Raw genomic sequence first — 57671 nt, 5'->3', positions numbered from 1 at the left:
CAACATAGATCGGATCAAGCTGCTGGACGGTGGCCAGGGCAGAAGCCTGCCCGTTCGTGACTAACGCGCCTTCGGTGACGCTGGATTTGCCAATACGTCCATTAATAGGCGATGACACTTTGGTGTAGGCGAGATTAATACGTGCGGTTTCGACACTCGCTTGCGCCGCAATAACGCTGGCGTCAGCTTGTCTGGCATTGGCTACAGCCTGATCGTACTCTTGCCGACTAATGTATTGCGTCCCCACCAGAGGCACATAACGTTTCACCGTCAAGTGCGCAATGTTAGCTGCCGCCTCGGCTTTTGCCATCTCGCCTTTAGCGCTGTCATAGGCAGCCTTATACGTTGCGGGATCGATTTGATAAAGAGAATCGCCAGCGGTGACATCGCTGCCTTCAGTGAAATTTCGACGTAAAATAATGCCGCTCACCTGCGGGCGAACCTCAGCAACGCGAAATGCATCTGTGCGCCCCGGCAATTCAGTTGTCACTGCCAGTGGAGCACTTTTCACGACATAAACCGTTACCTGCGGAGCCTGTGCACTTTGCTTTGGGTTGTCAGCACCATCACAGCCCGTAAGCAGTGTGGCGCAGACAATAAAACCGGATAGAGGTAAAAGCCTGAAGTGTGTCGTCATTACTGTTCCTTTAAAAACAATAAACTGATATTTGCCGTGGAGATCTGAAAAAAACAGAAAGGCAAAGAGTCAGAAAGCCAGTGCACATCATAATGAGGTGTGTTGGTTTTTTTTAATTTATAAGTGCGGCATGCGGTCTATTAATACATAAGTCAGATTAAAACGTGGTAAATGAAGGGTATAGTGACCGATGAACAAATATAGAGTTTGTTTTTATCCATGGTTATTTATATGTTTAATGAATTTAATTATCACGATTCATTTGTGGTGGTTATTAATTCCTAGAATTGACTTTTTTTGTTCAAAGTAAAAGGGGCATTTGGTGAATACTAGCTGGGCAATGAGCGCCACAGATTTAACAGTGAGTGCAAATATTTATGTGACGGATGAGAGTCTATGGCCCGCAAAACAAAAGAAGATGCACAAAAAACGCGACAACAGTTGATTGAAGCGGCCATCACACAATTCTCTACGCGTGGCGTTGCCAGTACCACACTGACGGATGTCGCAGATGCGGCAGGTGTGACGCGCGGTGCCGTATACTGGCATTTCACCAGTAAATCTGAATTGTTTCAGGCGATATGGGAGCAGCAGTTACCGCTATGTGATCTGATTGATGAACGTCTTACTCTCGATGTTAAAGATGACCCTTTATTCACTCTTCGGGAGCGTTTTATTATTGCCTTGCAATATATTGCTCATGATCCTCGCCAAAAATCTCTGCTGCAAATTCTGTATCATAAATGTGAATTTAATAAAGAATTCACATCAGAATGTGATATTAGAAAAAGAATTGGTTTCAATTATGACAATGTACGGGCGTTACTGGAGAGATGTCTGGCCCAGGGCGTTATTGATCCGCAGATTAATATTGATATGACGCTGATTGTTTTCCATGGTTTTTTTAGCGGCTTAATTAAAAATTGGTTAATGAATAGCGACAGCATCAACCTTTACCAACATGCACCCGCGTTAGTCGATAATATTCTGGCGACGTTAAACATTACGCGTAAGCCGCCAGTAAAATATTATGTTGCCTCTTAAAGGGCTACGTCATGTTAAAGGCTATTTTTCATCATCTCCGGATTGTGAAAAAGTTCTTCGACGGCTTGTGCGGACACGGGTTTGCCGAGCAAATATCCCTGAAGCATATTGCAGCCAAGTTCTGTCAGGAATGCCTGCTGCGCCTCGGTTTCTACCCCTTCGGCAACCACTTTGAGATTTAACGTTTTTGCGAGCGCAACAATGGCAGAGACGATAGTGGCATCGTCGCTTTCACCGCTCAGATCTTTCACAAACGCGCGATCAATTTTCAATTCGCAGGCGGGCAGCCGCTTGAGATACAGCAGGCTGGAATACCCTGTTCCAAAATCATCAATTGACGCTTTGACTCCCGCATTCGTTAGCTCGGTGAGAACCCTTACGCTTTCATCCGGGTTATTCATCGCGGTCGTTTCTGTCACTTCCAGGATCAACGATTCTGGCGGAAGCTGATGCAGTGCCAGGCAAGCGAGCACGGTGTTGACCAGCGACGGCTGCTCAAACTGCAGGGTAGACAAATTAACGGCCATCGACCAATTCGTATGGCCCTGAATATGCCACGCGCGCAGTTGTCGACACGCTTCATTGATCACCCAATTGCCTATCGGAATAATTAAACCGGTTTTTTCTGCCACCTTAAGAAACACATCAGGAGTCAACACCCCTTGTTTTGGATGTTCCCAGCGCAGCAGAGCTTCAAAGCCCAAAATAGGGCCAGCGGGTGCATGAAACTTCGGCTGATAGTGCAGGCGCAATTCATCGCGCTCAACGGCCATCCACAGATCGTTCATCAACTGTAAATGCGTTTGCGCCAGTGTGTTCATCGACGGCTGGAAAAAGTGGTACCCATTCCGTCCAACATGTTTGGTGTGATACATCGCGGCATCGGCGTTGAACATCATTTCGCGATCGGTTTTCCCATCATGCGGATACAACGCAATGCCAATACTGATAGTGACGACCAGCTCATAGGGATCAACGCTGAAAGGGCTGTCGATAGCGCGTACCAGCGCGTTGGCCAGCGAAGCGGCATCATCCGGTCCACTGACCTCGACCAGCAGAACAAACTCGTCACCGCCGATGCGGGCAAGCGTGTATTGCCCTTTCAGCGGTGACAGCAGTCGTTTAGTCACTGCGACCAACAGCTTGTCGCCAGTGACATGACCGTAAGCGTCATTTACTGCTTTAAAGCCATCAAGGTCCATAAACATCAGCGCGAAGTGAGTTCCTTCACGGTCTGCTTTGCTGATCGCCTGGCTGAGTCGATCTTCCAGCAGAATACGATTAGGCAACCGCGTCAGCGTATCGTGAAGGGCCAGTTGCGCCAATTCTCGGTTAGCTTCAGCAAGGGATGAGGCTAACAGCGTAGTCCGTGCCTGAAGGCGGGCATCAAGCATTGAGACCAGCAATGTGATCGCCAAAATCGAGAGTGCGACCACGCTGACCAAAACAGCTAACCAGCTGCCATTAATTCCGTGATGATGCATGTGTGTTGTTACTGGAAACTGCGCCGCTTTCATACCCGCGTAATGCATGCCGGCAATCGCAATTCCCATTGTTAACGCTGCGCCCAGGCGCATCAGCGCAACTTGTGCGGCTTCATAACGTAATCGAAAGGTCAGCCACAGGGCGACCAGCGATGCCGCTAGCGCGATGACCACGGAAAGGGCGACCCAGGTTTTATCCCATACAATTCCCGGCGACACCTCAAGTGCCGCCATACCGGTGTAATGCATTGCGACGATGCCTGTCCCCATCACGAAAGCGCCCGGTAAAAGGCGTCGTAAGCGAAGCTGTTCACCGCTCACCAACCAAAGGGCAAACATGGAGGAGCCAATCGCAATAGCCATTGAAAGCGCAGTGATTGCCACGTCGTAGCTCATGCTCATGGCAAGATCCATCGCCAGCATACCGATGAAGTGCATGGCCCAGATGCCGATGCCCATCGCCACGCCACCACCTGCGAGCCAAATGCGTGCCGCAATGCCCTGGTTCCCGGCGACTCGCCCGGCCATATTGAGTGCGGTATATGCAGCAAGGATGGCGACGACAAAAGAAATGACGACGAGGATATGGTTGTATTGGCTAACCAGCATGGTCTGTATAACTCATTCGTAGTGAGACGTTATGGAATAGTATCTGGAAAGGGCAGGGACATTATCACCCTACGGGAATGACGAAAAGGGATTTAAATCCCTGTTTTTAATAGGTGAAAAGTGTGTTTTTGCCGACGTTTGGGCTTAATCGAGAGCCGAGCAGTTGACTAATTTTAAGGGATTCACGGAATTCATGTTACGACACTTATCGGTTTCGGTGCTCAGCAGCTCAATCCACTGCATGAGAAGAGCATCAAAGAGGAAAACCGAGATGGCAAAGATAACCAGCCACCAGTATTTACGAATCATTGTGTCGTTCCGGAGTCGTCGAGCGATAGAAGTGGTGGAAATATACACGAAATGCGGGCGTTTAAAAGGAGGATAACTGAAGGTTTACAAATGGTTGACGGTACGGAGCGCAGGCAATAAAAAAGGCGCGTCCCCATGCCAGGTAGCGCCTTTTTAAACAAGCAGTTAGCTAATCGAAATTAGTTCATGCCGTATTTTTTGAGTTTCTTACGCAGGGTACCACGGTTGATACCCATCATCAGGGCAGCGCGGGTTTGGTTACCGCGGGTGTATTGCATCACCATGTCCAACAGTGGCTGTTCAACTTCAGCCAGTACCAACTCATACAGGTCACTCACATCCTGACCATTCAGTTGAGCAAAATAGTTCTTCAGTGCTTGTTTAACCGAGTCACGGAGAGGTTTTTGAGTCACCTGATCCTGAGAGTTAACGGTAGAAACGGTCAGTACGTCAGAATTTACGCGTTGTTCGAACATAGTTCTGTCAGCTCTTTATTTCTGTTTACGCAAAATTTTCGAAGTATGCCTCCAACGCCTCCAGCTGTACGCTGGCATCCTCTATGGCGTTGAATGTGCGCCGAAACTGGTCATTTGGAGCGTGTTCCTGGAGATACCAGGATACGTGTTTCCGCGCAATTCGGTACCCTTTTGCCTGACCGTAAAAGTCATGCAGTTCCCGAATATGCGCACAAAGCAAGTGCTTAACTTCTGCCAGAGGCAGTGGATCAAGCAACTCCCCAGTGTCCAGATAATGCTGGATTTCCCGAAAGATCCAGGGTCTTCCCTGAGCGGCACGTCCTATCATCAGAGCATCTGCCCCTGTATAGTCGAGCACAGCCCTGGCTTTTAGCGGGTCAGTTATGTCGCCATTCGCGATAATCGGAATGGAAACTTTCTGCTTAACTGCCCGAATGCTGTCGTATTCCGCATTGCCGTTGAACAAACAGGCGCGAGTGCGTCCATGAATGGTCAGGGCCTGGATACCACAATCTTCGGCCAGTTGGGCAATTTCTACACAGTTACGGTGTTCCGGCGCCCAACCAGTGCGAATTTTCAACGTAACGGGAACATCCACTGCGTTAACCACCCCCAACAAGATAGACTTCACCTGGTCGGGGTATTGCAGAAGGGCTGAACCTGCAAGCTTACGATTCACCTTTTTTGCCGGGCAACCCATATTGATATCAATAATTTGGGCGCCACTTTCAACGTTAATACGCGCGGCTTGCGCCATTTCTTCAGGATCGCTTCCAGCAATTTGCACGGTGCGAATACCTGGCTCATCAACGTGCACCATCCGTAGACGGGATTTATCGCTTTCCCAAACCTGCGGGTTAGACGACATCATCTCGGAAACGGTTAAACCGGCTCCCATCTCGTAGCACAGCGTCCTAAAAGGCCGGTCAGTAATACCTGCCATTGGCGCTGCGATCAGGCGATTTCTGAGCTGATAGTGTCCGATGCGCATGAGTTAAGAAATGACCATACTGTGACTGCAAGGCGGCGTATATTACGCATTTTTTACATGAGATGAAAGGCCAAACTTTGAACAATCTGCTGCTGCAGATCAAGGAATTGCTACTCAACGTTAAGTTAGTGAATAATTCCTTAATTAAATCATTGTGTTATGTTGATTTGTTTATTTTATAGACGCTTACAAATTCCCGTAACTTCTCATCATTTCTCGATGAATGAATCATTTAATCGGGATAATCTGCTGTTTTTAGCAGCAGATTATCCCGCTTCTGTGCGATCTGCGTCGCATTTTAGAACATGGTTTCAGAGCAAAAAACAGGCGTTATTCAACAACGACACGGCCATGAAGTGACTGTACCGGGCGGTTATTATTGTGATGCATTGTATGCGTGAATTTTTCTAACTGCTCTGCAGAGAGGGTCTGTGGATGTTTAAGGACAATCCAGGTGACCCCTTCAGAGCATGGTGGGGTGGTCAGTGAGCCGCTAAAGCGCCAGTAGGTTTTATCTTGAGGTAACAGCTGGTTCATATCGAGATTTGGCTTGATGCTAATGTTCTGATCAACCTGACCAGGCATTACGCCCCACAGTTTTTCCAGCTCAGCGTTAGCGACGCCTTTATCAAACATCACGGCAACCACGACCAGTTCACCCTTGTCATTTTTATGCACCAGGTGCATTTCCATTGGGAAACTTTTACCGTGCACCGTGTTTTCGCTCGGAGCATGGAAGTGGAACTGCTGTAAGGTCCAGGTTTGGTTATCAAGAGTAATGCTATCGCGCGTATCGGCCTTTTCTCCTGCCTGGATGGTATGTCCGTTGTTCGTCAGCGTAATGGGGCCTTCGCTATAGTGCGTTTGCAGCGGCGAGAGATGGGCTTTGGTAGTGGAATCAATGTTAATGGGAGATTGGTTCATCCCGCTTTTGCACGTTTTGTAGGCTTCATCCAGTTCACCCCAGTGTTCAGGAGCGCCCTCGCCTTCATAGCTCCAGTGTGAGGCGAAAGCAGAAGCGGAAATCATGCCCAGCGCCAGCCACGCTGCCTTGCTCGTTAAATGTTTCATAATATTCTTCCTGTGAATTTTATTATTCAAATCAATAATTACCATTATGATTTGTGGGGTTATATTAACGGAGAAAGGCAGAGGGCGGGAGGAATATCAGAAGGGGAGAGGCGTGGTCAGATGACCACGCCAAATGCTTAGTTTTTACGTCCGGTAATCCGGCACCACTCTTCTTTCTCAACAACCGGGTCGAGCGTGAAGAGATCGGCATAGGCTTCGCAAACGCTATCCGCCTGGCTTGCCAGAATACCCGAAAGACCCAGCAGACCGCCTTCAACGGGCAGGACGCTGATTAACGGTGCCAGCTCACGTAATGGGCCTGCCAGTATGTTTGCAACCACCACGTCGGCTTTCATGGTCGCTGGTTGGGCCTCCGGCAGGTAAAGCTCCAGACGGTCGGATACACCATTACGTTCAGCGTTATCACGGCTGGCCTGAATCGCCTGCGGATCGATGTCGATCCCGATCGCTTTCGCCGCGCCGAGTTTCAGTGCGGCAATGGCGAGGATCCCGGATCCACAGCCAAAATCGATCACCGTTTTCCCTTCCAGATCCAGACCATCAAGCCATTGCAGACAAAGAGAGGTCGTTGGATGGGTACCCGTACCAAACGCCAGGCCCGGATCGAGCATCACGTTTACGGCATTGGGATCAGGCACATCGCGCCAGCTTGGACAGATCCACAGACGTTTGCCGAACTGCATGGGATGGAAATTATCCATCCACTCGCGTTCCCAGTCTTTGTCTTCCAGTTGTTCGATTTTATGCACAAATCCTGCGCCCAGAAGCGGGTGATTTTCCAGAATCGCCACGACGTCTTTCATGTCCGTTTCTGCGTCGAACAGGCCAATAACATCGGTATCACCCCACAGGCGCGTTTCGCCGGGCAAGGGTTCAAACACCGGTGTGTCATGCGTGTCCTGGAAAGTAATGGAAACCGATCCGACTTCCATTAACGCATCACTCAGTTCTTCGGCGTTCGCGCCGGTTGTATTCAGTTTTAGTTGGATCCACGGCATGGCAAAACTCTTTATTTATGAGTAGAAATGACGGCCGCCTGTGGGACGGGTTGACCGAAACGGTTCCCCACCACAAACGCCAGCAAACTTAACAGTAACGAAGGCACAATCGGATGGAAGCCCAGATACTGGATTTTAAATGTGGCGAGCACCGCGTACAGTACGCCACCGACAATCATGGCGCTTAACGCGCCCGCGGCATTGGCTCGCTCCCAGTAGAGGCCCAATACTAATGGCCACAGGAAAACGGCTTCAAGGCCACCAAAGGCAAGCAGGTTCAGCCAGATGATCATCTCCGGCGGACGCCATGCAGCTAACAGCAGCAATGCCCCGAGCAACAGTGTGATTACGGCCGACATACGCTTCAGTCGTCGCTCATTCTCAACCTGCTCAGGACGCAGGTTCAAATAGAGATCTTTAATGATCGTAGCGGAACTTTGCAGCAATTGGGCATTGATTGTCGACATGATGGCCGCCATCGGCGCGGCCAGGAATATCCCAGCGACAAAAGGTGGAAGCACTTTGACCATCAGGGTCGGGATTACCAGATCCGGTACAGTGAGGTCTGGGATCACGGCGCGGCCTAATGCACCCGCCAGATGCATACCAAACATCAGGATGGCGACCACAATGGTGCCTATGATGATGCCTTTATGCACCGCTTTGCTGTCTTTATAGGAGATACAGCGCACGGCGGTATGCGGCAGGCCAATCACGCCAAAGCACACCAGGACCCAGAACGAGGTCATGAATGACGGCGAAAGGATATCGTCTGCGCCCTGCGGGGAGACCAGTTTCGGATCGATCGCTTCCAGAGTTTCAACGGCATGGCTCAGGCCACCTGCGGCATGCACGATGCCCACCAGCAGGACAATCGTCCCGATGAGCATCACCATACCCTGCATCGTATCGTTCAGCACGCTGGCGCGGAATCCGCCAAATGCGGTATAGAGCGCGATACTCACCCCGAAGATCAGCAAGCCGGTTTCGTAAGGAATACCTGCGGCAGTCTCCAGCAGACGCGCGCCGCCGATAAATTGCACCGTCATCGCGCCAATAAAGGCTACCAGTAGGCTTAAGCTGGCCAACCACACCAGTAAGCGGCTCTGATAACGTGCAAACAACATGTCGTTGAGCGTCACGGCATTATAACGGCGCGCCAGAATGGCAAATTTTTTGCCAAGGATGCCCAGAGAAAGCCAGACGGCAGGAAGCTGGATCATCGCTAACAGCACCCAGCCTAACCCGTATTTATAGGCCGCACCGGGACCGCCGATAAACGAGCTGGCGCTGATGTAGGTGGCGGTTAGCGTCATGGCTAACACCACGCCGCCCATCGAGCGGCTGCCGAGGAAATACTCATTCAGGAAGGTGCCGGTCGTTCTTTTACGCATGGCGTAAACCGAGAGGCCAAACACGACGAGCAGATAAGCAATCAGTGGCAGAATGACTTCAAGCTGCATCATCGTCCTCCAGCGGGATATCGCGATAAATGAACTTCACCATCGCCCAGCACAGCACAATAAACACCAGCGGCACGAGCAGACACGCCATTTCGAACCAGTGCGGCAGGCCGGTGATGCCAATAGCGGAGTCAGGTAAGTAAGCAGTTACTAACCAAACGGCAAGGTAGAGAAGGGTCAGCCACAGCGCCCAGCGCGCTTCTTTATGGGCTTGAACAAAACGCTTGTCCATTTTATATCCCTTGTGGATGAAGAAAGCGGGGATTGTACATGATGGGTCCTGGCGATCCCCACAAATAAAAAAGGCCGGAATCTCCGGCCTTTTAATGAGAATGCAGTCTTATTTTTCGTGAAGACCGAGTTTTTTCTCCAGATAGTGGATGTTCGTTCCACCGTTCTGGAAATGCTCGTCATTCATGATACGAACCTGCAGATCAATGTTGGTTTTGATACCGTCGATGATCAGTTCCTGCAAGGCGTTCTTCATGCGGGCAATGGCCACATCACGATTTTCGCCATAACAGATAAGCTTGCCAATCATTGAGTCATAGTACGGCGGCACAGTATAGCCAGCGTAGATATGAGATTCCCAACGCACGCCAAAACCGCCCGGCGCGTGGAAACGCGTGATTTTACCCGGGCTTGGCAGGAAGGTGTTCGGGTCTTCGGCGTTGATACGGCACTCTACCGCATGGCCTTTGACGATCACTTCTTCCTGCTTGATGGACAGCGGCTGACCCGCAGCGATACGCAGCTGTTCTTTGATCAGGTCAACGCCGGTAATCATTTCGGTGACAGGGTGTTCAACCTGAATACGGGTGTTCATTTCGATGAAATAGAACTCGCCGTTTTCGAACAGGAATTCGAACGTACCTGCACCGCGATAACCGATATCCACGCACGCTTTAGAGCAACGCTCGCCGATGTAGCGACGCAGTTCCGGCGTGATGCCTGGTGCTGGTGCTTCTTCAACGACTTTCTGGTGACGACGCTGCATAGAGCAGTCACGTTCAGCCAGATAGATAGCGTTACCCTGACCGTCAGCCAACACCTGAATTTCGATGTGACGTGGGTTTTCCAGGTATTTTTCCATGTAAACCATGTCATTGCTGAAAGCTGCTTTCGCTTCAGCTTTGGTCATGGCAATGGACTGCGCCAGGTCGGTATCGCTACGTACAACGCGCATACCACGACCGCCGCCGCCGCCGGACGCTTTGATGATAACCGGATAGCCAATGCGTTTAGCATGGGCACGGTTAGCATCCATATCGTCGGTCAGAGGGCCGTCGGAACCAGGAACCGTTGGCACGCCAGCTTTCTTCATCGCGGTGATAGCAGAGACTTTGTCACCCATCAGGCGAATCGTGTCTGCTTTCGGGCCGATAAAGATAAAGCCAGAACGTTCAACCTGCTCGGCAAAGTTGGCATTCTCAGAGAGGAAGCCATAACCCGGATGGATTGCCACCGCGCCGGTGATTTCAGCGGCGCTGATGATTGCCGGGATATTCAGATAACTTTTTACGGACGGAGCCGGACCAATACAGACCGTCTCATCCGCCAGTAATACGTGTTTTAAATCGCGATCCGCGCTTGAATGCACAGCAACAGTCTTGATGCCCAATTCTTTACAGGCACGAAGGATTCGCAGTGCGATCTCGCCGCGGTTGGCGATAACAATTTTATCCAGCATGTTCGCCTCGTTACTCGATGACGACCAGCGGCTCGTCAAATTCTACCGGCTGACCACTTTCGACCAGAATCGCTTTCACAGTACCAGACTTGTCTGCTTCGATTTGGTTCATCATTTTCATGGCTTCAACGATGCACAGGGTATCGCCTACATTGACTTTCTGACCCACTTCGATGAACGCCTTCGCGTCCGGGCTCGGGGTGCGGTAGAAAGTACCAACCATTGGGGAACGTACGATGTGACCACTGATTTCGGCTGCTGCAGCAACCGGCGCTTCTGCTGCCGGAGCGACTGCGTTAGACAGAGCAGGTTGTTGCATCACAGGTGCAGCATATGCTTGCTGCATGACTGGATAGCCAACATTTGGCGCAGCACGACTGATGCGTACAGACTCTTCGCCTTCAGAAATTTCCAGTTCGGAGATGCCTGATTCTTCAACCAGCTCGATCAGCTTTTTAATCTTACGAATATCCATGAGTGGGTTCCGTACTCTTGTTTAGTGTGATTGTGACAAGCGTTTTACCGCTGTCTGTAAAGCGTATGAATAACCGTCAGCACCAAGTCCGCAGATAACGCCAGCGGCGATATCAGACAGATATGAATGGTGGCGGAACGGTTCACGGGCATGCACATTGCTCAGGTGGATCTCGATAAACGGGATACTCACCGCAAGCAGTGCATCGCGGATAGCAACACTGGTGTGCGTAAACGCGGCCGGATTAATCAGGATATAGTCCACAGTGTCTTTAGCCTGATGAATTCGGTCGATGATTGCGTACTCCGCATTTGACTGAAAATGATCCAGTTCCACATTAAGTGATGCCGCTTCCGTACTCAGACGGTTAACAATTTCACTCAATGTCAAAGAGCCATACTTCTCCGGCTCACGGGTTCCGAGCATATTCAGGTTCGGTCCGTTCAGAACTAAGATGTGGAATTTATCAGCCATTGTGCCGCTATCTCCTGCGAATCTCGGGTAAAAAACAAAATATACCTTCAACGCGCAATTGTCACCTTTTCAGAGGCTAAAAACCCCTGTCAGGAAAACCAAAGTCGCACATTATAACGATTTCGTAGCATTTGGCAGCTAAATACTGGTCTTATCAGGGAAGATTATCAACCGCAAAGCCAAAAAGATTCGCGGTTGATAGGGTTTCTGCGGGAAAACGCACAGTTTAGCGGACTATTGCCACCACTGGCGGAACTTCTTGTAACGCCATGCCAGAAGCCCGAGTGCGAGCAAAGCATAGATGACAGGTTGGGGTGATAAAATCTTCACTGACCACAGGTAATGTATCGGCGTCAGGATCGCAACGAGATAGACGAAGTTATGCAAAAATTGCCAGCGTCTGCCTAATTTTCGCTGCGCATACTGCGTTGAGGTTAACGTCAGCGCGAACAATATGACCCAGCTTACAATACCGAGCGTTAAATAAGGACGCGATATCAGCTCGCTTCCGAGCAATGCCAGATTATTAATCCCCAGTTCCAGCAGCGCGTAACTGGTCAGATGGAGCGTTGCCCAGGCAAAACACCACAAGCCTAAAAGGCGGCGAGTTCGGATCAATAACGGCTGTTTAGCGTAGCGCGCCAGGGGTGAAATCAGCAAGCTGGCCAACAAAAATTTCAGAGCCATCCTGCCGGTAAAATGTTGGATATCTTTGGCCGGATCGGCACTGAAATAGCCCTGACTGGCCGCCCAGAATAGCCATATAAAAGGAAGCAAACCGGCAAGGTGTAAAATCACCTTTAGCCAGGTAATCTGCTTTGCGGTTAAACGCACTTAGAAATTCTCCCGCAAGTTGATGCCCCGATAGAGAGACGCGACCTGATCCGCGTAGCCGTTAAACAGCAATGTCGGCTGGCGTTTCACATCCAGCGCACCGCCGGATCCGATAAAACGCTCCGTAGCCTGCGACCAGCGAGGGTGATCGACGTGAGGATTCACATTCGCAAGAAATCCATATTCGTCAGGGGCGGCCAAATTCCACGTCGTAGGCGGGCGCTCGCGCGTCAGTTTGATGCTGACAATCGATTTGATGCCCTTAAAGCCGTATTTCCACGGCACGGTTAAGCGGATAGGCGCGCCGTTTTGCGGGGGCAGCGCCTTGCCATACACGCCTACGGTTAGCAACGTCAGCGGGTGCATGGCTTCATCCAGACGAAGCCCTTCCACGTAGGGATACTCCAGACCACCGCCGATAAACCGGTCCTTTTGTCCCGGCATCTGCTCCGGCGAGTAGAGCGTCTGGAAAGAGACATATTTTGCATTGCTGGTGGGCTCAACCAGCGCCAGCAATTTATGCAGCGGGAAGCCAACCCATGGCACCACCATCGACCAGGCTTCGACGCAGCGCATGCGGTAGATGCGCTCTTCCAGCGGGAATCGGGTGGTTAAATCGTGATGATCCAGTGTCAGTGGTTTTGCCACTTCACCGTCGATTTTAAGCGTCCAGGGATCGGTTTTCATACTGCCTGCGTTGGCGGCAGGGTCCGCTTTATCCAGGCCAAATTCATAAAAATTGTTGTAACCGGTGACTTTATCTTCCGGCGTCAGCGCCAGTTTGTTCTGCCATTGCGCGGGCTGGGTAAAATCCAGCGGCTGCCCGGAGGGGGCTTTGGGGCGGTCATTGCCTTTAAACCAATCAAGCAAGTCGGCATGAGCGGTGGGGGAAAGGGAAAGCGCGGTGGCGCTGATACCGAGCATCTTGAGGATCTGGCGGCGCTGTAACATAAAGACAGATTCGGACGTTACGTCGGCTTCCGTCAGTTTTCTGGTTTTCATGGCACTCTCCGTCATGCGTTTTTATAAGCATGACGGAGGAGTGAGGTTATCGCGAATATGTCACGAAAAATTGAAGATTAGGCAATCTTGACCAGCGCACGGCCATGGAACTGGTTGTTCATGATTTTTTCGGCAAATTCAGGTGCCTGTTCGAGACGGATTTCAGTCGCGCTCTGGGTGTAGAACGATTCAGGTAAGTCACGGACCAGTCTTTCCCAGGCCTGTGTGCGGCGTGCTGCTGGTGTCATCACGGAATCCACACCTTGCAGACGCACATTACGCAGAATAAATGGCATGACGGTAGTTGGCAGTGCAAAACCACCCGCCAGACCGCAAGCGGCGACACATCCGCCGTAGTTCATCTGCGCAAGTAATTTTGCCAGCACTTTGTCGCCCACGGTATCCACCGCGCCTGCCCAGATTTGTTTTTCCAGCGGGCGGGTTTCAGCGAACTCTTCGCGGCCCAGAATGCGGTTTGCACCGAGTGAACGCAGGTAGTCATGCGTGCTTTCGCGACCGGAAACCGCAGCAACCTGATAGCCTAATTTGTGCAGCAGAGTAACGGCGGTACTGCCTACACCGCCACTTGCACCGGTTACCACGATTTCACCTGATTCGGGGCGAATTCCCGCGTCTTCCAGCGCCATCACGCACAGCATCGCGGTAAAGCCAGCCGTACCGATGATCATCGCTTTGCGACCATCCATGCCTTTTGGCATTGGCACCAGCCAGTCGCCTTTGACGCGGGCTTGTGCAGCCAGTCCACCCCAATGGTTTTCACCCACGCCCCAGCCCGTTAACAGCACCTGCTGCCCAACGTGGAAACGCGGATCTTCACTCGCGTGAACATGACCCGAAAAGTCGATTCCAGGAACCATCGGAAAGTTTCGGATGATTTTACCTTTGCCAGTAATGGCGAGCGCGTCCTTGTAATTCAGGCTGGACCAGTCAATGTCAACGGTGACGTCGCCTTCGGGCAGGCGGGTAGCCTCGATGGATTGAACCGAAGCCAGGGTTTTGCCGTCTTGTTGTTCTAAGATCAATGCCTGCATACAGGTATCCTCGCTAAGCATGGTGATTGGAAAATAATTTCTGAAGACTATACTCGCTCATTGAAACGCTATGCCGATTTAACGCAATAAATTGCCAGATATATCAGGTTTGCTAGTATGCCGCACTAGACATGCAAGTTAGTGCTCACTCGCCCCCCATCAACCAGCGGAGTAATCTCAAGGATGCGATTAACGACGAAATTTTCGGCTTTTATTACGTTGCTGACGGGGTTAACCATATTTGTCACCCTGATAGGCTGTTCGCTCAGTTTTTATAACGCCATTCAGGACAAGCTAACGAATCGCGTGCAGTCAGTGGCGTCCGTCATCGACACGCGGCTCGTGACATCAACCCTTCCCGCGCTTTCGCAGCAGCTTGATGAACTGATGGTGCCGGTCGATATCGTCCACATCGACATCCTGCAGGGGAGCAAAGTTGTCCTCAGCCATGCACGGCAAAGTAGCTATCGCCCGGCGGGCACGCTCCGGCAGTACCGCGAACTCACGGTGCAATCATTAAAAAGCCCAGGCACGTCTATCCGATTGGTCTATCAGGACCCGATGGCCAATTATTTCCGTTCGCTGATGACTACCGCGCCGCTGACCTTCGCGGTGGGCTTTATGGTGATCCTGATTTTTCTGGCGGTGCGCTGGCTGCGACGCCAGCTTTCGGGGCAGGAGCTACTGGAATCGCGATCCCTGCGCATTTTAAACGGTGAGCGAGGCGCGAAAGTGCGCGGCTCTGTCTATGAATGGCCGTCGCGTACCAGCAGTGCGCTTGATGTGTTGCTCTCTGAAATTCAGTTTGCCAGCGAACAGCGCAGCCGGATGGATACGCTGATTCGATCCTATGCCGCTCAGGATAATAAAACCGGTCTAAACAACCGGCTTTTCTTTGATAATCAACTGGGAACGCTTCTGGAAGATCCCGAAAAGGTCGGCGCGCACGGGGTGGTGATGATCATTCGCCTGCCCGATTTCGATTTGCTGCGCGATACCTGGGGCCGCTCGGTGGCAGAAGATCACCTCTTCACGCTCATTAATCTGTTATCGACATTTATTATGCGCTACCCCGGCGCGTTACTGGCGCGCTATCACCGCAGCGATTTCGCCGTACTGTTACCGCATCGCACGCTGAAAGAGTCAGAAAGTATCGCCAGCCAGCTACTGAAGGCGGTTGATGCACTGCCGCAGACCAAAATGCTCGATCGCGATGATATGGTCCATATCGGGATTTGCGCATGGCGTGGCGGGCAGCAGACTCAACAGGTAATGGAGCATGCCGAAGCGGCAACGCGCAACGCTGTGCTGCAGGGGGCAAATAGCTGGGCGATTTATGATGATTCTCTGCCAGAAAAAGGGCGCGGAAACGTTCGTTGGCGTACACTTATTGAGCAAATGCTGAGCCGAGGCGGACCCCGAATTTATCAGAAGCCAGCGGTTCTGCGAAACGGGCAGGTTCATCACCGCGAATTAATGTGTCGCATCTTCGACGGCACCGAAGAGGTCATTTCGGCCGAATATCTGCCGATGGTGTTACAGTTTGGTCTCTCTGAAGAATACGACCGTCAACAAATCACGCGCCTTATCCCATTTTTATCTTTCTGGCCTGAAGAAAATCTGGCATTACAGGTTACGGTTGAGTCGCTGATTCGCCCGCGTTTTCAGCGCTGGCTGCGTGATGTTTTAATGCAATGCGAAAAATCGCAACGTAAACGTATTATTTTTGAACTTGCAGAGGCAGATGTCTGTCAACATATCAGCCGCTTACAGCCTGTGGTCCGTTTGATGAATGCGCTTGGTGTACGCATCGCGGTGACACAAGCGGGTTTAACCCTAGTCAGTACCAGCTGGATCAAAGAATTGGATGTCGAACTTTTGAAGCTGCACCCGGGGCTGGTCAGGAATATTGAAAAGCGAGCAGAAAACCAGCTTTTGGTTCAGAGTCTGGTCGAAGCCTGCAAGGGTACGCAGACGCAAGTCTTCGCCACGGGCATACGTTCACGGAGTGAATGGCAGATGTTGACGGAGCGCGGTGTGGCGGGTGGTCAAGGAGATTTTATTGCGTCCTCTCAGCCGCTTGACAGCAATGTGAAAAAATATTTGCAAAGATACTCTGTTTGACCTGCCGTTTAATTTGTTTTCACGTAGAATATCGCGCCTGTGGCTTTGAGTATGACGAGCAAAACGCCAGTGAACGACCTTGAGTGTTGCAAATGGAAGTGAGGGACGCAGCTGTTGACTCAGCCCTGATGGAATCAGGTGATACATTTGTAACATTAGGAAACGTGCTGCACTAATTTTCACCGTAGCAGATGATTTTTGCGCCTTGTCGCTGCTGCGTGTGGTTGGTAAAGTAAGCGGATTTTATTTTTCCGCCCCAGCTTTCAGGATTATCCCTTAGTATGTTGAAAAAATTTCGTGGCATGTTTTCCAATGACCTGTCCATTGACCTGGGTACTGCGAATACCCTGATTTATGTTAAAGGACAAGGCATCGTATTGAATGAGCCTTCCGTTGTGGCCATTCGTCAGGATCGTGCCGGCTCCCCTAAAAGTGTGGCAGCCGTAGGACATGATGCGAAGCAGATGCTGGGTCGTACCCCAGGCAACATCGCCGCGATCCGCCCAATGAAAGATGGCGTTATCGCTGACTTCTTCGTCACCGAAAAAATGCTTCAGCACTTCATCAAACAGGTTCACAGCAATAGCTTCATGCGCCCAAGTCCGCGCGTGCTTGTTTGTGTGCCGGTGGGTGCGACTCAGGTTGAACGTCGTGCGATCCGTGAGTCTGCTCAGGGTGCCGGTGCGCGTGAAGTCTTCCTGATTGAAGAGCCAATGGCTGCCGCAATCGGTGCCGGTCTTCCGGTTTCTGAAGCGACAGGTTCCATGGTCGTGGATATCGGTGGCGGTACAACGGAAGTGGCGGTTATCTCCCTGAACGGCGTGGTGTATTCCTCCTCTGTTCGTATCGGTGGTGACCGTTTTGATGAAGCCATTATTAATTATGTGCGCCGTAATTACGGCTCTCTGATTGGTGAAGCCACCGCAGAGCGAATTAAGCACGAAATCGGTTCCGCTTATCCTGGCGACGAAGTCCGCGAAATTGAAGTTCGTGGTCGTAACCTGGCTGAAGGTGTTCCGCGTGGCTTTACCCTGAATTCCAACGAAATCCTGGAAGCGCTGCAAGAGCCGCTGACCGGTATCGTGAGCGCGGTGATGGTTGCGCTGGAGCAGTGCCCGCCAGAACTGGCTTCCGACATCTCCGAGCGCGGTATGGTTCTGACCGGTGGTGGTGCGCTGCTGCGTAACCTCGACCGCCTGTTAATGGAAGAGACAGGAATTCCTGTCGTAGTTGCAGAAGATCCACTGACTTGCGTAGCCCGTGGTGGTGGCAAGGCGCTGGAAATGATCGACATGCACGGCGGCGACTTGTTCAGCGAAGAGTAGTCGGGTGTGAAAGGGTAGCGGTCGCTACCCTTTCTCTCTGACGCGAGAATACGCATAGCCTATGAAGCCAATTTTTAGCCGTGGCCCGTCGCTGCAGTTTCGCCTGATCCTGGGGGTTCTGGTAGCGCTTGGAGTCATCATCGCCGACAGTCGCCTTGGTATGTTCAGCCAAATCAGAACATACATGGATACCGCCGTCAGCCCTTTCTATTTTGTATCTAATGGTCCCCGTGAATTACTCGATAGCGTTTCTCAAACGTTGTCTTCGCGCGATCAACTCGAACTCGAAAACCGGGCCTTACGCCAGGAACTGCTGCTGAAAAACAGCGAACTGCTGATGCTGGGTCAGTATCGTCAGGAAAACGCCCGTCTGCGTGAACTGCTGGGTTCGCCGCTGCGTCAGGATGAGCAGAAAATGGTGACGCAGGTGATCTCCACCGTTAACGATCCGTACAGCGATCAGGTGGTGATCGACAAAGGCAGCGTGAATGGTGTTTACGAAGGCCAGCCCGTTATCAGTGATAAAGGCGTTGTGGGTCAGGTCGTGGCGGTGGCGAAGTTAACCAGCCGCGTTCTGTTGATCTGCGATGCGACGCATGCGTTGCCGATTCAGGTGCTGCGTAACGATATTCGTATTATCGCGGCCGGTAACGGTTGCACGGACGACTTACAGCTCGAACATCTGCCTGCCAACACCGACATTCGCGTGGGTGACGTACTCGTGACGTCCGGTCTGGGTGGCCGCTTCCCTGAAGGCTATCCGGTAGCCGTGGTTTCTTCAGTTAAACTGGATACACAACGCGCTTATACTGTCATTCAGGCTCGCCCGACGGCAGGTTTACAGCGCTTGCGTTATCTTCTGCTGTTGTGGGGTGCCGATCGTAATGGCACCAACCCGATGACGCCGGAAGATGTCCACCGCGTGGCCAATGAGCGTCTGATGCAAATGATGCCACAGGTACTGCCCGCGCCTGATTCGATGGGGCCGCCTGCGCCCGTACCAGCGCCTGCGACCGGATTAACGCAGCCAACGTCTGATGCGCCACCGCCGCCGCAACTCTCCTCAGGAGGGCAGTAGTGGCAAGCTATCGTAGTCAGGGTCGTTGGGTTATTTGGCTCTCGTTCTTCATCGCACTGTTGCTGCAAGTCATGCCCTGGCCGGACGACCTTCTCGTTTTCCGGCCAAACTGGGTGCTGCTCATTTTACTGTATTGGTCCCTTGCACTGCCGCACCGCGTAAATGTGGGCACAGGATTTGTGATGGGTGCCATACTGGATCTCATTAGTGGCTCAACGCTTGGCGTGCGCGCCTTGTCCATGAGTATTATTGCGTACCTCGTCGCACTGAAATTCCAGCTTTTCCGAAACCTCGCGCTCTGGCAACAGGCGCTGGTAGTGATGTTGTTGTCGCTTGCCGCGGATATCATTGTTTTCTGGGCTGAGTTTTTAGTGATCAACGTCTCTTTCCGACCGGAAGTGTTCTGGAGTAGTGTAGTTAACGGTGTGCTCTGGCCGTGGTTGTTCCTGCTGATGCGCAAAATTCGCCAGCAGTTTGCCGTGCAATAAAAGGTTTCTATGACGTCTTTATATCTTGCCTCTGGTTCCCCGCGCCGTCAGGAGCTCCTCACTCAGTTGGGTGTCTCTTTTGAACGTATCGTCACCGGTATTGAAGAAAAACGGGCCGAAGGCGAAAGCGCGCAGCAGTATGTGTCCCGTCTGGCGCGAGAAAAAGCACAGGCTGGTGTGGCGCAAACGCCGCGAGACTTACCGGTGCTGGGGGCAGATACCATCGTGATTTTTAACGGTGAAGTGCTCGAGAAACCGCGTGACGCTGAACATGCGGCACATATGCTGCGTAAACTATCCGGGCAAACACATCAGGTGATGACAGCCGTTGCGCTGGCGGACAGCCAGAACGTGCTGGATTGCCTGGTGGTAACGGACGTCACATTCAGAGTGCTTACCGATGAGGAAATCGCCGGGTATATCGCCAGCGGTGAACCTATGGATAAAGCAGGTGCATACGGTATTCAAGGGCTGGGTGGCTGTTTTGTCAGGAAGATCAATGGCAGCTATCACGCCGTAGTCGGCTTACCGCTGGTGGAAACGTATGAGTTGCTAAGCAATTTTAACTCACTGCGTGAGGGAAGGGATAATTATGACGGCTGAACTGTTGGTGAACGTAACGCCATCGGAAACTCGAGTGGCCTATATAGATGGCGGCATTCTTCAGGAAATTCATATTGAGCGCGAAGCGCGACGCGGAATAGTAGGCAATATCTACAAAGGTCGTGTCAGTCGTGTACTACCGGGTATGCAGGCGGCATTTGTAGATATTGGTCTTGATAAAGCGGCGTTTCTGCATGCCTCAGACATCATGCCCCATACCGAATGCGTGGCGGGCGAAGAGCAAAAACAGTTTACCGTTCGTGATATCTCCGAACTGGTCCGTCAGGGTCAGGATTTAATGGTGCAAGTGGTGAAAGACCCGCTCGGCACCAAAGGCGCACGCCTCACGACAGACATCACTTTACCTTCTCGCTATCTGGTCTTTATGCCGGGCGCATCGCACGTAGGTGTCTCTCAGCGCATTGAGAGTGAGGACGAGCGCGAACGCCTGAAAAAGGTGGTTGGCGCGTATTGTGATGAGCAGGGCGGTTTCATTATTCGTACGGCGGCAGAGGGGATCAGCGAAGAGGATCTCGCCTCAGATGCGGCCTATCTGAAACGCGTCTGGACCAAAGTGATGGAGCGTAAAAAGCGCAACCAGACCCGTTATCAGTTGTATGGCGAGTTGGCGCTGGCCCAACGCGTGTTGCGTGATTTTGCCGATGCGCAGCTCGACAGAATTCGCGTCGACTCTCGTCTGACGTATGATGCGTTGCTGGAATTTACTGCCGAATACATCCCTGAGATGCCGGGCCTGCTGGAACACTATTCTGGACGTCAGCCGATTTTCGATCTCTTTGATGTCGAAAACGAAATCCAGCGCGCCCTGGAGCGCAAAGTCGAGCTGAAATCGGGTGGCTATCTGATCATCGATCAGACCGAAGCGATGACCACCGTGGATATCAACACCGGCGCGTTTGTCGGTCACCGCAATCTTGACGACACGATTTTCAACACCAATATTGAAGCGACCCAGGCGATCGCACGCCAGCTGCGCCTGCGCAATCTCGGCGGCATTATCATCATCGATTTTATCGATATGAGTAATGAAGATCACCGTCGTCGCGTCCTGCATTCCCTGGAGCAGGCGCTGAGTAAAGATCGTGTCAAAACCAGTATTAATGGTTTCTCGCAGCTTGGCCTGGTGGAGATGACCCGCAAGCGCACGCGCGAAAGCGTTGAGCATGTGTTATGCAACGTATGCCCAACCTGTAACGGGCGCGGCACGGTTAAATCCGTCGAAACCGTCTGTTATGAAATCATGCGTGAAATCGTTCGCGTTCATCACGCCTACGACTCCGATCGTTTTCTGGTCTATGCTTCCCCTGCGGTGGCAGAAGCACTGAAAGGCGAAGAGTCGCACGCATTGGCGGAAGTGGAAATCTTTGTCGGCAAACAGGTCAAAGTGCAAATTGAGCCGCTCTATAATCAGCAGCAGTTTGATGTGGTCATGATGTAAACGCAGCGACGCTGCAAGAGAACGGCTGACAAGGAGAGATGCGTGAGGCGATTGCCAGGAATTTTACTGCTTACAGGGGCAACGCTTGTCGTCATTGTGGCGTTGCTCGTGAGCGGGCTGCGCCTCGTTCTGCCCCATCTGGATAGCTGGCGCCCGCAGGTGCTGGCAAAAATCGAACGTGCCACCGGCGTTCCGGTGGATGTCAGCCAGCTCAGCGCGAACTGGCAAAATTTTGGCCCGACGCTGGATGCGCGCGACATTAACGCCGCGCTGCCAGACGGCGGCTATCTTAAAATCAAACGTGTCACGCTGGCGCTGGATGTCTGGCAAAGCTTGCTGCACATGCGCTGGCAGTTTCGCGATCTCACCTTTTATCAACTCCAGTTTCTGACCAATACGCCTTTGCGCAACAGCGACAGCAAAGGAATCGAAACCAACCGTATCAGCGATCTGTTCCTACGCCAGTTCGATCATTTCGATCTGCGTGACAGTGAAATCAGCTTTATTACGCTGTCAGGTCAACGTGCAGAACTGGCGATCCCGCAGCTCACCTGGCTGAACGGTAAAGATCGTCACCGCGCTGAGGGTCAGGTCAATCTCTCCAGCCTGACCGGTCAACACGGCATCATGCAGGTGCGAATGGATCTGCGTGATGATAATGGTTTGCTGAACAGTGGCCGCGTGTGGCTGCAGGCGGATGACGTCGACGTCAAGCCGTGGTTGGGCAAATGGATGCAGGATAACGTCGCGCTGGAGCGTGCGCGTTTTAGCCTTGAAGGCTGGCTCACCCTGACGGATGGCGATATTGCGGCGGGTGATGTCTGGCTCAAGCAGGGTGGCGCGGCGTGGAAAGGCGACAATCAATCCCATGATATGTCTGTCGATAACCTGACCGCACATATCACGCGTCAGGGGGCCAACTGGCAATTCTCTATTCCTGATACGCGCATTACGATGGATGGCAAAGCCTGGCCGCGTGGCGCGTTAACCATGGCGTGGATCCCTGAGCAGGAAGTCGGTGGCGTTGATAATAAGCGCAGCGATGAACTGCGTATTCGTGCGAGTAATCTTGAGCTGGCTGACCTCGAAGGCCTGCGCCCAATCGCAAACCGAATATCCGCTTCACTGGGCGATGTCTGGCAAGCCACGCAGCCGAGCGGGCAGATTGATAAGCTGGCGCTCGATATTCCCCTGCAGGCGACAGAAAAGACCCGATTCCAGGCATCCTGGAAAAATCTCTCCTGGAAGCAATGGAAGCTTCTGCCCGGTGCAGAACACTTTTCTGGAACGCTTGAGGGCGGCGTTGAAAATGGCCGACTCACGGTGCAAATGAATGACGCCAAAATGCCTTACGAGACGGTTTTCCGCGCGCCTCTGGAGATCGAAAAAGGGTCTGCCACGCTCAACTGGCTGAAAAACGATAAAGGTTTTCAACTGGATGGGCGTGACATCGATGTGAAAGCCACGGGTGTCCGTGCGGCGGGTAATTTCCGTTATTTGCAGCCAGAAGGCGACGAACCCTGGCTGGGTATTCTTGCCGGGATCAGCACTGATGACGGTGGCCAGGCCTGGCGTTATTTCCCGGAAAATCTGATGGGTAAAGCGCTGGTGGACTACCTGAGCGGCGCGATTCAGGGCGGACAGGCCGATAACGCCACGCTGGTGTATGGTGGGAATCCGCATCTTTTCCCTTACAAACATAACGAAGGCCAGTTCCAGATTCTGGTCCCGCTGCGTAACGCCACATTTGCCTTCCAGCCCGACTGGCCAGCGCTCAAAAATCTGAATATTGAGCTGAATTTCCTCAATGACGGCTTGTGGATGAAAACCGACAGCGTCGCGCTGGGCGGTGTGACGGCCAGCAATTTAACTGCCGTGATCCCGGATTATTCCAAAGAAAAGCTGCTGATCGACGCGGATATCAACGGGCCGGGTAAAGCCGTGGGTCCTTACTTTGAAGAGACACCGCTGGACGATTCGTTGGCTGCGGCGTTGAAAGAGTTGCAGATTGATGGCGATGTGAATGCCCGCCTGCATCTTAATATCCCTCTGGATGGTGAAAAGACGACCGCTGAAGGCGACGTCGTGCTGAATAACAACAGCTTGTTCATCAAGCCGCTCAATAGCACGCTGAAAAACCTGAGCGGGAAATTCAGCTTTGTGAACGGCAATTTGAAAAGTGAACCGCTAAAAGCGAGCTGGTTTAATCAGCCGTTGAACGTGGATTTCTCAACTACAGAGGGTGAGAAAGCGTATCAGGTGGCCGTCAATATGAATGCCAACTGGCAGCCGTCAAAAATGGATGTGTTGCCAAAACCTATCGCTGAGTCGATTGATGGCTCGGTGGCGTGGAATGGCAAAGTGGGCATTGATCTGCCGTATCATTCTGGCGCGCGCTATAAGGTCGATATCACCGGCGATCTCAAGAATGTAAGCAGTCACTTACCAGCTCCGCTCAACAAGCGTGCGGGCGAGGCGCTGCCGATGAAAATAAACGTCGACGGCGATCTGAACAGTTTTGCGCTAAGCGGCAACGCTGACGCTAAAAACCACTTTAACAGCCGCTGGCTCCTGGGCCGTAAGTTGACGCTCGATCGCGCCATCTGGACGACGGACAGCCGTACCATCCCGCCGCTGCCTGAGCAGTCGGGTGTAGAACTGAATTTACCGGCGTTGGATGGCGCGGAGTGGCTGGCGATATTTAATCGTGGCGTCGGGCAAAATGTCGGTGACGCTGCCCAATTCCCGCAAAAAGTGACCGTGCGTACCCCGGCGCTGACGCTGGGCGGACAGCAGTGGAATAATCTCAGTATTGTTTCTGAACCGACAGTGAACGGCTCGAAAGTCGACGCGCAGGGGCGTGAGATCAACGGTACGCTGACGATGCGCGACAACGCGCCGTGGCAGGCTGCGATTCGTTATCTTTATTACAACCCGACAACGGTTTCGCCAAAAGCAGATCCCAGCATACCTGCGCCCCTCTCCGAAGTGACAAAAGTGGACTTCAGTGGCTGGCCGGATCTGCAGTTGCGCTGCGCTGAGTGCTGGCTGATGGGGCAAAAATATGGCCGCATTGACGGTGACTTTGCGATCGCGGGCAATACGCTGAGTCTTTCCGGCGGCCTCATCGACACGGGCTTTGGGCGTTTAACAGCTGATGGTCAGTGGGTGAATGGTCCTGGCGAACAGCGCACGTCCCTGAAAGGTCAGATCAAGGGAAGCAAACTGGATAGCGCCTTTGATTTCTTTGGCGTCAGCACGCCGGTGAGAGGTTCCTCTTTTGATGCCAATTACGATTTGCACTGGCGCGCCCAGCCGTGGAAACCGGACGAAGCGTCGCTAAACGGCATCGTGAAAGTTAATCTCGGCAAAGGTGAAATCGCCGATGTCAGCACCGGGCACGCCGGACAGATATTGCGTCTGCTGAGCTTTGACGCACTGCTGCGTAAACTGCGCTTTGACTTTAGCGACACCTTCAGCGAAGGGTTCTACTATGATTCCATTCGCAGCACCTCGTGGATTAAAGACGGTGTCCTGCATACAGATGACACGCTGGTCGACGGTCTGGAAGCGGATATCGCCATGAAAGGCTCTGTCGATCTGGTGCGTCGCGAGTTGAATATGGAAGCGGTGGTCGCACCTGAAATCTCCGCGACCGTCGGCGTGGCGGCCGCATTTGTGGTTAACCCGATTGTGGGGGCTGCGGTCTTCGCCGCCAGTAAGGTGTTGGGACCTCTGTGGGGCAAAGTCTCAATTTTGCGCTATCGAATTACCGGCCCAGTGGATAAACCACAAATTAACGAGGTGCTTCGCCAGCCCCGCAAAGATGCACAGCAATGATTTGACGCGGGCGATATATTGCCTCACTCTCATTTATATTGATCTTTTATACCGCCCACCGGGCGGCAACGAACGAGTAGCAAAACGATGAGTCTGAACCTGGTAAGTGAACATTTGCTCGCAGCGAACGGCCTGAGTCATCAGGATCTGTTCTCCATTCTTGCCCAACTGACCGAGCGTCGTCTCGACTACGGCGATCTCTATTTTCAGTCGAGCTATCATGAGTCCTGGGTTTTAGAAGACAGCATCATTAAAGATGGCTCTTATAATATCGACCAGGGCGTTGGCGTTCGCGCCGTGAGCGGTGAAAAAACCGGTTTTGCCTATGCCGATCAGATTAGCCTGTCGGCGCTGCAACAGAGCGCACAGGCGGCACGTACTATTGTCCGTGAAACCGGTGATGGTCGCGTCAAAACGCTGGGTGAAGTACAACATACCGCGCTGTACACCAGCATCGATCCGCTGCAAAGCATGAGTCGTGAAGAGAAGCTGGATATTCTGCGCCGTGTGGACAAAGTGGCGCGCGCGGCAGACAAACGCGTGCAGGAAGTCTCGGCCAGTTTAACCGGTGTGTACGAACTGATTCTGGTTGCGGCAACGGATGGCACGCTGGCGGCAGATGTGCGCCCGCTGGTTCGTCTGTCGGTTAGCGTGCAGGTAGAAGATGACGGCAAACGTGAGCGCGGCTCCAGCGGCGGCGGCGGGCGTTTTGGCTACGAGTGGTTCCTGGCCGACGAAGATGGCGAAGTGCGTGCGGATGCATGGGCAAAAGAAGCCGTTCGTATGGCGATGGTTAACCTGAACGCGGTCGCGGCACCTGCGGGCACGCTGCCAGTGGTATTGGGCGCGGGCTGGCCAGGCGTTCTGCTGCACGAAGCGGTCGGTCACGGTCTTGAAGGCGACTTTAACCGTCGTGGCACGTCCGTATTTAGCGGTCAGATGGGTGAGCTGGTGGCCTCTGAGCTGTGCACCATTATTGATGACGGCACCATGGCCGATCGTCGCGGCTCCATCTCTATTGATGATGAAGGGACGCCAGGGCAGTACAACGTGCTGATCGAAAATGGCGTGCTGAAAGGCTACATGCAGGACAAACTGAACGCGCGTCTGATGGGCGTTGCGCCAACGGGGAACGGCCGTCGTGAATCTTACGCGCATCTGCCGATGCCGCGCATGACCAACACCTATATGCTGGCGGGTAAATCAACGCCGCAGGAGATTATCGAATCCGTTGATTACGGTATCTTCGCGCCAAACTTTGGTGGCGGACAGGTGGATATCACCTCCGGGAAATTTGTCTTCTCAACGTCCGAAGCGTATCTGATTGAGAAAGGCAAAGTCACCAAAGCGGTGAAAGGTGCCACGCTGATTGGTTCCGGAATCGAAGCGATGCAGCAGATTTCAATGGTCGGTAACGATCTCAAACTGGATAAAGGAGTTGGCGTCTGCGGTAAAGAAGGCCAGAGCCTGCCGGTTGGCGTGGGCCAGCCGACGCTGAAAGTCGACAGTTTGACGGTCGGCGGCACAGCCTGATCGCTGATTGTTCATGCCCTCTACGGAGGGCATTTTATTACTCTTTTCTTCGCCCTCGCATTCCCTGATACAACTCCGCCACTTCCACAAAATAATCGGTCAGATAGTTAATGCACACCTGAACTTTCAGCGGCAGCTTGTCCTTTTCGGTGTACAGCGCGTAGACCGGGCGTGGGTCCGACTGATAACGCGGGAACAGGATCTCCAGTTCACCGCTGTTGATCTCATTGATCACCCACATCAGCGGCACGTATGCGATCCCCGCACCGGCCACCAGCCAGCGAGAAATCGTCATCGGATCGTTGGTCACAAACCGTCCCTGCGGCAGCAGTTTGGTTGATAGGCCTTCTGGCGCGATCAGCTCAAATTCGTTGTCCGGCCGCACGCTGTATTCCAGCCATGAATGATTGCTCAGATCCGCAGGTTTTTCCGGGACACCAAATTGCACCAGATAATTTTTTGAGGCACAGACGACCATGGGCATACTGCCCAGGCGACGGGAGAAAAGACTGGAATCCTGGAGCGCACCGACGCGGATCACGACGTCCAGCCCGTCAGCAATCAGGTCCGGTGCCGGGATCCCGGTAACTAAATTAACCGTCAGCCCTGGGTACTCTTTCAGCATTTCCGCGGTCATACCGGCGAGGACATTTTGTGCCATAGTTGAAGAACACCCGATGCGCAGCGTGCCGATAGGGGTGTTGTTAAAGGCATAAAGTTGTTCATGCACATCCTGAACTTCATGCAGCATGCGCCGACAGCCTTGATAATAAATTTTACCGGCCTCCGTCAGCCCAATACTACGGGTGCTGCGATTTAGCAGCTTGACCTGAAGTTCATCCTCCAGTTTTGATACCGTCTGGCTGATGGATGACACACTCATCTGCAACTGCCTTGCAGCAGCGGTAAAAGAGCCAAATTCGACGACTTTGGCAAAGACGGACATGCGCTTTAAACGTTCCATTGTTCACTCTGGCTTAAAAGTGATTTAGATCACATATTATAGATAACAGCATAACAGTTACGTTAAAATATTATTAATGAGTTAACGGCTTCGCCATTCCCGCCCGGCTTTTCTTGCCTACAGCGATGGCGTGAGCAAAAAAAATTCAGTCGCCTGCTCGCACTATAATCAAGGTCAACATGAGTCTGTTTCCCGTTTTCGTGGTGTTTGGTCTGTCCTTCCCACCGATTTTTTTCGAACTGATTTTATCACTGGCGATTTTCTGGCTGGTGCGTAAGGTGCTGGCCCCGACTGGTATCTACGATTTTGTCTGGCACCCTGCATTGTTTAATACCGCGCTGTATTGCTGCCTTTTCTACTTAATATCGCGCATGTTTGTCTGAGGTAGATGTGAAAACACTAACAAGAAATATCTCCCGTACTGCCATTACTGTGGTGCTGGTTATTCTGGCCTTTATCGCCATCTCGCGCGCATGGGTATTTTATACCGAATCACCTTGGACGCGTGATGCGCGCTTTAGCGCGGATATCGTGGCGATTGCGCCTGATGTGGCGGGCCTCATTACAGCGGTAAACGTGCGTGATAATCAGCTGGTCAAAAAAGATCAGGTTCTCTTTACGATTGACCAGCCGCGTTATCAGAAAGCATTAGAAGAGTCAGAAGCAGACGTGGCCTATTATCAGGCGCTCGCCACGGAAAAGCGTCGTGAGGCGGGGCGTCGCAACAAGTTAGGCATTCAGGCGATGTCTCGCGAAGAGATTGATCAGTCGAACAACCTGCTGCAAACCGTTCTTCATCAGTTGGCAAAAGCAGAAGCCACCCGCGATCTGGCGAAACTGGATCTGGAACGTACGGTCATCCGCGCGCCCTCGGATGGCTGGGTGACAAACCTCAACGTCTACACGGGCGAGTTTATTACGCGCGGCTCAACGGCAGTGGCGCTGGTCAAACAGCACTCCTTCTACGTTCTGGCTTATATGGAAGAGACCAAGCTTGAGGGCGTTCGCCCAGGGTATCGCGCAGAAATCACGCCGCTTGGCAGCAACCGTGTGCTGAAAGGCACGGTGGACAGCATTGCCGCGGGCGTCACCAACTCCAGCGCCACTCGCGACAGCAAAGGCATGGCCACAGTAGATTCCAATTTAGAATGGGTGCGCCTGGCGCAGCGTGTGCCGGTGCGTATTCGCCTGGATGACGAGCAGGGAAATCTGTGGCCCGCCGGGACTACGGCGACGGTAGTCATTACCGGCGAGAAAGATCGCAATGCCAGCAACGACTCTCTGTTCCGTAAAATCGCGCATCGCCTGCGTGAGTTTGGGTAATCACGATGGGTATTTTTACCATCGCCAGCCAGCACCTTCGCTTCGCCGTTAAGCTGGCATTCGCCATCGTCCTGGCACTGTTTGTGGGCTTCCACTTTCAGCTGGAGACACCGCGCTGGGCCGTGCTGACAGCGGCGCTTGTTGCGGCCGGTCCGGCGTTTGCCGCCGGGGGGGAGCCCTATTCCGGTGCTATCCGCTATCGCGGCATGCTGCGTATCGTCGGGACTTTTATCGGCTGTGCGGCCGCGCTGGTTATCATTATTACGATGATTCGTTCGCCACTGCTGATGCTGATGGTGTGTTGTGTGTGGGCCGGTTTTTGCACGTGGGTTTCTTCGCTGGTAAAAGTGGAGAACTCGTATGCCTGGGGACTCTCGGGTTACACCGCCTTGATTATTGTGATTACGATTCAGGCTGAACCTTTACTGGCCCCGCAGTTTGCCGTCGAGCGTTGCAGCGAAATCGTGATGGGTATCGTCTGCGCGATCGTTGCCGATCTGCTGTTCTCGCCGCGATCCATTAAACAAGAAGTCGACCGTGAACTCGACGCCATTATTGTTGCCCAGTACCAACTCATGCAGCTGTGCATAAAGCATGGCGACAGTGCGGAGATGGACAATGCCTGGGGGGCGCTTGTCCGGCGTACCGCTGCGCTGGAAGGGATGCGCAGCAACCTCAATATGGAATCTTCGCGCTGGTCACGTGCTAATCGACGCCTGAAAGCCATCAATACGGTGTCATTAACGCTGATCACCCAGGCGTGCGAAACCTTTCTTATCCAGAACACCCGTCCGGAAGTGGTCACGGATACGTTTCGCGAGCTGTTTGAGGCGCCAGTCGAAACGGTGCAGGATGTGCATCGACAGCTCAAACGTATGCGGCGGGTGATGGCCTGGACAGGCGAGCACGATACGCCGGTGACGATTTATACCTGGGTCGGCGCGGCGACGCGTTTTCTGCTGCTCAAACGCGGCGTGGTGAGTAACACCAAAATCAGCGCCATCGAAGAAGACGTTTTGCAGAGTGAAGTGGTTATCAAGCCCGAATCGGCCGAACGCCACCATGCCATGATCAACTTTTGGCGTACTACGCTTGCCTGTATGCTCGGCGCTTTATTCTGGCTTTGGACCGGCTGGACATCCGGGACGGGGGCGATGGTGATGATTGCCGTTGTCACCTCGCTGGCGATGCGGCTGCCGAATCCACGCATGGTAGCAATTGACTTCCTTTACGGCGCTATCGCTGCACTGCCCATCGGCGCGTTCTACTTCCTGGTGGTGCTCCCGTCGACTCAGCAAAGTATGCTATTGCTCTGCATCAGCCTGGCGGTACTGGCGTTCTTTATTGGGATTGAAGTGCAGAAACGTCGGCTGGGCTCGCTCGGGGCGCTGGCCAGTACCATCAATATTCTGGTGCTGGATAACCCGATGACGTTTCACTTTAGCCAGTTCCTCGACAGTGCGTTAGGCCAGCTGGTGGGCTGTTTTCTGGCGATGATGGTGATCCTGCTGGTGCGTGATAATTCTCAGGCGCGTACCGGGCGTGTGCTGCTGAACCAGTTTGTTTCTGCGGCCGTTTCCGCGATGACGACGAACACCGCGCGTCGTAAAGAAAATCATCTGCCCGCGCTGTATCAGCAGCTGTTTTTACTGCTGACGAAATTCCCCGGCGATGTCGCGAAATTTCGCCTGGCGCTGACAATGATCATCGCCCACCAGCGGCTGCGTAATGCGCCGGTGCCCATCAATGATGATTTGTCGGCGTTTCACCGCCAGCTTCGCCACACGGCCGATCGCGTTATTTCGGCTTCCAGCGATGACAAACGCCGTCGCTACTTTAGTCAGTTGCTGGAGGAGCTAAACGTGTATCAGGAGAAACTGCGCGTCTGGGACGCTTCCCCGCAGGTGACGGAACCGGTGCGACGGCTAACGGAAGTCCTCCATCGCTATCAAAATGCCCTGACCGATAGCTAAACACCGAAAAAACCGACGCCAAAAAGCGTCGGTTTTTTTGTGGCTATACTTAATCTGGCAGGTTCTTAAACCCAGATCAGGAGGACACATGACCACCCAAACTCTTCAGGATAATGCGCTTTTCCAGACCGGCTATCTGGTCGATGGCGTGTGGAAAACGCTGAACACCACCTTTGATGTGCTCAACCCGGCAACGGGTGAAGTGGTCGCGAAAGTGGCGAAGGCGGGTAAAAAAGAGACCGAAGAAGCCATCGCGGCAGCCAGTCGCGCTTTTCCTGAATGGCGTGCCAAAACGGCGAAAGAGCGTTCGGCGATCCTCTATCGTTGGTATGAATTAATTATCGAGAATAAACGCTGGCTCGGACAACTGATGACCACGGAACAGGGCAAACCCTTAAAAGAGGCAGAGGGCGAAGTGGAATATGCCGCCAGCTTTATTCAGTGGTTTGCTGAGCAGGCAAAACGCGCCAACGGCGAGATTATCCCGCCCGTAAAACCGGGCTCCCGCATTCTGGCAACCCGTGAGCCGATCGGTGTCGTGGCGGCAATCACGCCGTGGAATTTCCCAATGGCGATGCTGACCCGCAAGCTCGGTCCGGCACTCGCTGCAGGCTGTACCGGGGTCATTAAACCCGCTAATAACACCCCTCTTAGCGCATTCGCGCTGTTATCGCTGGCGAAAAAAGCCGGTGTTCCGGATGGCGTGCTTAATACGGTGGCGGGAAATACCCATGAAATCAGCGACGCGATTATGGCCAGTCACGAGGTGCGTAAAATCTCGTTTACCGGCTCTACCGAGGTGGGCAAAACCCTCATGCGTAACGCTGCGGAAACCATGAAAAAGGTGTCGATGGAGCTGGGCGGCAATGCGCCTTACATCGTCTTTGACGATGCCGACATCGATGCCGCTGTGAAAGGTGCGATTGCCAATAAATTCCGTAACGCGGGGCAGGTGTGCGTTAGCGTGAACCGCTTCTATATCCAGGAATCTGTCTACAATACCTTCGTGACAAAACTCGCCGAAGCGGTTGAGGCGCTGAAAGTGGGGAACGGTCAGGAAGAGGGCGTCATTGTGGGTCCATTAATTGAACCTTCCGCGGTCAAAAAAGTGCGTGAACACGTCGAGGATGCCGTCGCGAAAGGCGCAACCGTGCTGGCGGGGGGGAAACCGCATGCGTTGGGCGGCAATTTCTGGCTCCCGACCGTGCTTGGCGATTGTCATGAAGGGATGAAACTTGCCGAAGAAGAGACGTTTGGCCCCGTTGCTGCGTGCTTCCGTTTTACCTCGGAGGAAGAAGTTATTCAGCGTGCGAATAATACGCCGTTTGGTCTGGCCGCTTACTTCTATACGCAAAACCTGCAGCGGGTTTTCCGCGTCTCGCAGGCGATTGAAAGCGGCATGATTGGCATCAATGAATGCGCCGTCTCGACCGAGCTGGGGCCGTTTGGCGGTGTGAAAGAGTCAGGGCTGGGCCGCGAGGGATCGGTGCTGGGGCTAGAGGAATTTCTGGAAGTCAAAACCCTGCATATCGGGGGATTATAATCAGCGTCAGGGCGGCGTAAGTCGTCTGTCTGGACGGGGTGGCGGCAATGAATATCTACACGTTTGATTTTGATGAAATCGACAGTCAGGAAGACTTCTGGCATGAATTTTCACGCACTTTTGGACTTGAGCGGGATAAAGTCACGAATCTGGATTCGTTATGGGATGTGATTGTTAGCGGGGGATTGCCCATGCCGCTGGAGATCGAGTTTACCCATCTGCCGGAGAAACTCCGTCGACGGTTTGGCGCATTGATTCTGCTGTTTGATGAAGCGGAAGAAGAGCTGCAGGGGCAATTACGCTTTAACGTTCGGCCTTCCTGATGGGCATAAAAAAGCCCCTGACAACGTGTCAGGGGCAAGTCGTATGATGAGATACGACGAGGGTTTATTTGTACAGCTCAGCTGTGGCGTGCCAGTGATCGCCCTGAGTTAACTCAGTCACGCGATAGCTGCTGGCACCGGCTTTCTCAGCTTTAGCTGCCAGTTTCTGACGGATATCCATTGGGGCGCCCCCAATGGCGGTGACCGATACGCTACCCATTGATTGCAGATTCTGCGCTTCGTCGGAATTCACCAGGTGTGCAGCAGCGCTGGCACCGAAGGAGAGAACGGAAGCTAAGCCAAGGGTTGCGATGATTAATTTGGTTTTCATAGTCATTTTCCTCAATAACGTTTTCTCAACGGCCAGAAGGATTAAGCTGCTTTTTTTATGCCTGGTGCCGCTGAGTCGATAATTACAGTGTTCGGTATGGGCTGAACTTATTTGTACAGTTCAGCAGTCGCATGCCAGTGATCGCCTGAACGCGCTTCGATCACGCGATAAGAAGATGCACCTTGCTCTTGCGCTTTTTTGTTCAGCATTTCATGCATATCCATCGGAGAAGTCCCGATAGCGCCAACTGAAACGGTGCCCATCGCCTGACGGGATTGTGCCTGATCCGCATTAATGGAGTCGGCGGCGAAAGCACCGAATGACAGGACAGACAGAACGCTCAGTGCTGCTACAGTTGATTTAATTTTCATCATTCTTTACCTCGTCGAATTTATTGGGGTCTTTCGTTTCGTGACCCTCATCACAAAATCAAGTATACACTAGTCACGCTAAATATTAATGCCATGCTAATGATTTCCTATGTTATTAGGTGTTAAATAGCTGAAAAGATATAACCAAAATGAATAAAAATGGTTAAATAATCGGCATTTTATTTTGTAAGTTCAATAAAATCATGGTGATATTCGTTTTTGATTTTTTGTGCGCTTTGTTGATTTGGCATTCACTGGATGAATGAAAAACAGCAGGATAAAGCACTAATTGCAAAATAGAAGGGCAAAACAATATGGGGTGGAATGGGGAAGGGGCAGAAGGTTCCCCGCTGCATTGACAGCAGGGAAGCGGTTTAAAGCTCTTGCTCGAACAGCATCAGAATGGCTTCGTACAGATCTTTCACCGAGAAACCGTTCGCAGGTGTTGTGAAGATCGTATCATCACCCGCAATTGTTCCGAGAATGCCTTCCGATTTACCCAATGAATCAAGCAGGCGAGCGATCAGCTGCGCAGCACCTGGGCTGGTGTGAATCACGACAACCGCATCGTTATAATCAATATCCAAAACCAGATTCTTCAAGGGACTTGACGTGGTCGGCACGCCTAACTCTGCGGGCAGGCAGTAAACCATTTCCATTTTGGCGTTGCGAGTTCGTACCGCGCCAAACTTGGTTAACATGCGGGAGACTTTTGACTGATTGATATTCTCGAAGCCCTGTTCCTGTAAGGCCAGGACAATCTCTCCCTGAGAGCTAAATTTCTCTTCTTTGAGCAGCGCTTTAAACGCTTTCACTAATTCTTCTTGTTTCGACGAGCTTCGCATATGTCACCCTGTTCAGGACGATGGAATGTCATCATTATGCATGTAAATGAATTTTTATGCAAATTATCGGATGGGGATGAAGGGGGAGATAATGTTATGAAAGGGAGTGATTTTATCAAATTTTGTTATCGGAAAACATGCCTGGGTCACGTCGCGCAAATAACCTTAAAAGTAAATTAAATGTTATCAAAATGATGTTGTTTTGATGACGAGCCAGGGTGTATGGTAACCCCCTCTTGATTCGTTGCTTTGTTGCTGAAAATTGCCCGTAAGCGTTCAGGCGAAGGCGAAAGAAGTGCGACCTCAAATTCTTTAGCTACGAAAATTGTTTTTATTCATCTGCTGAATTAAGGTCGCCGCAACGGAGTCACAGACACTTAAGTTAACCATAATAAGGAGTTTAGGATGAAAGTCGCAGTCCTCGGCGCTGCTGGTGGTATCGGCCAGGCGCTTGCCCTACTACTGAAAACCCAACTGCCTTCCGGCTCAGAACTCTCCCTGTATGATATTGCTCCGGTCACACCTGGTGTGGCAGTTGACTTGAGCCACATCCCAACAGCTGTGAAAATCAAAGGCTTCTCTGGTGAAAACGCACGTCCAGCGCTTGAAGGCGCAGATGTGGTGCTGATCTCCGCGGGTGTCGCGCGTAAACCGGGGATGGATCGTTCCGATCTGTTCAACGTTAACGCCGGTATCGTGAAAAACCTGGTTCAACAGATTGCTGAAACCTGCCCGAAAGCGTGCGTGGGTATCATCACCAACCCAGTCAACACCACAGTTGCTATCGCAGCAGAAGTGCTGAAGAAAGCCGGTGTATACGATAAGAACAAACTGTTTGGCGTAACCACGCTGGACATCATCCGTTCCAATACGTTTGTTGCAGAACTGAAAGGCAAATCACCGTCTGATATCGAAGTGCCGGTTATCGGTGGTCACTCTGGCGTGACGATTCTGCCATTGCTGTCGCAGATCCCTGGCGTGAGTTTCTCCGAGCAGGAAGTGGCTGACCTGACCAAACGTATTCAGAACGCAGGCACCGAAGTGGTCGAAGCGAAAGCGGGTGGCGGTTCTGCAACACTGTCTATGGGCCAGGCGGCTGCACGTTTCGGTTTGTCTCTGGTGCGTGCGCTGCAAGGCGAGAAAGGCGTAGTAGAATGTGCGTATGTTGAAGGTGATGGCGAGCACGCTCGCTTCTTCTCACAGCCGCTGCTGCTGGGCAAAAATGGTATCGAAGAACGTCAGTCAATCGGCAAGCTGAGCGCGTTTGAACAACAAGCGATGGAAGGCATGCTGGACACGTTGAAGAAAGATATCACTCTGGGTGAAGAGTTCGTCAGCAAGTAATCGAACCCTCAGTCATAAAAAAACCGGAGCCATGTGCTCCGGTTTTTTTATGCTTTTAGTTAGTGGCGGGATATTCCTGAATCGTCACCTGGAGCGTCAGTTTTTTGTCATTACGCATGACTTCGACTGGAATAATCGAGCCAGGACGAATCTCTGCTACCTGATCCATTGTTTCGAGTGCGGATACGGCAGGCGTGCCGTTGACCGAAACAATCACGTCGTTCACCTGTAGCCCCGCGTTAGCCGCCGGACCGCCCGGTGTCACTTCATTGACCACGATACCCTGAATCTGATCGATGCCACCGCCCTGAGTGTGCATTGGCGCAATTTCACGGCCACCGATGCCGATATAGCCACGAATGACGCGACCATCGCGAATCAGCTTGTCCATAATTTTGTTGGCCAGCTGGAACGGGATTGCAAAACCGATGCCCTCAGGCGTCTCGCCATCGTTACTTTTATCGAACGACAGGGTATTGATGCCCATTAATTCTCCCAGCGAGTTCACCAGCGCGCCACCGGAGTTACCGTGGTTAATGGAGGCGTCCGTTTGCAGGAAGTTTTGTCGCCCGGAGGGATTCAAACCGATACGACCGGTGGCGCTGATAATCCCCTGGGTAATGGTTTGCCCAAGGTTATACGGGTTACCAATCGCCATCACCACATCGCCGATATGCGGCGTGCGTTTACGGTTGATCGGAATCACCGGCAGCCCGCCTGTAGCATTGATTTTGAGGACGGCGAGGTCGGTCAGCGTGTCTGAGCCAACCAGTAAGGCTTCAAATACGCGGCCATCCTGCAGGGCGACGATAATCTGATCGGCGTCGTTAATGACGTGTTTATTGGTAATGATGTAGCCGCGCTCATCCATGATCACGCCGGAGCCGAGAGTACGAATCTCCAGTTGATTATGCGCGGAACTGTTGAGGCCGCGGTTATAGACGTTAACCACAGCAGGCGCAGCACGGCGAACCGCCTGATTGTAGCTCACAGGCGTCTCATCGGTGCTGTCGAAACGCGGTGCCGCCAGCTGATTTAACTGACGTAAAGAGGGCATTGCAGCCAATAACAGGCCGCCAACGACCAAACCGATAGCAACTGAACGAAATAGCTTAAGAAACATGATGCGGGCGTCGTTAATTAAGGGACGGATGCAGCATAGCATGACTTATCCGGACATCACATGCAGCGGTGACGTCCGGATGAGCAAATGCTTAGCGTAATAGAATGTAGAGCGTATCGTTGCCACGGATGATTTGCAGCGCAATCACGGCTGGCTTGCTTTCCAGGACCTTACGCATCTCGGCGATCGACTGAACACGGCTGCGGTTAACACCGATAATCACGTCATCCTGATGCAGGCCTGCCTGCGCGGCGGGACTGCTCTTTTCGACGCTCTCGATAGAAATACCTTTTGTACCGTCTTTAAGCTGACCATCGCTGAGCGCCGCACCTTGTAGTGCAGGGGCGATCAGCTCAGCACCGGCCGACGATGAGGTGCTCTTATCCAGCGTAACTTCGACTTCCAACGGTTTGCCATCGCGCAGCAACCCAAGCTTCACCTTGGTCCCAGGTTCCGTGGTGGCAACACGTGAGCGTAATTCAGCGAAGCTGCTTAGCGGCTTACCGTTGAGGCTAACAATGATATCGCCCGATTTCACACCCGCTTTTGCGGAGCCCGAGTTCGCCAGAACTTCACTGACAAACGCCCCGCGCTGCACGTCGAGATTAAAGGCTTTTGCGATGTCGGCGCTCATTTCCATGCCTTTAATTCCCAGCAGACCGCGTTTTACCTCGCCGGATTCAATCAGCTGTTGCGACAGGATTTTGGCCATATTGCTGGGGATCGCAAAGCCGATCCCAACGCTGCCGCCACCGGGTGCCAGAATCGCGGTATTAATACCAATCAGCTCACCGTTGAGGTTTAGCAGTGCGCCGCCGGAATTCCCGCGGTTAATGGAGGCGTCAGTCTGGATAAAGTTCTCCAGGCCTTCGAGATTTAGACCGCTACGACCCAACGCAGAGATAATCCCGGAGGTTGCCGTCTGGCCCAGACCGAAAGGGTTACCCACGGCCACGGCAAAATCTCCGACGCGCAATTTGTCGGAATCCGCGATAACAATTTGCGTCAGCTTGCTGGGATTCTGGATTTGCAGTAGCGCGATGTCACTTTGATCGTCGCTGCCAATCAGTTTGGCATCGAACTCGCGACCATCGTTCATTTGCACGCTGATTTTATCGGCCTGGCTGATAACGTGATTGTTCGTCAACACGTAGCCTTTCGCCGCATCAATCACCACTCCGGAGCCAAGCCCTTCAAACGGCTGGGTTTGCTGATCGGGCCCCTCTTCACCAAAATATTTTTTTAGCTCTTCTGGTATACGTTGGCTCTGTGCCGCCGTGCCCTCAACCTTGATGCTGACCACCGCAGGCAACACTTTTTCAAGCATTGGCGCAAGGCTTGGAATGGCCGCCTCACCAGGCACTTGGGAAGGCAGGGCCGCAGCCGCAGGCCATGACGCCGTGAGAGATAACCCGACACTTAACGCAATCGCGCTTAACAGCTGGTTTTTTTTCTTCATTGATGCTGGCTCTCATAACCTGGAATAAAGGGAAAAACGGCCCAAAAACAGTTTGATGTTATTGAATTTTAAACCACTGAACAATGAGGTAATTGACTAAATAATAGCTGGGAAGGGAAAGAAAGGACGGGCGCAAGGGCTGCGCCCGTAAAATATATTGCAGATGTGCGATTAATCGCGTTTTACGCCACCGCGCAGCAGGCCGGATGCACCGTCTGAGTAATCACGCGGCATCTGTACTGGCACCTGATCGTTGCTGGCTTCGGACTCAGCCAGACGGTTGCGGAACGGGTTGCTTTCAGCACTCATCTCCGGCAGAAGGTTGCTGGAGCTTTTTGCCATATGTTGATACAGCTGACGATAGTCGGTGGCCATGTTGTCCAGCAGCTCGGCGCTACGGGCAAAGTGGCTGACCAGCTCTTCACGATACTCTTCCAGTTCAGCTTTGTTTTTTTCCAGTTCGTATTGTAACGACTGCTGCTGACGCAATTTGCGATTACCGAAACGCATGGCTACAGCACCGATTGCGATGCCGACGACTAAACCAATTAGCGCATATTCCCAGGTCATGAACTTCTCCCGTTGTCTTGTGGTTCCGTAGGGTATTGGCGCGGCTCCTGCCTGTGCCTGATTATGCCACTATAACCGCTATTTCTTCAGAAGTGGAATCCTGACGTATCATCGCGTACTGTAGAACGGCCTTTTTTTCGCCAGTTGAGCATTCTGGCGAGGATTAATTGAAGGAATAACAACGACATTATGCAAAGCCTGTCTCCAACATCGCGTTACCAACAAGCCCTGGATGGGGGCACTCACCAGCCAGATGATGTGCAGCGTGACGCGGTAAATCGCCTGAATTCTATCTATCAAAAATTGATGACCGAACCGACTGAAACGGCGCAAACCAGCGGGCTGAAAGCCGCGTTTGGGCGGCTGTTAGGGAAAAAAGAGCCACAGACGGTTCCCCCGGTTCGCGGCTTATATATGTGGGGCGGAGTGGGGCGGGGCAAAACCTGGCTGATGGATATGTTCTATCAAAGCCTGCCGGGTACGCGGAAGCAGCGTTTGCACTTCCACCGCTTTATGCTGCGCGTACATGAAGAGCTCACGGCGCTGCAAGGCCACACCGATCCGCTGGAGATTGTCGCCGACCGTTTTAAAGCGGAAACCGACGTCCTGTGCTTTGATGAGTTTTTTGTCTCAGATATCACCGACGCCATGCTGCTTGGCGGCCTGATGAAAGCCCTTTTCGCGCGTGGCATTACGCTGGTAGCGACATCGAATATTCCGCCAGACGATCTGTATCGTAACGGTCTGCAACGCGCACGTTTCTTGCCTGCAATTGATGCGATTAAAGAACACTGCGACATCATGAATGTGGATGCGGGTGTGGATTATCGTCTGCGCACGCTGACCCAGGCGCACCTCTGGCTTTCTCCTTTAAACGAGCAGACACAAAGCCAAATGGACAAACTGTGGCTGGCGCTCGCGGGTGCTAAGCGTGATAAATCGCCTGAACTGGAAATTAATCATCGGCCATTACAGACGCTTGGGGTCGAAAATCAAACCCTGGCCGTGTCGTTCGCGACGCTGTGCGTGGATGCCCGCAGTCAGCACGATTACATTGCGCTCTCGCGTCTGTTCCACACCGTGATGCTGTTGGATGTTCCGGTGATGACGCCGCTGATGGAGAGTGAAGCCCGCCGTTTTATTGCGCTGGTGGATGAGTTTTACGAGCGCCACGTCAAGCTGGTGGTCAGCGCGGAAGTGCCGTTATATGAAATTTATCAGGGCGAGCGGCTAAAATTTGAATTCCAGCGCTGTTTGTCACGCTTGCAGGAGATGCAAAGCGAAGAGTATTTGAAGCGTTCTCACATGCCCTAACGCACGGCCTTTCGCGGCGTGAATGGCGCGGTCAGCAAAAGCATTCGCCAAAACGGACCGCTTCCCGGAAAACCTTGCGACTAATCACATTTAGGGGTCGATCTTTGACCCTGACTTCTCTATAATCTTGCGACCCCACGTTACGAGAAGGTTTTTTTCCCAAAACTTTCTATGTGCCGGCATAGGCTATTCGAAGGGGTAGGTTTGCTGGACAATGTCGTGTGAGCCTCAACTGACTAAACGTTTGGGTGTTCACCAACGTGTAACTTATTATTTGGGTAAGCTTTTAATGAAAACTTTTACAGCTAAACCAGAAACCGTAAAACGCGACTGGTATGTTGTTGACGCGACCGGTAAAACTCTGGGTCGTCTGGCTTCCGAACTGGCTCTTCGCCTGCGCGGTAAGCACAAAGCGGAATACACTCCGCACGTTGATACTGGTGATTACATTATCGTTCTGAACGCAGAAAAAGTTGCTGTAACCGGCAACAAGCGCGAAGACAAAATTTATTACCATCACACCGGTTTCATCGGTGGTATCAAACAAGCGACCTTTGAAGAGATGATTGCCCGCCGTCCTGAGCGTGTGATTGAAATCGCGGTTAAAGGCATGTTGCCAAAGGGCCCGCTGGGTCGTGCTATGTACCGTAAACTGAAAGTTTACGCGGGCAACGAGCACAACCACGCGGCACAGCAACCGCAAGTTCTTGACATCTAATCGGGATTATAGGCAATGGCTGAAAATCAATACTACGGCACTGGTCGCCGCAAAAGCTCCGCCGCTCGTGTGTTCATCAAACCGGGCAGTGGTAAAATCGTAATCAACCAGCGTTCTCTGGAACAGTACTTCGGTCGCGAAACTGCCCGCATGGTAGTTCGCCAGCCGCTGGAACTGGTTGATATGGTTGAAAAATTGGATCTGTACATCACTGTTAAAGGTGGTGGTATCTCTGGTCAGGCTGGTGCGATCCGTCACGGTATCACACGCGCTCTGATGGAGTACGACGAATCCCTGCGTTCTGAACTGCGTAAAGCTGGCTTCGTCACTCGTGACGCGCGTCAGGTTGAACGTAAGAAAGTGGGTCTGCGTAAAGCACGTCGTCGTCCACAGTTCTCCAAACGTTAATCTTTTTTCTGCTTTGGCAGAAGGATTGGCGAAAAACCCGCTTCGGCGGGTTTTTTTTATGGATAATGTTCAGGTTATCCACAGTATTTATTTGATTCCCAGCTCTTTTTCAGCATTTCCAGAATCCCCTCACCACAAACCCTGCAAAATCTGGTAAACTATCATCCAATTTTCTGCCCAAATGTCGGCGAACCCTCGATTTTTGTTCACTTTATGAACAATGCGGTTGTTCTCTGGGATGGGTGACAAATCATCTGGCTAGCCATCGTGGCTAGTAGCAGTACTATTCTGAATATACCTGGAGGTTTTCATGGCTGTCGCTGCCAACAAACGTTCGGTAATGACGCTGTTTTCTGGTCCTACTGACATTTATAGCCATCAGGTTCGTATCGTGCTGGCCGAGAAGGGTGTCAGTTTTGAGATCGAGCATGTGGAAAAGGATAACCCGCCTCAGGATCTGATCGATCTCAACCCGAACCAGAGCGTACCAACGCTTGTGGATCGCGAGCTGACCCTGTGGGAATCCCGCATCATTATGGAATATCTGGATGAGCGTTTCCCTCATCCGCCGCTGATGCCGGTTTACCCGGTTGCGCGTGGCGAAAGCCGCCTGTATATGCAGCGTATCGAGAAAGACTGGTACACGCTGATGAACGTTATCATCAACGGTTCCTCTTCTGAAGCGGACGCTGCTCGTAAGCAACTGCGTGAAGAATTGCTCGCTATCGCCCCGGTGTTTGGTCAGAAACCATTCTTCCTGAGTGATGAGTTCAGTCTGGTCGATTGCTACCTGGCTCCGCTGTTATGGCGTCTGCAGTCTCTGGGCGTAGAATTCAGCGGTCCGGGCGCGAAAGAGCTGAAAGGCTATATGACTCGCGTATTTGAGCGTGATTCTTTCCTCGCATCCCTGACAGAACCGGAACGCGAAATGCGTCTTGGCCGAGGTTAACGATTGTGGAAATGTCACAGCTGTCTCCACGCCGTCCGTATCTGCTGCGCGCCTTCTATGAATGGCTGCTGGACAACCAGCTGACGCCGCACCTGGTGGTGGATGTGACGTTGCCGGGTGTGCAAGTTCCGATGGAATACGCGCGCGACGGGCAAATCGTGTTGAACATTGCTCCGCGTGCGGTCGGAAATCTTGAGCTGTCCAACGACGAAGTGAGCTTCAATGCCCGTTTCGGCGGTGTACCGCGTCAGGTTTCTGTACCACTGGCAGCCGTACTGGCGGTCTATGCACGTGAAAACGGTGCGGGTACGATGTTTGAGCCGGAAGCGGCTTATGATGAAGACGTCGCCAGCCTCAACGATGAAGATGGTTCTACCGGTAGCGAAAGCGAAACGGTCATGTCTGTTATCGATGGTGATAAGCCCGATCACGACAATGACAACGATCCGGATGACGATCCGCCGCCGCGCGGTGGCCGTCCAGCGTTACGTGTTGTGAAATAATCAAACAGGCCCCTTGGGCCTGTTTTGCTATCCAGGGTTTTTCGCTACGCTAAAAATCCTATGTTATGATAAATCGTTGTCACTGATTGTCACTCTTCTGACCCGAGTCTTTATGAAACCAATTGATCTTCAGGCGGAAAATTCAACCGAAACCGTGGGTCGCAGTTTGCGCCGTCGTCCGCTGGCGCGTAAAAAACTCTCCGATATGGTGGAAGAAGAACTGGAGCAAATGATTCGCCGGCAGGAGTTTGCGCAGGGCGAACAGCTCCCGTCAGAGCGCGAACTGATGGAGTTCTTCAACGTTGGGCGTCCATCCGTACGCGAAGCGTTAGCCGCGTTAAAACGCAAAGGGCTGGTGCAGATTAACAATGGTGAGCGCGCACGCGTTTCCATGCCTTCTGCCGACACCATCATCGGTGAACTCTCCGGCATGGCGAAAGATTTCCTCACGCAACCCGGCGGGATTACCCACTTCGAGCAGCTACGGCTGTTTTTTGAATCCAGTCTGGTGCGCTACGCAGCGGAATATGCCACGGATGAGCAGGTAGAAAGCTTGTCACAAGCGCTGGAAATCAACAGTCAGTCACTCAGTGACAATGCGCTGTTTATCCGCTCCGATGTCGATTTCCACCGTGTGCTGGCGGAAATCCCAGGCAACCCCATCTTTATGGCGATCCACGTCGCGCTGCTGGATTGGCTGATTGCGGCCCGTCCAAAAGTCTCCGACACCGAACTCTACGAACACAATAACGTCAGCTATCGCCAGCATATTGCGATTGTCGATGCGATCCGCCGACACGATCCCGATGAAGCCGATCGGGCGCTACAATCCCATCTCAACAGTGTTTCCGCCACCTGGCACGCGTTCGGCCAGGGATCCAAAAAGAAGAAATAACGATCCTTTAGTGAAGCAGATCGCATTATAAGCGTTCTGTATGCAGTGCTGCTTATTTGATCTGGTATAACAGGTATAAAGGTATATCGATAAGCAGACCAAAAACACTGAGGTATCTATGGCAAAGCAATTACGTGGCGTGATGGCCGCACTCCTGACTCCATTCAACACTCAGCAGGCACTTGATAAAGAGAGCTTGCGACGTCTGGTGCAGTTTAATATTCAGCAGGGAATCGACGGTCTGTACGTCGGCGGTTCAACCGGCGAAGCCTTTGTACAAAGTCTTTCCGAGCGCGAGCAGGTGCTCGAAATCGTAGCGGAAGAGGCAAAAGGCAAAATCACGTTAATCGCGCATGTCGGCTGCGTAAGTACGGCTGAAAGCCAGCAGTTAGCGGCGTCTGCCAGCCGTTTCGGGTTTGACGCTGTGTCAGCCGTCACACCGTTTTACTATCCCTTCAGCTTTGAGGAACATTGCGATCATTACCGTGCAATTATTGATTCGGCGGATGGTTTGCCGATGGTGGTGTACAACATTCCGGCGCTGAGCGGCGTGAAGCTCACGCTTGATCAGATCAACACCCTGGTGACGCTGCCGGGCGTTGGCGCGCTGAAGCAAACGTCGGGCGATCTCTTCCAGATGGAACATATCCGCCGCGCGCATCCGGATCTGGTGCTCTACAACGGTTACGACGAGATCTTCGCCTCCGGTTTGCTGGCTGGCGCTGACGGCGGTATCGGCAGCACGTACAACATCATGGGATGGCGCTACCAGGCCATCGCTAAAGCGATCCGCGAGGGGGACAACGCGACGGCACAGCGTCTGCAAAGTGAGTGCAATAAAGTTATCGATCTACTGATAAAAGTTGGCGTATTCCGTGGCCTGAAAACGGTTCTGCATTACATGGATGTGGTGTCCGTCCCGCTGTGTCGCAAACCCTTTGCACCGGTGGCTGAACAGTATTTGCCGGAGCTAAAAACGCTGGCGAAACAATTGATGGTTGAGAAGGCGTAGTGCGTTGCCCGGCGGCGCACCGTCGCTGGGCTAAACAGACAAAAACAGAGCGTCGGGAGAATTCAATGCGTATTCCTACCCAAAGCATCCCGTGGTACCGCCATCTCAGCCGCCCCCAGTGGCGCGCCTTCTCCGCCGCATGGTTGGGATATCTGCTGGATGGTTTCGATTTTGTATTGATAGCGCTGGTGTTAACGGAAGTTAAAACGGAATTTGGACTGACAACGGTCGAGGCGGCTAGCCTCATATCCGCTGCCTTTATCTCCCGATGGTTTGGCGGCCTGCTGCTTGGCGCTATGGGCGATCGCTACGGACGCAAACTGGCGATGATCACCAGTATCGTGCTGTTTTCGTGCGGGACGCTGGCGTGCGGTTTTGCGCCAGGCTATATCACGATGTTTATCGCCCGCATGGTGATCGGCATGGGCATGGCGGGCGAATACGGCTCCAGCGCCACCTACGTGATTGAAAGCTGGCCAAAGCATCTGCGCAACAAAGCCAGCGGCTTTTTGATCTCCGGCTTCTCTGTGGGGGCGGTTATCGCGGCGCAGATCTACAGCCTCGTTGTTCCCGTGTGGGGCTGGCGCGCGCTGTTCTTTATCGGCATTCTGCCGATCATTTTTGCCCTGTGGCTGCGTAAAAATATTCCGGAAGCGGAAGACTGGAAAGCAAAACACGAAGGCAAAGCGCCCGTGCGCACGATGGTGGATATTCTCTATCGTGGCAAACATCGGGTGATCAATATTGCTATGACGCTCTTCGCGGGAACGGCGCTGTGGTTCTGCTTTGCCGGGGAACTCAACAATGCCGGTCTGGTGATGATTCTTGGCCTGCTGTGCGCCTTTGTGTTCATCAGCTTTATGGTGCAAAGCAGCGGCAAGCGCTGGCCGACGGGCGTCACGCTGATGGTGGTCGTGCTGTTTGCGTTCCTTTATTCGTGGCCGATTCAGGCGCTGCTGCCGACCTATCTGAAAACGGATCTGGCTTACGATCCGGCGATGGTGGCGCGTGTGCTGTTCTTCAGCGGCTTTGGCGCAGCGGTTGGCTGCTGTGTCGGCGGTTTCCTGGGCGACTGGCTGGGGACGCGCAAAGCGTACGTTTGCAGCCTGCTGGCCTCGCAGCTCCTTATCATTCCGGTCTTTGCGATTGGCGGGTCCAATATCTGGGTTCTCGGTTTTCTGCTCTTCTTCCAGCAGATGCTCGGGCAGGGGATTTCCGGAATTCTGCCGAAACTTATCGGCGGCTACTTCGATACCGATCAGCGTGCAGCGGGGCTGGGCTTTACTTACAACGTCGGCGCACTGGGTGGGGCGATTGCGCCGGTGATTGGGGCGCTGCTGGCACAACGTCTGGAGCTGGGCACTGCGCTCGGTTCACTCTCGTTCGGCTTAACCTTTGTCGTCATCCTGCTGATTGGCCTGGATATGCCGTCTCGCGTGCAGCGCTGGATCCGCCCCGAGGCACTTCGCACGCACGATGCGATTGACGGTAAACCGTTCAGCGGAGCCGTTCCTCTAGGCAGCATCAAAAGCGAGCATGAGGCGGTGAAATGACGACATTGACTATTGATATCGGCGGGACCAAACTCGCCGCCGCGCTGGTCGACGATTCTTTGCAGATCCGCGAACGACGCGAGATACCAACGCCTGCCAGTAAAACGCCCGATGCGCTGTATGCTGCGTTAACGGAGCTGGTGACACCGCTGATGAAGCAGGCAACGCGCGTTGCCATCGCTTCGACGGGCATTATTCGCGACGGTATTTTGCTGGCGATTAACCCCCTTAATCTTGGTGGACTGCTGTATTTTCCGCTGGTGCAGACGCTGGAAAACATCACCGGTCTGCCTGCTATGGCGGTAAATGATGCGCAGGCTGCGGCATGGGCGGAATACCATGCGTTGGAAACGGAAGGCGGCGAGATGGTTTTTATTACCGTCTCAACCGGCGTCGGCGGGGGCGTGGTGCTTAACGGAGTGTTGCAAACGGGATCGGACGGTTTGGCCGGCCATTTGGGCCACACGCTTGCCGATCCGCAGGGGCCGGTGTGTGGTTGCGGGCGAAGGGGTTGCGTGGAGGCCATCGCCTCTGGCCGTGGCATCGCGGCGATGGCGCAGGGCGATCTGGCTGGGCTGGATGCCAAAACTATTTTCAGCCATGCGGCACGCGGGCATCAGCAGGCCCGCGACATCATCGCGCGGTCCGCCCAGACGCTGGCGCGACTTATTGCCGACCTCAAAGCCGTCACCGACTGCCAGACAGTAGTGGTGGGCGGCAGCGTCGGGCTGGCCGACGGTTATTTGCCTCAAGTGGTTGAGTTGTTAGCGCTGCTACCGCCGGTCTATCACGTGGCCGTGCGCCCGGCGCATTACCGGCACGATGCCGGTTTATTGGGCGCGGCATTACTGATTCAAGGGGAACAATGATGATGATGGGTGAAGTGAGGGCGCTGTCTTTATCGGGTATTCACCCGGTGTTGCAAGACGCGTTGATGCTGGGTGTCGCAGCCTGGCCGCAGGATAAACCGCCAGGTCGCTACGAATTGCAGGGCGAAGATATCTTTATGAACGTGATGGAATTTGCGACGCAGTTGCCGGAACAAAAGAAAGCGGAATTGCACGAGCGTTACATCGACATCCAGCTTTTGTTGGCGGGTGAAGAGCGGATTCAGTTCGGCGTGTCAGGTTCGGCGCGGCAGTGCGAGGAGCAACACGCAGAAGATGATTATCAGCTGTGCAGCGTGATTCATGGCATGCAGCAGATCGATTTAAAACCGGGAATGTACGTGATTTTTATGCCCGGTGAGCCGCATAAACCCGGCTGCGTGGTGACGGAATCTGAAGAGATAAAGAAAGTGGTGATTAAAGTTCGCGCCAGTTTACTGAGCGCATAAAAAAGCCGGATGGTTAACCCCATCCGGCCTTCGTTTTTACACTTCCAGGTAGTTCATGATCCCTTCAGCCGCTTTGCGGCCTTCAGCAATCGCTGTTACCACCAGGTCTGAACCGCGAACGATATCGCCACCGGCGAAGATTTTCGGGTTGCTGGTCTGGAAGGCGTTTTCGTTGCCTTCCGGCGCAATCACACGGCCCTGCGAGTCCAGCTCTACGCTGTGTTTTGCCAGCCACTCCATGCTGTGAGGACGGAAACCAAACGCCATCACCACCGCATCAGCCGGAACCACATGCTCTGAACCCGCCACGATTTCCGCACGACGGCGGCCCTTCGCGTCTGGTTGACCCATTTCGGTACGCGCCATTTTCACGCCGCTCACTTTACCGTTCGCATTCACCTCCACTCCCAATGGCTGGACGTTGAACTGGAACTCCACGCCCTCTTCACGCGCGTTTTTCACTTCGCGTTTAGAACCTGGCATGTTCTCTTCGTCACGACGATACGCACAAATCACGTGCGTGGCATCCTGACGAATTGAGGTACGCACGCAGTCCATTGCGGTATCACCGCCGCCAAGCACGACAACGCGTTTACCTTCCATGCTAACGTACGGCTCAGCCGTGGTTTCGCCAAAGCCCATCATCTGCTTGGTGTTGGCAATCAGGAACGGCAGGGCGTCAAACACGCCCGGAGCGTCTTCGTTTTCCAGACCGCCGCGCATCGACTGATAGGTCCCGACGCCGAGGAATACGGCATCGTAATCCTTCAGCAGATCGTCGATCTGGATATCACGACCCACTTCGACGTTCAGTTTGAACTCAATGCCCATGTCGGTGAAAATTTCACGACGACGGGTCATGACCTCTTTTTCCAGCTTGAAGGCTGGAATACCGAAGGTCAGCAGGCCGCCGATTTCCGGGTGACGGTCAAACACGACAGCTTTGACGCCGTTGCGCGTCAGCACGTCAGCACAGGCCAGGCCAGCCGGACCCGCGCCGATAATGGCGACGCGTTTGTCGGTCTGACGCACGCCTGTCATGTCCGGACGCCAGCCCATCTCGAAGGCTTTATCGTTGATATAGCGCTCGATGTTGCCGATGGTCACTGCGCCAAACTCGTCGTTCAGCGTACAGGAACCTTCGCACAGACGGTCCTGTGGGCACACGCGTCCACACACTTCCGGCAGGGTGTTGGTCTGGTGAGACAGCTCAGCAGCTTCGAAAATACGCCCTTCATTAGCCAGCTTCAGCCAGTTCGGGATGTAGTTGTGTACCGGGCATTTCCATTCACAGTAAGGGTTGCCACAGGACAGGCAGCGATCTGCCTGTGCCTTGGCCTGGCCTTCTGAAAACGGCTCATAAATTTCTACAAATTCAATTTTGCGGATCTTTAGCGGTTTCTTCGGCGGATCAACGCGCTGCAGATCGATAAACTGGTATACGTTCTGACTCATTGCTACCCCTTACTGCGCCTGCACACGCAGCTCTGCTGCGCTACGACTACGGTGACCCAACAGTGCTTTAACATCGCTGGACTTTGGTTTAACCAGCGCAAATTTCGCTGAGAATGCTGGCCAGTTCGCCAGGATCTCTTCGCCGCGCGAAGAACCGGTATGCTGCACATGTTCGGTAATCAAACCGCGCAGATGTTCTTCGTGGATGGCCAGCGTTTCAACGTCCAGCACTTCCACCAGCTCTGGGTTCACGCGTTTGCGGAACTCACCGTCTTCATCCAGAACGTAGGCGAAACCGCCTGTCATGCCTGCGCCGAAGTTCACGCCGGTTTTGCCCAACACGCAGACAATCCCGCCGGTCATGTATTCACAGCCGTTATCGCCGATGCCTTCCACAACAGTGATGGCACCCGAGTTACGCACCGCGAAACGTTCACCTGCGCGACCCGCTGCAAACAGACGACCACCGGTCGCGCCGTACAGACAGGTATTGCCGATAATGCTGGCTTCGTGACTGCGGAACGCAGAACCGACCGGAGGACGCACCGCCAGCAATCCGCCCGCCATGCCTTTACCGACGTAGTCGTTGGCATCGCCAGTCAGATACAGCTCAACGCCGCCCGCATTCCAGACGCCGAAGCTCTGACCTGCAGTACCGCTGAAGTGCGCGATAATCGGATCGGCTGCCAGGCCCTGATCGCCATGGGTTTGCGCGATATAACCAGAAAGCGTCGCGCCAACAGAACGGTCAGTGTTGCGAATATCAAACCAGAACGTTTTGCTCTGTTTGTCATCGACAAATGGTTTCGCCTGCTGCAACAGCTGGGCATTCAGCACGCCGTTATCAAACGGTGGGTTGGTCTCGGTCCAGTAAACGGCTTTGCCAGGGTGCGGCTGGGCCGTTTCCAGAAACTTAGACAGCTCCAGCTTCTGCTGTTTGGCGGTGAAACCTTCCAGCTCTTTCAGCAGGTCGGTACGGCCAATCAAATCCACCAGGCGCGTCACGCCCAGCTGCGCCATCAGCTCGCGGGTTTCGCGGGCGATGAATTCAAAGTAGTTGGTCACTTTGAACGGCAAACCGTGGTAATGGTTCTTACGCAGTTTTTCGTCCTGAGTTGCCACGCCCGTTGCGCAGTTGTTCAGGTGGCAAATACGCAGGTATTTACAACCCAGCGCAACCATTGGGCCGGTGCCGAAGCCGAAGCTTTCCGCACCGAGAATAGCGGCTTTAATGATGTCGAGGCCGGTTTTCAGACCGCCGTCCACCTGCAGACGGATCTTGTGGCGCAGACCGTTGGCCACCAGCGCCTGTTGCGTTTCAACCAGACCCAGCTCCCACGGACAACCCGCGTATTTCACGGAGGAGAGTGGGCTTGCACCCGTACCGCCGTCGTAGCCCGCGATGGTAATCAGATCCGCATAGGCTTTTGCCACACCAGTCGCAATGGTGCCCACGCCCGGTTCAGAAACCAGCTTCACGGAGATCAGCGCTTTCGGGTTGACCTGTTTCAGGTCGAAAATCAGCTGCGCCAAATCTTCGATAGAGTAGATATCGTGATGCGGCGGCGGGGAGATCAGCGTCACGCCCGGCACTGAGTAGCGCAGTTTGGCGATGTAAGGCGTCACTTTATCGCCTGGCAACTGACCACCTTCGCCCGGTTTCGCACCCTGAGCGACTTTAATCTGAATGACATCGGCGTTAACCAGATACGCCGGTGTGACGCCGAAGCGACCGGAAGCCACCTGCTTGATACGCGACACTTTGTTGGTGCCGTAGCGCGCAGGATCTTCGCCGCCTTCGCCGGAGTTCGAGTTGCCGCCGATGCTGTTCATAGCTTCAGCCAGCGCTTCGTGTGCCTCAGGGCTCAGTGCGCCGATGGACATGGCCGCAGTATCAAAGCGTTTGTACAGTTCGCTCGCGGGCTCTACGTCATCAATATTGACCGTTTTGCCGTCAGGCGTGACCGCCAGCAAATCGCGCAGGGTCGCCGCCGGACGTTCGTTCACCAGCTTCGAATACTGCTGATAATCGCTGTATTCACCACTCTGAACGGCCTGTTGCAGCGTGCGGACCACGTCCGGGTTGTAGGCGTGGTATTCGCCACCGTGAACGTATTTCAGTAAGCCACCCTGATCCAGCGGTTTACGCGCCAGCCAGGCCCGTTTCGACAGGTTAAGCAGATCCTGCTGGAAGTCAGAGAATCCGGCTCCGCCGATACGGCTAATCACGCCCTGGAAACAGAGATCGGCGACGTCATCGTGCAAACCGACTGCTTCGAACAGCTTGGAGCAACGGTAAGAAGCGATGGTCGAGATGCCCATTTTGGACATGATTTTGTACAGGCCTTTGTTGATGCCGTTACGGTAGTTCAGCATCACAGTGCGGTAATTTTTTTCGATGACGCGCCCATCAACCAGTTTCGCCAGCGTTTCGTAGGCGAGGTATGGATAGATGGCGGTGGCACCAAAGCCCAGCAGCACGGCGAAGTGGTGCGGGTCGCGGCTGCTTGCGGTTTCAACGATGATGTTGGCGTCGCAGCGCAGGCTCTTATCCACCAGACGGGTCTGGATCGCGCCCACTGCCATCGGTGCAGGAACCGGCAAGCGGTTCTTAGCGATGTTACGGTCAGACAGCACCAGCAGAACTGTGCCATCACGCACCATCTGCTCGGCTTTATCACACAGCGCTTTCACCGTCTCTTCGAGGCTCGTTTCGGTCACGTCGAACGTAATATCGAGCGTGTCGGCGCGGTAATGCTCCTCTGTCATGGTGGTGAGCTGTTTGAAATCGGAGTACAGCAGGATCGGCGACTTAAAGCTCAGGCGGTGCGCCTGGCCTTCGGCTTCACAGAAGACGTTCATCTCGCGGCCGATGCTGGTCGCCAATGACATCACATGCGCTTCACGCAGCGGATCGATTGGCGGGTTAGTGACCTGCGCAAACTGCTGACGGAAGTAGTCGTAAATGATGCGTGGCTGGCTCGAAAGCACGGCAAACGGGGTATCGTCACCCATTGAACCGACGGCTTCCTGACCGTTCTCACCGAGCACGCGGATAATAGAATCCAACTCTTCGGCGTTGTAGTTAAACTGTTTCTGGAAGCTGGCAAGCGTGTCGTCATCCAGCTCGCGGCTGCCGACTTCTTCGTCCTGCAGATCTTCGAACGGCACCAGACGGCGGACGTTCTTCTCCATCCACTCTTTGTACGGATGACGGCTTTTCAGATCGTCATCGGTTTCAGCCGAGTGCAGAATGCGGCCGCTGCGGGTGTCGATCACCATCAGCTCACCCGGGCCGACGCGGCCTTTTTCGAGCACTTCGTCAGGCTGGTAATCCCAGATACCCACTTCAGATGCGCAGGTGATCAGCTTATCTTTGGTGATGACATAGCGCGCCGGGCGCAGACCGTTACGGTCCAGGTTACAGGCCGCGTATCGTCCATCGGACATCACGATGCCCGCCGGGCCGTCCCACGGCTCCATGTGCATGGAGTTAAAGTCGAAGAACGCGCGCAGCTCAGGATCCATATTCGGGTTGCTTTGCCAGGCAGGCGGAACAAGCAGACGCATCGCACGCACGATATCCATCCCGCCAGCCAGCAGCAGTTCCAGCATGTTATCCATGGAGCTGGAATCCGAGCCGGTTTCATTCACGAACGGTGCGGCATCATGAAGATCGGGGATCAACGGGGTCTGGAATTTATAAGTACGTGCACGCGCCCACTGGCGGTTACCGGTGATGGTATTGATCTCACCGTTGTGCGCCAGGTAGCGGAAAGGCTGAGCCAGCGGCCAGCGCGGTACGGTGTTCGTGGAGAAGCGCTGGTGGAAGAGGCAAATGGCCGATTCCAGACGCAGGTCCGCGAGGTCCAGATAAAAGCGCGGCAGGTCCGTTGGCATACACAGACCTTTATAAATGTTCACCAGATTTGAGAGGCTACACACGTAGAACTCTTTATCGTCCAGCAAACGTTTTTCAATGCGGCGACGGGCAATGAACAGGCGGCGTTCCATATCACGCGGACGCCAGCCCGCAGGCGCATTCACAAAAATTTGTTCAATACGAGGCAGCGAGGAGAGGGCGATTTCACCGAGTACCCCTTCGTTGGTTGGCACATTGCGCCAGCCGACAATAGACAGGGTTTCGCGTTGAAGTTCTTCTTCGACGATGCGGCGTGATGCGGCAGCTTTTTCAGGATCCTGATTCAGGAACAGCATGCCGACAGCGTAGTTTTTGGCTAAACGCCAGCCGCGCTCTTCTGCAACAATGCGGAAGAAACGATCCGGTTTTTGCAGCAGCAGACCGCAACCGTCGCCGGTTTTACCATCCGCGAGGATAGCACCTCGGTGCTGCATGCGGGCCAGTGCGTGTATTGCGGTACGCACTACCTTGTGGCTAGGTTCGCCTTCTATGTGGGCGATCAGGCCGAAACCACAGTTATCCTTCTCAAGGGATTTATCGTACAACATATCAGTGAACCTCCCCAGGCTCTTCGGGCTTCCCATCTGGACGTGGCGCACAGGCACAGAAAGAGCGCGGCGACGGGGTTTGCGTGTCATACGCGTACCTCGCATTCGCCCTCTTAATATCCTTTTCGCACAGGTCAAACAAGTTTGAGGACTTGCTTCAGAGGGAATCTCAATTACTGCATAAATATGATGAGCAGGCTGCTCATCCAGAAAGCTTCCAGCGGATTTCCAAGTTATCGGTATTTGATACATAGGTCAAATGGCAATCTTATTTATACAAAATTGTGCTAATGAGGGGTTAATGCTTTGAATTTAAACATTATTTTCCGTATTTTTAACGAACTTATCGCAGGGGAAGCAATAAGGGAGTGTGATCTGACTCACTATCTGAAAGCGGTATTATCAATGCGGCATGCTGAATACCAGAATAATTGCAGGATATTACACTGGCGCTGCTGAACAACCCGCATAATCACACTGTTTTTCAGCTCTGGCGCTATAAGTAAAAAAATCGGCCTGAGCATAAGCAAAAGTAATTGCCAGAATGCTGAATGAAATTGCAATAATAGTGGGTTTTTATTCAAATGAATAATAGCGATCCAGAGCGATTGATCCAGGTCATCGCCGACTGAAGCTAAAAATGGCAGGCTTATCCCCTTTGTTCGGGGCGGTCTATCAGATTATGCAGTTACAGAAATTAGTCAATATGTTTGGTGGGGATCTTTCACGTCGCTACGGTGAAAAGGTTCATAAGCTCACGCTACACGGGGGTTTTAGCTGCCCCAATCGCGATGGCACCATTGGGCGTGGCGGTTGTACTTTCTGTAATGTGGCCTCTTTTGCCGACGAGACGCAGCAGCATCACTCTATTGCAGAGCAGCTCGCCCATCAGGCCCGTCTCGTTAACCGCGCTAAACAATATCTGGCTTATTTCCAGGCTTACACCAGCACCTGGGCAGAAGTACAAGTGTTGCGCTCGATGTATCAGCAGGCCGTCAGTCAGGCAAATATTGTCGGGTTATGCGTTGGGACACGTCCGGACTGCGTGCCAGAAGCCGTGCTGGATCTGCTGAGCGAATATAAAGAGTTGGGTTACGAAATCTGGCTTGAGCTGGGACTGCAAACCGCACATGACAAAACCTTGCACCGTATTAATCGCGGCCACGATTTCGCCTGCTACCAACGCACTACGCGGCTTGCCCGCGAGCGCGGACTCAAAGTGTGTTCGCACCTGATTGTCGGTTTACCGGGAGAAAAGCAGCAGCATGGCCTGGAAACGCTGGAAAAGGTGATTGAGACCGGCGTTGATGGCATCAAACTTCATCCGCTTCATATCGTCAAAGGCAGTATAATGGCGAAGTCCTGGGAAGCGGGGCGATTAAACGGTATTGAGCTGGATGAATATACTGTTACGGCGGGCGAGATGATTCGTCATACGCCGCCAGACGTGATTTATCACCGTGTCTCCGCCAGCGCCCGTCGCCCGGAACTGCTTGCGCCACTTTGGTGCGAGAACCGCTGGACAGGGATGGTTGAGCTCGACCGCTACTTGAATGCGCACGGTGTACAGGGTTCTGCGATTGGTAAGCCCTGGGTTTCCCCGCTAACGTCGTCGGCCACCGAGTAGGCTACCCAGCATCCCGCGGACAATTTGATTTGTCACCTGACGCGCCGCGCTTTTCGCCATGGTCTGCACGACGCCATCGCGCTTGCCGCCGCGCGGACCGGTGCTGCCGAAGAGAATGTCTTTCAGCCCGCCGAGTATTCCGTCATCCACCGCAACCGACTCGCCTTTTGTCGCAGGCGTATTTTGCTGATCTGTCGCGGCCTGAACCCCTTTTTGCAGCATTTCGAAGGCGGATTCTCTGTCGATGTCGTCCTCGTATTTTCCGTACACCGGCGAATGATTTATCAGTCCGTTTCGCTCATCCTCCGTCACGGGCCCCATACGGGAGAATGGCGCAATAACCATTGCGCGCTCGACGATTGACGGGCTGCCTTTCGCATCCAGGAATGAAATCAGCGCTTCACCCGTCCCGAGCGCCTGAATGGCTTGCTCAGTATCAAACGCCGGATTGGCGCGCATGGTCTGCGCGGCAGCTTTTACGGCTTTCTGATCCTTCGGTGTGAAGGCGCGGAGCGCGTGCTGCACGCGGTTGCCCAACTGCCCCAGAACGTTGTCGGGGATATCAGAAGGGTTTTGCGAAACGAAATACACCCCCACGCCTTTAGAGCGAATCAGGCGGATCACCTGTTCGATTTTATCCAGCAAGACCTGCGGGGCATCGCTAAACAGCAGATGCGCTTCGTCAAAGAAAAACACCAGCTTGGGTTTATCGAGATCGCCCGCTTCCGGTAGCTGTTCATAAAGCTCTGAGAGCATCCACAGCAGGCTAGCGGCATACAGTTTAGGCATCTGGTAGAGCTTTTCGGCACTGAGGATGTTGATGATGCCTTTGCCGTTGCTATCGGTGCGCATCCAGTCTTTGATATCCAGCATCGGTTCGCCAAAGAAATGTTCGGCGCCTTGCTGTTCCAGAGTCAGTAGTCCACGCTGAATGGCGCCTACCGAGGCGCTGCTAATGTTGCCGTACTGATTCTGGAAGGATTTTGCGTTATCCCCGATATACTGCGTAATGGCGCGGAGATCTTTGAAATCGAGAAGCAGCAAGCCCTGATCGTCCGCGATACGAAAGATGATATTCAGCACCCCGGATTGCACATCGTTCAAATTGAGGAGCCGCGCCAGCAGTAAAGGGCCGACGTCGGATACGGTCGCGCGCACCGGATGGCCCTTCTCACCGAAAATATCCCACACCACCAGCGGATTACCTTGCGGTTGCCAGTCGGTTACGCCGATATTTTTGAGTCGGTCGAGCAGTTTTTCAGACGCGGTGCCCGGCTGCGCAATCCCGGTCAAATCCCCTTTCACGTCGGCCATAAATACCGGGACGCCAATTTCAGAAAAAGACTCCGCCAGCTTTTGTAGGGTGACGGTTTTTCCTGTCCCCGTCGCACCAGTAATCAGCCCGTGACGGTTCGCCATACCGGGCAGCAGGAACAGCTCTTTCTCCAGCGTTCGGGCAATCAGCAGTGGTGTACTCATGGTGCGCGTCCTCTTTTTGTCCTGCGTCGAGTATAGGCAACCTGACGGCAATGTGACTCAGTAAATTCCTGACTTTGCGGCGCATTATCCAGTGCGGACTATGCTTTTGCATACGGTTCACAAAATTTTGGGAAGCTATGTCCAGATTCTTTTTTAATGACCGCAAACAGCTGGTCAACGACGCCATTGAAGGCATACTGATTTCCGCGCCGCACGGGAATCTCGTCAAACTCGACATCGATCCGGCCATCCGGGTGGTTGCGCGTAGCGACTGGGATAAAAGCCGCGTAGCGGTGATTTCCGGTGGTGGCTCGGGGCATGAACCCGCTCATGCCGGATTTGTCGGCAGAGGGATGTTGACCGCAGCCGTCTGTGGCGATCTGTTTGCCTCACCGAGTGTAGATGCGGTGTTAAACGCAATTGTGGCGGTAACGGGCGATCGCGGTTGCCTGTTAATCGTCAAAAATTATACCGGCGATCGGCTTAACTTTGGCCTCGCGGCGGAAAAGGCCAAACGCTATGGGCTGAAGGTTGAGATGGTGATTGTTGCTGATGACATCGCCCTGCCGGATAACAAACAGCCGCGTGGCATTGCGGGGACGGCGCTGGTGCACAAAATTGCCGGATATGCAGCCGAACAGGGGAAATCGCTGGCTGACGTGCGGGATATTGCGCAGCAGGCCTGTGACAATATCTGGAGCCT

Annotated in this window: 52 protein-coding genes (2 of these 52 only partly in view); 27 read left to right on the top strand and 25 right to left on the bottom strand. The window is 53.2% G+C overall.

Going from position 1 to position 57671, the window contains the following annotated elements; all coding sequences use genetic code 11:
- Positions 1–637: the 5' portion of an efflux RND transporter periplasmic adaptor subunit gene (locus ACKI5T_RS10555; RefSeq protein ID WP_407437289.1), read on the bottom strand. It extends 503 nt beyond the left edge of the window; the window shows 637 of its 1140 coding nt (coding positions 1–637); the start codon lies at positions 635–637; its stop codon lies beyond the left edge, outside the window.
- Positions 638–1033: 396 nt separating this feature from the next.
- Here ACKI5T_RS10555 and envR point away from each other — a divergent pair, with 396 nt between their 5' ends.
- Positions 1034–1681, top strand: a complete 648-nt coding sequence (gene envR / locus ACKI5T_RS10550) for an acrEF/envCD operon transcriptional regulator (RefSeq protein WP_407437287.1) — start codon at positions 1034–1036, stop codon at positions 1679–1681.
- A gap of 14 nt (positions 1682–1695) precedes the next feature.
- On the opposite strand, the gene ACKI5T_RS10545 is transcribed toward envR, so the two are convergent.
- The 14 genes from ACKI5T_RS10545 to ACKI5T_RS10480 form a co-directional block, all read right to left on the bottom strand.
- Positions 1696–3774: a putative bifunctional diguanylate cyclase/phosphodiesterase gene (locus ACKI5T_RS10545; protein WP_407437285.1), complete on the bottom strand. Its 2079-nt coding sequence runs from the start codon at positions 3772–3774 to the stop codon at positions 1696–1698.
- Between the two features lie 144 nt (positions 3775–3918).
- Complete coding sequence (locus ACKI5T_RS10540) at positions 3919–4083, bottom strand: DUF2556 family protein (RefSeq protein WP_407437283.1); 165 nt, start codon at positions 4081–4083, stop codon at positions 3919–3921.
- Between the two features lie 179 nt (positions 4084–4262).
- Positions 4263–4559: a DNA-binding transcriptional regulator Fis gene (gene fis / locus ACKI5T_RS10535; RefSeq protein ID WP_003855228.1), complete on the bottom strand. Its 297-nt coding sequence runs from the start codon at positions 4557–4559 to the stop codon at positions 4263–4265.
- A gap of 25 nt (positions 4560–4584) precedes the next feature.
- Positions 4585–5550, bottom strand: coding sequence for a tRNA dihydrouridine synthase DusB (dusB, locus tag ACKI5T_RS10530; protein ID WP_407437282.1), 966 nt, complete (start codon positions 5548–5550; stop codon positions 4585–4587).
- 330 nt (positions 5551–5880) lie between these two features.
- Complete coding sequence (locus tag ACKI5T_RS10525) at positions 5881–6621, bottom strand: carbonic anhydrase (RefSeq protein WP_407437281.1); 741 nt, start codon at positions 6619–6621, stop codon at positions 5881–5883.
- A 137-nt stretch (positions 6622–6758) separates the two neighbouring features.
- Positions 6759–7640: a 50S ribosomal protein L11 methyltransferase gene (prmA, locus tag ACKI5T_RS10520; RefSeq protein WP_407437280.1), complete on the bottom strand. Its 882-nt coding sequence runs from the start codon at positions 7638–7640 to the stop codon at positions 6759–6761.
- An 11-nt stretch (positions 7641–7651) separates the two neighbouring features.
- Positions 7652–9103, bottom strand: a complete 1452-nt coding sequence (gene panF, locus ACKI5T_RS10515; RefSeq protein ID WP_407437301.1) for a sodium/pantothenate symporter — start codon at positions 9101–9103, stop codon at positions 7652–7654.
- Positions 9093–9335, bottom strand: a complete 243-nt coding sequence (locus ACKI5T_RS10510; RefSeq protein ID WP_407437279.1) for a YhdT family protein — start codon at positions 9333–9335, stop codon at positions 9093–9095. The genes panF and ACKI5T_RS10510 overlap by 11 nt, the downstream gene beginning before the upstream one ends.
- Positions 9336–9443: 108 nt before the next feature.
- Positions 9444–10793: an acetyl-CoA carboxylase biotin carboxylase subunit gene (accC, locus tag ACKI5T_RS10505; RefSeq protein WP_059177282.1), complete on the bottom strand. Its 1350-nt coding sequence runs from the start codon at positions 10791–10793 to the stop codon at positions 9444–9446.
- Between the two features lie 10 nt (positions 10794–10803).
- The gene (gene accB / locus ACKI5T_RS10500; protein WP_015960672.1) at positions 10804–11268 is read right to left on the bottom strand and encodes an acetyl-CoA carboxylase biotin carboxyl carrier protein; all 465 of its coding nucleotides are present in this window, start codon (positions 11266–11268) and stop codon (positions 10804–10806) included.
- A gap of 21 nt (positions 11269–11289) precedes the next feature.
- A complete protein-coding gene (gene aroQ, locus ACKI5T_RS10495; protein ID WP_202668338.1) occupies positions 11290–11742 on the bottom strand; it encodes a type II 3-dehydroquinate dehydratase in 453 nt (150 codons plus the stop codon).
- A 234-nt stretch (positions 11743–11976) separates the two neighbouring features.
- Positions 11977–12576, bottom strand: coding sequence for a protein-methionine-sulfoxide reductase heme-binding subunit MsrQ (gene msrQ / locus ACKI5T_RS10490; RefSeq protein WP_407437278.1), 600 nt, complete (start codon positions 12574–12576; stop codon positions 11977–11979).
- The gene (msrP, locus tag ACKI5T_RS10485; RefSeq protein ID WP_407437277.1) at positions 12577–13578 is read right to left on the bottom strand and encodes a protein-methionine-sulfoxide reductase catalytic subunit MsrP; all 1002 of its coding nucleotides are present in this window, start codon (positions 13576–13578) and stop codon (positions 12577–12579) included. It abuts the gene before it with no gap.
- 77 nt (positions 13579–13655) lie between these two features.
- On the bottom strand, positions 13656–14630 hold the full coding sequence (locus tag ACKI5T_RS10480; protein ID WP_015960668.1) for an MDR family oxidoreductase: 975 nt from the start codon (positions 14628–14630) through the stop codon (positions 13656–13658).
- A gap of 183 nt (positions 14631–14813) precedes the next feature.
- Here ACKI5T_RS10480 and csrD point away from each other — a divergent pair, with 183 nt between their 5' ends.
- The 8 genes from csrD (at position 14814) to tldD (ending at position 27080) form a co-directional block, all read left to right on the top strand.
- A complete protein-coding gene (gene csrD, locus ACKI5T_RS10475) occupies positions 14814–16754 on the top strand; it encodes an RNase E specificity factor CsrD (protein ID WP_407437276.1) in 1941 nt (646 codons plus the stop codon).
- Positions 16755–17035: 281 nt separating this feature from the next.
- Positions 17036–18079 (top strand): rod shape-determining protein MreB, encoded by a 1044-nt coding sequence (gene mreB, locus ACKI5T_RS10470; RefSeq protein ID WP_000913396.1) that lies wholly within the window; start codon positions 17036–17038, stop codon positions 18077–18079.
- 61 nt (positions 18080–18140) lie between these two features.
- Entirely contained in the window at positions 18141–19157 is a 1017-nt protein-coding gene (gene mreC, locus ACKI5T_RS10465) for a rod shape-determining protein MreC (protein ID WP_015960666.1), read from the top strand.
- Positions 19157–19645, top strand: coding sequence for a rod shape-determining protein MreD (mreD, locus tag ACKI5T_RS10460; protein WP_015960665.1), 489 nt, complete (start codon positions 19157–19159; stop codon positions 19643–19645). The genes mreC and mreD overlap by 1 nt, the downstream gene beginning before the upstream one ends.
- Before the next feature lie 9 nt (positions 19646–19654).
- The gene (locus tag ACKI5T_RS10455; protein WP_059177289.1) at positions 19655–20248 is read left to right on the top strand and encodes a nucleoside triphosphate pyrophosphatase; all 594 of its coding nucleotides are present in this window, start codon (positions 19655–19657) and stop codon (positions 20246–20248) included.
- Positions 20238–21707 (top strand): ribonuclease G, encoded by a 1470-nt coding sequence (gene rng / locus ACKI5T_RS10450; protein WP_015960663.1) that lies wholly within the window; start codon positions 20238–20240, stop codon positions 21705–21707. Before ACKI5T_RS10455 ends, rng begins: the two co-directional genes overlap by 11 nt.
- Positions 21708–21749: 42 nt before the next feature.
- Positions 21750–25547, top strand: a complete 3798-nt coding sequence (yhdP, locus tag ACKI5T_RS10445) for an AsmA2 domain-containing protein YhdP (protein ID WP_407437275.1) — start codon at positions 21750–21752, stop codon at positions 25545–25547.
- Between the two features lie 87 nt (positions 25548–25634).
- Complete coding sequence (gene tldD / locus ACKI5T_RS10440) at positions 25635–27080, top strand: metalloprotease TldD (RefSeq protein ID WP_407437274.1); 1446 nt, start codon at positions 25635–25637, stop codon at positions 27078–27080.
- A 37-nt stretch (positions 27081–27117) separates the two neighbouring features.
- Here tldD and aaeR read toward each other — a convergent pair whose 3' ends face one another.
- Positions 27118–28044, bottom strand: coding sequence for an HTH-type transcriptional activator AaeR (gene aaeR, locus ACKI5T_RS10435; protein ID WP_235134155.1), 927 nt, complete (start codon positions 28042–28044; stop codon positions 27118–27120).
- Between the two features lie 179 nt (positions 28045–28223).
- On the opposite strand from aaeR, the gene aaeX reads away from it, so the two are divergent.
- From aaeX to ACKI5T_RS10410, 5 genes are all read left to right on the top strand, one after another.
- Positions 28224–28427, top strand: a complete 204-nt coding sequence (gene aaeX, locus ACKI5T_RS10430; RefSeq protein WP_133631587.1) for a p-hydroxybenzoic acid efflux pump operon protein AaeX — start codon at positions 28224–28226, stop codon at positions 28425–28427.
- A gap of 7 nt (positions 28428–28434) precedes the next feature.
- On the top strand, positions 28435–29367 hold the full coding sequence (gene aaeA, locus ACKI5T_RS10425) for a p-hydroxybenzoic acid efflux pump subunit AaeA (RefSeq protein WP_407437273.1): 933 nt from the start codon (positions 28435–28437) through the stop codon (positions 29365–29367).
- Positions 29368–29372: 5 nt separating this feature from the next.
- Positions 29373–31340, top strand: a complete 1968-nt coding sequence (gene aaeB, locus ACKI5T_RS10420; RefSeq protein ID WP_407437272.1) for a p-hydroxybenzoic acid efflux pump subunit AaeB — start codon at positions 29373–29375, stop codon at positions 31338–31340.
- Between the two features lie 88 nt (positions 31341–31428).
- Positions 31429–32883, top strand: coding sequence for an NAD-dependent succinate-semialdehyde dehydrogenase (locus ACKI5T_RS10415; RefSeq protein ID WP_407437271.1), 1455 nt, complete (start codon positions 31429–31431; stop codon positions 32881–32883).
- 47 nt (positions 32884–32930) lie between these two features.
- On the top strand, positions 32931–33206 hold the full coding sequence (locus ACKI5T_RS10410; RefSeq protein WP_041689541.1) for a barstar family protein: 276 nt from the start codon (positions 32931–32933) through the stop codon (positions 33204–33206).
- 64 nt (positions 33207–33270) lie between these two features.
- Here the strand turns inward: ACKI5T_RS10410 and yhcN (ACKI5T_RS10405) are convergent, their stop codons facing one another.
- The 3 genes from yhcN (ACKI5T_RS10405) to argR all read right to left on the bottom strand — a co-directional run bounded on the left by yhcN (ACKI5T_RS10405) (position 33271) and on the right by argR (position 34753).
- Positions 33271–33537 (bottom strand): peroxide/acid stress response protein YhcN, encoded by a 267-nt coding sequence (yhcN, locus tag ACKI5T_RS10405; RefSeq protein ID WP_015960654.1) that lies wholly within the window; start codon positions 33535–33537, stop codon positions 33271–33273.
- Between the two features lie 107 nt (positions 33538–33644).
- On the bottom strand, positions 33645–33908 hold the full coding sequence (yhcN, locus tag ACKI5T_RS10400; RefSeq protein WP_235134153.1) for a peroxide/acid stress response protein YhcN: 264 nt from the start codon (positions 33906–33908) through the stop codon (positions 33645–33647).
- Between the two features lie 374 nt (positions 33909–34282).
- Positions 34283–34753 carry a transcriptional regulator ArgR gene (argR, locus tag ACKI5T_RS10395; protein ID WP_015960652.1) on the bottom strand — a complete coding sequence of 157 codons (471 nt, stop codon included), beginning with the start codon at positions 34751–34753 and terminating at the stop codon, positions 34283–34285.
- Between the two features lie 405 nt (positions 34754–35158).
- Here argR and mdh point away from each other — a divergent pair, with 405 nt between their 5' ends.
- The gene (gene mdh / locus ACKI5T_RS10390; RefSeq protein WP_015960651.1) at positions 35159–36097 is read left to right on the top strand and encodes a malate dehydrogenase; all 939 of its coding nucleotides are present in this window, start codon (positions 35159–35161) and stop codon (positions 36095–36097) included.
- A 55-nt stretch (positions 36098–36152) separates the two neighbouring features.
- Here mdh and degS read toward each other — a convergent pair whose 3' ends face one another.
- From degS to zapG, 3 genes are all read right to left on the bottom strand, one after another.
- Positions 36153–37220 (bottom strand): outer membrane-stress sensor serine endopeptidase DegS, encoded by a 1068-nt coding sequence (gene degS, locus ACKI5T_RS10385; RefSeq protein ID WP_041689727.1) that lies wholly within the window; start codon positions 37218–37220, stop codon positions 36153–36155.
- A 91-nt stretch (positions 37221–37311) separates the two neighbouring features.
- Positions 37312–38679 carry a serine endoprotease DegQ gene (gene degQ / locus ACKI5T_RS10380; RefSeq protein WP_407437270.1) on the bottom strand — a complete coding sequence of 456 codons (1368 nt, stop codon included), beginning with the start codon at positions 38677–38679 and terminating at the stop codon, positions 37312–37314.
- A gap of 171 nt (positions 38680–38850) precedes the next feature.
- Complete coding sequence (gene zapG, locus ACKI5T_RS10375) at positions 38851–39249, bottom strand: Z-ring associated protein ZapG (RefSeq protein ID WP_015960648.1); 399 nt, start codon at positions 39247–39249, stop codon at positions 38851–38853.
- A gap of 189 nt (positions 39250–39438) precedes the next feature.
- Here zapG and zapE point away from each other — a divergent pair, with 189 nt between their 5' ends.
- The 10 genes from zapE (at position 39439) to nanQ (ending at position 47937) form a co-directional block, all read left to right on the top strand.
- Entirely contained in the window at positions 39439–40563 is a 1125-nt protein-coding gene (zapE, locus tag ACKI5T_RS10370) for a cell division protein ZapE (protein ID WP_407437269.1), read from the top strand.
- A gap of 289 nt (positions 40564–40852) precedes the next feature.
- On the top strand, positions 40853–41281 hold the full coding sequence (gene rplM / locus ACKI5T_RS10365; protein ID WP_015960646.1) for a 50S ribosomal protein L13: 429 nt from the start codon (positions 40853–40855) through the stop codon (positions 41279–41281).
- Positions 41282–41296: 15 nt separating this feature from the next.
- Positions 41297–41689 (top strand): 30S ribosomal protein S9, encoded by a 393-nt coding sequence (gene rpsI, locus ACKI5T_RS10360; protein WP_003860436.1) that lies wholly within the window; start codon positions 41297–41299, stop codon positions 41687–41689.
- A gap of 310 nt (positions 41690–41999) precedes the next feature.
- Complete coding sequence (gene sspA / locus ACKI5T_RS10355; protein ID WP_407437268.1) at positions 42000–42638, top strand: stringent starvation protein SspA; 639 nt, start codon at positions 42000–42002, stop codon at positions 42636–42638.
- Between the two features lie 5 nt (positions 42639–42643).
- Positions 42644–43141, top strand: coding sequence for a ClpXP protease specificity-enhancing factor (gene sspB, locus ACKI5T_RS10350; RefSeq protein ID WP_015960644.1), 498 nt, complete (start codon positions 42644–42646; stop codon positions 43139–43141).
- A 112-nt stretch (positions 43142–43253) separates the two neighbouring features.
- Positions 43254–44036: a transcriptional regulator NanR gene (gene nanR / locus ACKI5T_RS10345; RefSeq protein ID WP_407437267.1), complete on the top strand. Its 783-nt coding sequence runs from the start codon at positions 43254–43256 to the stop codon at positions 44034–44036.
- 118 nt (positions 44037–44154) lie between these two features.
- Complete coding sequence (gene nanA, locus ACKI5T_RS10340; protein WP_407437266.1) at positions 44155–45048, top strand: N-acetylneuraminate lyase; 894 nt, start codon at positions 44155–44157, stop codon at positions 45046–45048.
- Between the two features lie 65 nt (positions 45049–45113).
- Positions 45114–46601, top strand: a complete 1488-nt coding sequence (locus ACKI5T_RS10335) for an MFS transporter (RefSeq protein WP_407437265.1) — start codon at positions 45114–45116, stop codon at positions 46599–46601.
- Positions 46598–47470, top strand: a complete 873-nt coding sequence (nanK, locus tag ACKI5T_RS10330; protein WP_407437264.1) for an N-acetylmannosamine kinase — start codon at positions 46598–46600, stop codon at positions 47468–47470. Before ACKI5T_RS10335 ends, nanK begins: the two co-directional genes overlap by 4 nt.
- On the top strand, positions 47470–47937 hold the full coding sequence (gene nanQ, locus ACKI5T_RS10325) for an N-acetylneuraminate anomerase (RefSeq protein WP_407437299.1): 468 nt from the start codon (positions 47470–47472) through the stop codon (positions 47935–47937). The genes nanK and nanQ overlap by 1 nt, the downstream gene beginning before the upstream one ends.
- Positions 47938–47973: 36 nt before the next feature.
- On the opposite strand, the gene ACKI5T_RS10320 is transcribed toward nanQ, so the two are convergent.
- Together ACKI5T_RS10320 and gltB are read right to left on the bottom strand one after the other, a co-directional pair.
- Positions 47974–49392, bottom strand: a complete 1419-nt coding sequence (locus ACKI5T_RS10320) for a glutamate synthase small subunit (protein ID WP_015960638.1) — start codon at positions 49390–49392, stop codon at positions 47974–47976.
- Between the two features lie 9 nt (positions 49393–49401).
- Positions 49402–53862 (bottom strand): glutamate synthase large subunit, encoded by a 4461-nt coding sequence (gltB, locus tag ACKI5T_RS10315; RefSeq protein ID WP_407437297.1) that lies wholly within the window; start codon positions 53860–53862, stop codon positions 49402–49404.
- A 682-nt stretch (positions 53863–54544) separates the two neighbouring features.
- On the opposite strand from gltB, the gene ACKI5T_RS10310 reads away from it, so the two are divergent.
- Entirely contained in the window at positions 54545–55489 is a 945-nt protein-coding gene (locus ACKI5T_RS10310; RefSeq protein ID WP_407437295.1) for a TIGR01212 family radical SAM protein, read from the top strand.
- On the opposite strand, the gene ACKI5T_RS10305 is transcribed toward ACKI5T_RS10310, so the two are convergent.
- Positions 55466–56968 carry a helicase HerA-like C-terminal domain-containing protein gene (locus ACKI5T_RS10305; RefSeq protein ID WP_407437263.1) on the bottom strand — a complete coding sequence of 501 codons (1503 nt, stop codon included), beginning with the start codon at positions 56966–56968 and terminating at the stop codon, positions 55466–55468. The two genes, ACKI5T_RS10310 and ACKI5T_RS10305, sit on opposite strands and share 24 nt — an antisense overlap.
- 137 nt (positions 56969–57105) lie before the next feature.
- Between ACKI5T_RS10305 and ACKI5T_RS10300 the strand changes: the two genes are divergently transcribed.
- On the top strand, positions 57106–57671 hold the start of the coding sequence (locus tag ACKI5T_RS10300; protein WP_407437262.1) for a dihydroxyacetone kinase subunit DhaK. Its footprint extends 1081 nt past the window's final position; 566 of the gene's 1647 nt are visible here — the first part of the coding sequence; it begins with the start codon at positions 57106–57108; its stop codon lies off the right edge, out of view.

The sequence above is a fragment of the Lelliottia sp. genome (assembly GCF_045627565.1).
In the GTDB taxonomy this organism is placed as follows: Bacteria; Pseudomonadota; Gammaproteobacteria; order Enterobacterales; family Enterobacteriaceae; genus Enterobacter.
This window is presented reverse-complemented; position numbering and strand designations above follow the sequence as displayed.

What these genes read in the sequence shown, in the direction of transcription:
- envR (WP_407437287.1), top strand. Translation starts at nt 1,034, where the DNA reads ATGGCCCGCAAAACAAAAGAAGATGCACAAAAAACGCGACAACAGTTG.
- ACKI5T_RS10545 (WP_407437285.1), bottom strand. Translation starts at nt 3,774, where the DNA reads ATGCTGGTTAGCCAATACAACCATATCCTCGTCGTCATTTCTTTTGTC.
- ACKI5T_RS10540 (WP_407437283.1), bottom strand. Translation starts at nt 4,083, where the DNA reads ATGATTCGTAAATACTGGTGGCTGGTTATCTTTGCCATCTCGGTTTTC.
- fis (WP_003855228.1), bottom strand. Translation starts at nt 4,559, where the DNA reads ATGTTCGAACAACGCGTAAATTCTGACGTACTGACCGTTTCTACCGTT.
- dusB (WP_407437282.1), bottom strand. Translation starts at nt 5,550, where the DNA reads ATGCGCATCGGACACTATCAGCTCAGAAATCGCCTGATCGCAGCGCCA.
- ACKI5T_RS10525 (WP_407437281.1), bottom strand. Translation starts at nt 6,621, where the DNA reads ATGAAACATTTAACGAGCAAGGCAGCGTGGCTGGCGCTGGGCATGATT.
- prmA (WP_407437280.1), bottom strand. Translation starts at nt 7,640, where the DNA reads ATGCCGTGGATCCAACTAAAACTGAATACAACCGGCGCGAACGCCGAA.
- panF (WP_407437301.1), bottom strand. Translation starts at nt 9,103, where the DNA reads ATGCAGCTTGAAGTCATTCTGCCACTGATTGCTTATCTGCTCGTCGTG.
- ACKI5T_RS10510 (WP_407437279.1), bottom strand. Translation starts at nt 9,335, where the DNA reads ATGGACAAGCGTTTTGTTCAAGCCCATAAAGAAGCGCGCTGGGCGCTG.
- accC (WP_059177282.1), bottom strand. Translation starts at nt 10,793, where the DNA reads ATGCTGGATAAAATTGTTATCGCCAACCGCGGCGAGATCGCACTGCGA.
- accB (WP_015960672.1), bottom strand. Translation starts at nt 11,268, where the DNA reads ATGGATATTCGTAAGATTAAAAAGCTGATCGAGCTGGTTGAAGAATCA.
- aroQ (WP_202668338.1), bottom strand. Translation starts at nt 11,742, where the DNA reads ATGGCTGATAAATTCCACATCTTAGTTCTGAACGGACCGAACCTGAAT.
- msrP (WP_407437277.1), bottom strand. Translation starts at nt 13,578, where the DNA reads ATGAAAACCAGAAAACTGACGGAAGCCGACGTAACGTCCGAATCTGTC.
- ACKI5T_RS10480 (WP_015960668.1), bottom strand. Translation starts at nt 14,630, where the DNA reads ATGCAGGCATTGATCTTAGAACAACAAGACGGCAAAACCCTGGCTTCG.
- csrD (WP_407437276.1), top strand. Translation starts at nt 14,814, where the DNA reads ATGCGATTAACGACGAAATTTTCGGCTTTTATTACGTTGCTGACGGGG.
- mreB (WP_000913396.1), top strand. Translation starts at nt 17,036, where the DNA reads ATGTTGAAAAAATTTCGTGGCATGTTTTCCAATGACCTGTCCATTGAC.
- mreC (WP_015960666.1), top strand. Translation starts at nt 18,141, where the DNA reads ATGAAGCCAATTTTTAGCCGTGGCCCGTCGCTGCAGTTTCGCCTGATC.
- ACKI5T_RS10455 (WP_059177289.1), top strand. Translation starts at nt 19,655, where the DNA reads ATGACGTCTTTATATCTTGCCTCTGGTTCCCCGCGCCGTCAGGAGCTC.
- rng (WP_015960663.1), top strand. Translation starts at nt 20,238, where the DNA reads ATGACGGCTGAACTGTTGGTGAACGTAACGCCATCGGAAACTCGAGTG.
- tldD (WP_407437274.1), top strand. Translation starts at nt 25,635, where the DNA reads ATGAGTCTGAACCTGGTAAGTGAACATTTGCTCGCAGCGAACGGCCTG.
- aaeR (WP_235134155.1), bottom strand. Translation starts at nt 28,044, where the DNA reads ATGGAACGTTTAAAGCGCATGTCCGTCTTTGCCAAAGTCGTCGAATTT.
- aaeX (WP_133631587.1), top strand. Translation starts at nt 28,224, where the DNA reads ATGAGTCTGTTTCCCGTTTTCGTGGTGTTTGGTCTGTCCTTCCCACCG.
- aaeB (WP_407437272.1), top strand. Translation starts at nt 29,373, where the DNA reads ATGGGTATTTTTACCATCGCCAGCCAGCACCTTCGCTTCGCCGTTAAG.
- ACKI5T_RS10415 (WP_407437271.1), top strand. Translation starts at nt 31,429, where the DNA reads ATGACCACCCAAACTCTTCAGGATAATGCGCTTTTCCAGACCGGCTAT.
- ACKI5T_RS10410 (WP_041689541.1), top strand. Translation starts at nt 32,931, where the DNA reads ATGAATATCTACACGTTTGATTTTGATGAAATCGACAGTCAGGAAGAC.
- yhcN (WP_015960654.1), bottom strand. Translation starts at nt 33,537, where the DNA reads ATGAAAACCAAATTAATCATCGCAACCCTTGGCTTAGCTTCCGTTCTC.
- yhcN (WP_235134153.1), bottom strand. Translation starts at nt 33,908, where the DNA reads ATGAAAATTAAATCAACTGTAGCAGCACTGAGCGTTCTGTCTGTCCTG.
- argR (WP_015960652.1), bottom strand. Translation starts at nt 34,753, where the DNA reads ATGCGAAGCTCGTCGAAACAAGAAGAATTAGTGAAAGCGTTTAAAGCG.
- mdh (WP_015960651.1), top strand. Translation starts at nt 35,159, where the DNA reads ATGAAAGTCGCAGTCCTCGGCGCTGCTGGTGGTATCGGCCAGGCGCTT.
- degS (WP_041689727.1), bottom strand. Translation starts at nt 37,220, where the DNA reads ATGTTTCTTAAGCTATTTCGTTCAGTTGCTATCGGTTTGGTCGTTGGC.
- degQ (WP_407437270.1), bottom strand. Translation starts at nt 38,679, where the DNA reads ATGAAGAAAAAAAACCAGCTGTTAAGCGCGATTGCGTTAAGTGTCGGG.
- zapG (WP_015960648.1), bottom strand. Translation starts at nt 39,249, where the DNA reads ATGACCTGGGAATATGCGCTAATTGGTTTAGTCGTCGGCATCGCAATC.
- zapE (WP_407437269.1), top strand. Translation starts at nt 39,439, where the DNA reads ATGCAAAGCCTGTCTCCAACATCGCGTTACCAACAAGCCCTGGATGGG.
- rplM (WP_015960646.1), top strand. Translation starts at nt 40,853, where the DNA reads ATGAAAACTTTTACAGCTAAACCAGAAACCGTAAAACGCGACTGGTAT.
- rpsI (WP_003860436.1), top strand. Translation starts at nt 41,297, where the DNA reads ATGGCTGAAAATCAATACTACGGCACTGGTCGCCGCAAAAGCTCCGCC.
- sspA (WP_407437268.1), top strand. Translation starts at nt 42,000, where the DNA reads ATGGCTGTCGCTGCCAACAAACGTTCGGTAATGACGCTGTTTTCTGGT.
- nanR (WP_407437267.1), top strand. Translation starts at nt 43,254, where the DNA reads ATGAAACCAATTGATCTTCAGGCGGAAAATTCAACCGAAACCGTGGGT.
- nanA (WP_407437266.1), top strand. Translation starts at nt 44,155, where the DNA reads ATGGCAAAGCAATTACGTGGCGTGATGGCCGCACTCCTGACTCCATTC.
- ACKI5T_RS10335 (WP_407437265.1), top strand. Translation starts at nt 45,114, where the DNA reads ATGCGTATTCCTACCCAAAGCATCCCGTGGTACCGCCATCTCAGCCGC.
- nanK (WP_407437264.1), top strand. Translation starts at nt 46,598, where the DNA reads ATGACGACATTGACTATTGATATCGGCGGGACCAAACTCGCCGCCGCG.
- nanQ (WP_407437299.1), top strand. Translation starts at nt 47,470, where the DNA reads ATGATGATGGGTGAAGTGAGGGCGCTGTCTTTATCGGGTATTCACCCG.
- ACKI5T_RS10320 (WP_015960638.1), bottom strand. Translation starts at nt 49,392, where the DNA reads ATGAGTCAGAACGTATACCAGTTTATCGATCTGCAGCGCGTTGATCCG.
- gltB (WP_407437297.1), bottom strand. Translation starts at nt 53,862, where the DNA reads ATGTTGTACGATAAATCCCTTGAGAAGGATAACTGTGGTTTCGGCCTG.
- ACKI5T_RS10310 (WP_407437295.1), top strand. Translation starts at nt 54,545, where the DNA reads ATGCAGTTACAGAAATTAGTCAATATGTTTGGTGGGGATCTTTCACGT.
- ACKI5T_RS10305 (WP_407437263.1), bottom strand. Translation starts at nt 56,968, where the DNA reads ATGAGTACACCACTGCTGATTGCCCGAACGCTGGAGAAAGAGCTGTTC.